This is a genomic window from Candidatus Peregrinibacteria bacterium (assembly GCA_016220175.1).
Lineage (GTDB): Bacteria > Patescibacteriota > Gracilibacteria > CAIRYL01 > CAIRYL01 > JACRHZ01.
In genome coordinates, this window is record JACRHZ010000011.1 from 1 (window position 1) to 57,671 (window position 57,671).

Consider the following 57,671-nt stretch of genomic DNA (forward strand, 5'->3'; position numbering starts at 1 on the left):
CCAAAGTATCAGAAGAAAAAATCTATGCAGTACAAGAAAAACTCAACGACAGACCAAGAAAATCACTTCGATATCGTACTCCAAATGAAGTCATTTCTGATCTCCTCTAGGGGTGGTGCTTATAATCCTTGAATTTTCCCAATCCACATGAAAAAATTGCAAATATGAAAAACATCATGTAATTTCTTCCTGCACTTTTTTGTAAAAAATATGAAAAAACTTCTTGTTCTCCTTGCGTGTCTTGTTTCCCTTTCCTCATGTGCTCTTTTCTCTCAGGAGAAACCTGCTCAGAAAGAAAAAGGTAATACTGAAATTTCTGGAGAAAATGCAAATTCTGAGGAAAATCTTGAAACAGATTCGGAAAAAAATGCTGAAGGCGATACTTCAAAAGTTGACCCATGGAAGGGGGATGGATCATTTGTAGAACCAAAGACGATTCCTGAGGTATATGCGGAACTGATGTGCATTTTTAATGAAACACTTGCAATCGCAAAATTACCAAAGGCAAATTCGGTGGAGGCGAAGGTGAGAGCCGCTGAACTTACAACTCGAACGAATAATGTCCTCGCGGGTAGCGGTTATAAAAACAATGATGAGTTTATGAAAGCAGTTGAACCGCTCCGGAATGATCCATCGTTCCTCCCTGAACTTATGGCGCTCATACGGGAAGAGTGCAATCCGGGAGAAGAATTTGAGAAAGTGGTGGAGGACATATTCAAAAATGCACCAAAAACCACTCCCCCTCCATTTGTTCTTCCTCCTGCTCTCCAGGAGTTAAAAGATCTCAGAGAAAAGAAGGAGGGGCAGCAATAAAGAATTTTCAACCAAAAATTTCGTTGTGGCTTCCGATTGATACCATGTATATATTCCTTTCCTGCTCATCACGAAAGTACACGAGTAAAAGATCTGGACAAATATGACATTCGAGAAGCTTTCGTCTTTCCCCTTGTAATGGGTGTTCCTTGTACTTTCGGGGAAGAGGCTCTCCACGCTGTATCAAGGTCAAAGCTTCTGTAATTTTAAGTTCGAGTTTCTGGTGATATTGATATTTCTTGAACTGTTTTTTAAATGGTTTTGTAAAAATAATCTGGTATATCATTTTTTCAAATCAGAAAGAAGTTCCTCTGTGTCAGAGTACCTCTTTCCATTTTTTCGTGCCTCTTGTATATCTTTTTCCCATTTCTTTTCGAGATGTGGCGGGATTTTTTTAATTCTTACATGTAATTCTTTTGTTCTGACAAATTCCTTGAGAAGCATTTTTATCACAGCACTAAGAGACAAACCAAGTTCTTGAGCCAATTTTTGTGCTTCTTCTTTTATGTTTTTGTCCATTTTGAGAGAAAAAATTGTAGTCATATGGTATATGTTAAGTATGTTATTAGTATATACTATTTTTCAGAAAAAAATCAAGGAAATTGTAGTGCATTTTGTGTCGACGAGGTCCGACGACAGAAGAGATTCTTTATTTTTTGTTGAAAATAAGCCATCTTTTTAGAATACCAAAAAAAAACTCCTCTTGAATCATGAACTTTTCCATCTATATTTGCTACGAGTCATATTTTTTTATTTACTTGAAATATCGTGAAAAAGTATATATACTAGTATATATTATTTTAATACCATGAAAACTGCAAAACTCTTTCAAAATGGCAATAGTCAGGCGATTCGTCTTCCCAAAGAATTTCAGTTTAAGGGAAAGGAAGTCTATATTAAAAGATTTGAAGATATGGTGATAATTTTGCCCAAGAAGAAAGATCCGTGGAAAATAATGCTCGAAGGTATTTATGGTTTTTCCGATGACTTCATGAAAGAGAGAAATCAGCCGCCAACTCAAGAAAGATCTATTTTCTTCGAATGAAATATCTCCTCGATACCAATATCTGCATTTATACGATCAATAAACATCCGCAAAATGTCTTTAAAAAATTCCATGACATTTGCTCTGGGGAGCAGAGTGATTTCTTAGCAATATCGACGTTGACTCTTTCGGAATTAGAATATGGAATTCACAAAAGCTTATTCATTTCTAAAAATCGTATTTCACTTTCTAAATTCTTAAATATCATTTCGATTCTCCCTTTTGACGAAAATGCGGCATATTCTTACGGGAAAATACGAGCATATTTAGAAGAAAAAGGAAAAATGATTGGAGGAATTGATTTGCTCATTGCCGCACACGCGCTCTCTCAAAACTTGATATTGGTGACAAATAATGAGAAGGAATTTTGCCGAATTCCCGGGTTAAAAGTGGAAAATTGGGCGAGAGAGTAGATGCTGTGTTCGCATCAATTAATCTCCTGAAGATAACAAGATTCACAATACACTCTTTCTGATCGTTCCATTCCATACGTCGTCAAAATTCTCTTTTCGCACTTTCCGCACGTTCTTTCATGAAGTCCTCGAGGATTTCGGAGGTGGAATCGGTCCATGTACCTGCAATACGGGCATTTATGAGGAATTGGAATTTGTAAATTTCTATAGAATTTGAGTTCCGGAGAAGTGATTTTATAATTTTTTTTGCATGTTTCACAGGAAAGAATTCCGCTCAGAATATCGTCTTTGGCTTCAAGAATATCATCTGGAATCAAAATTGATGCGGGCTGATATTCTTTCATGTTCTCATTCCTCCATAAAAATCCTTGCGCCAAAATTTCCTGCTCTGAAAGAGGAAAATATTCCTGCGCCACGGTTTCATTGTACGCGTATGAAGACAGCGATACGGGAAAAAACTTTCCCCATTCCGCTGTTTTTTTCATATGTTCGATAATTTTTGCCTTGAGCGCGACGTATTCTTCAGGAGAATATTGCTTATTGAGAATGCAATGTTTCTTTTTTCTGAGGCTCACACAGCCAAAAAGATCACTCGAATAAAAACAGAGATCGCTATACATTACGTCATTGCTGTCCGACACAAACGTACAAAAAGCACAGTTATTGAGGTTCTCGACTCCCACTGACGAATACACATAGTTACTCGTTCCCATTCCATAAATATCAGAGCAATCCCTACTCTCAAATATCCATGTTGAATACGCACAATCTTGTATTTCAAAAGCATCAAAACACTGGTAGCTATTTTTTGAATTAATGAGGTAATTCCCTATACACTCATCGGTATTCAGATTCCAATCAGGCCGATGAATTGCTTTCATCGCGATGTTTTTAAAGTGATTTTTATATTTCTGATAATTCGAATATTTGCGAAGCTCGAGTGAAGTAATTTTTTGAGTATATTCTTCCTTAGAATACGGCTTATTGAAAATATGATATTTCTTATTTCTGAGCCCTGAACATCCAAGAGAATCGCTGCATCCAATGCAATCGTAACAATAGGAAAGATTATGGGAATTTTGACATCCCTGACATTCAATACATTCGTAGAGTTTGTCACTATCCAAACATTCATACGAAAGCTGAATATTTTGAGTATGACTGCAATCATATGAATCCTTCGCTTTGTTCGTGTGCGTCAGATATTGAGAATCCTCCGAGTCTTTTACGACTGTGCAGAGATAGCAATTCCGATTATTGTACGCCTGCTGACAATAATCGCTATTTTCTGGATTCACGTTAAAAAGAGCAATTCGGGGAACTTTGAGCAGTAATTCTTGAAATTGCTCAAAGAATGAACGACGAAAATCAAAATCTTGTCCATAATCGAGAGCGTCCCATTTGTCTCCCCACCATTCATCAACTGCATACACCGGATACCGATGCTGATCGTGATAGATGGAAATAATCGGCTTCCCCGAAAGAGAACTTTTTCGTTTGTAGAGAATCCTTTCATTTCGAAAATTAAGGCGATGTTGAAGACGACACTCTGGGCACATTTCGGGACCCTGCATATCAAATTGCGCATAGAATTTTCGATCTTCATCACGAATTTCAAAAGGAATACCGCATTTATTGCATGTGTGGGTCATATCAAAAAATTAGGTGTTTACAGTGGAATAAAATGTGGGCAGACATTTGAAATGAAAATATCGTGACGCAGAAAGAATATATCAAACTGCCCGCCGTGGACAGTTGTATTTTATAATAATTCTCCCGTGCATAATTCTCACAATTTCTGAAGAAAACCACTTCTCCTAAAGATGAAATCGTGGTACAATAATGAGATGTGAGGAGGATACTCGAAAAACTTGACAAAAATTAGTAAATGAGTATCATTAGAACTCACTTTGTATGGAACATCAGTTTCATTATGGATCAAAATTTTCAGCAAAATAGCGCGCAAAGTTCTTCTTCGGGAATTCCGATTGATCTCCGCAGCAGAAAATCAAAAATTGATCTTTCGAATTCTTCTCTACACATGATTTCTCAAAAGGAAGATCAGAGGAGTACTCCAGTGCATACGCCACAAATTAATATTCTGCCAAAAATAGAGACCATTTCAGATAATGCGAAAATGCAGCCTCTACAGGCGGGAAAAATCCAAAATGTACAAACCCAAAATTTGAAGACTTTTCAGCAAACAACTCCCTATTCTATTCCTCAAAAAAGAAATGAAATTCGAAAGCAAATATATGTGGCACTTTCACAAAAAACAGGAATACAAAAATCACGATTTGGTCTTTCAAAAGCACGATTTACAAAATTCGTACCGCAAGCATTCAAATTACTTGCTACGACTGCTTTTATTTTTGTTATCACTCTTACTGCACTCAATTATCCAGCATATTCTCAAATCCTCAGCGATTATCTCCATCCAGAAGTACTTCAAAATGCGGCCGAAAATCTCTTTCGTGTTACGAAAAAACCATCTTTTTTAGCGTCGCATATCCCTCTTCTTCCTGTTGCGGGAATTGAAAGATTTACTTCTTCTGAACTTCGATCATTTGATATTCCCATTATTTCCCCAGACAATCGAATTATTATCCCTAAAATTGGGAAAAACATTCCTATTGTCGACAATGTGGGCATCAAATCACTTTTAAGCGATAACTGGAGCCAGCTCGAGAAAGATATTCAAAAAGGACTTGAGGATGGCGTAATACATTATCCATCTACAGCAGAACCGGGAAACATAGGAAATTTTGTGATTACCGGACATTCTTCATATTATCCGTGGTCAGCTGGCAAATATAAGGATGTTTTTGCACTTCTCGGAAAGCTGGATGTTGGAGACACCTATACCGTATACTTTAAACAACATCGATACGACTATGAGATTACTGAACGGAAAATTGTGGCTCCTCAGGAAACCAGCGTTCTCAGCCAACCAAAAGATAAAGAAATATCAACTTTGCTCACGTGTTATCCCGTGGGAACTACGGAAAGTAGATTAGTACTTGTTGCAAAGCCAGTGAAATAAAAGAATATGTCACGAGACCTTGTATCCCATTTCGTTTTCGAAAGAGCAGAGAAAGTTCAAAGTGCAAAACTCTATTATCTTTTCTTTGAGTTTTGCGATTTTTTAGAGTTCCGTCTGCTTTTCTTCATCACCAGTAAGAGTGTGAAATGCAATGGTCCAGATTGCCGTTGAGAAAATTTCAAGTGTTCCAGAAATCATCGCGGTAATGGTGATGAGAACAAGACCAACGATGAGCGTAATAGTAATTCCTACTCCAGAAAGTAAAGTACTTGAAAAAAGTCCGGTAATTCCAATAACCACAAACGGAAGAACAAGAATAATCACGATATTCAGAAGAATCCTGAGTTCAATGAGAAGGAAAAGAAGAAACAAACCGAGCGTTTCAGTGAAATAGGTGCAAGAAAGACGCGTAGATTTCCCGATACTCGGCATGAGTCCTCTTTTTTGAAGAACGATACTTTGCGGGACGTAAGCAAAAAGAAAAAGGGCGATAATCCCGAGAATCATGAAAAATCCGAGAAGTGGAGAGATGAGGACAAAAAAACCAGTTTTCAGATTTCGGAGCATAAATGAGCTTTCTGTGATAAATGTTTTTGGTGAAACTGCATTTTTAATGGCGCCGTATTCAAAAATATAAAGAAAACTAAAGAGTCCGGCGGGGACGCCCTTTTCCGGAGGTTCTCCCTTTTTTATTCTCTCGATGAGAAAAATAAGAGATCCGGTACAAAGTACGGGGGAAAAAATGTATCCAAGGAGGACGATGATCACACCGGCGATAATGAATCCCAGCGGCGCATTTCCCGATTTAAGATAATCCCAGACATTTTGAAAAATTTGGAAGTACTGAATTTGATCTTGATCTCCGAGAAAAAAATGACGAAAAGAAACGATTTGATATGAGATGTATACGGTTCCCACAATCACTCCAAAAAACGCAGGAATAAATCCATACCAAAAAAGTTCTTTTTTATATTCTCTGGTAATTTCCCAAGCTTCAGCGATGACGAGTTTTGGCGAGAGGTAGCGACTCATGGGGAAAATTTTAAATTTTAAATTTTGAATTGAGAAATTTCAATAAAATTGGATTTATATTTTCGAAAAGAGTGTAGTAAAATTTTCATAATCCGACTCGTAGTTTTCCTTTCCTGGCAGATAATGCGTCGATGAGAAAGCGAGAAGAACTGCATCTTCTGAAAATGAGTCAAACTCATGCCATACCTTTGTTCCCACATAAATTGCTTTTTCTGGAGAATCGAGCCAAATTTCTTGTTTTCCTTTTCCATCGGCATCAATCAGCGCACGGCATTTTCCCTGAATGCAGACAAATACTTCTTCTTCGATATGATGGCAATGTGCTCCGCGAGTTGTATTTTGTGGAACATTTTTCAGAAAATACACGCGTTTCACTTTGAATGGAAATTTTTCATCGAATTCTGTCGGGACAAGTGTTCCATTTTGTTCTGAAAATTTCGGAAGTGTGAGTTCGAAGAAAGAAGAAGGCATATTAAATTTTGAATGTAAAATTTAAAATGTAAAAATAAATCTCAAATTGTAATGTTTAAAATTTATAAATTAGAATTTATTTTAAAATTTTACATTCAAAATTTTCAATTAAATTGGGCAGTTTTCTTCAAAAAATTTCACTTCTACATCAGAAAAATGCTCTGCGATTCTCTTTCCCAGTCGCTGAACGCCAAGTTTTTCCGTCGCATAATGTCCAGCGGCAACGAAACTGAGTTCCATTTCCTTAAGATCGTGATAATGGTGCTCATTCATTTCACCAAAAAGAAAAGTGTCGGCTCCTTCAGCTTTGACTTCGATTGCAAAATCCGCAGCTCCGCCTGAAATTACTCCTACTTTTTTCACGGGAACGCCAGAAAAATGCTCCGCAAGAAGCACTTTTCCTATTTTTTCTTCCACCAGATCAACAAATGCGCCAAATGACATTGGTTTTTCCAGTTCTGCGATAAATCCGCAATTCACTGGTTTTTGGTTCTTGAGATGAAGCACTTCAATAAGTCCTGCATTATTTCCCACTTCCGCATGAGCATCGAGCGGAATATGAAAATTGAGAAGAGAAATATTTTTGGAAAGAAGAATCTGAAGTCGTTTTTTGAGAATTCCGACAATTTTCGTTTCACCTTTTCCCCAAAAAAGTCCATGATGAACGATGCACATTTCCGCTCCCCAATCTGACGCATCTTGCAGAAATTTTGCACTCGCGGAAACTCCCAGCGCTATTTTTTTTACATTTTCTGCCCCTTCTACTTGAAGTCCATTTTCACACCACGCATCATCAACTTCATGAACATTCAGAAGTTCCATGCAAAAGTGAAAGATATCATCACGCTCGGACATTTTTGTTCTGGAAAAATCAGGGGAATTGTCTCGAAAATTTAAGGGATTGGCAATAATTTGATACAATCTCCACACATTTTTTTGAATTTCGTGCCAAAAATTGATCTCAAAAAATTTGATGCGTTTCTCTTCGATCTCGATGGAACATTTGTTGACGGAAGTGATCGACACTTTGTTGAATGCGTAAAAAAAACCGGGGAAGAACTCGGATATGAGAATCTTTTTATTCCTCCCGGTGCGCCACTTAAAAACTTTTTGAGAACAACTTTGAAAGGTGTGAGCGAAGAACTTATCGAAAAATTTTTGGAAAAAATAGAATACTCATGACGAAAACTCCACGTCCTATTTCGTTTCATGAAGATGCAATTCAGTTTATTACTGCATACTTTTCTATTCCACGAGCTCTGGTAACGAACTGTGTCGGTTGGGAACTTGATCTTACTCTGCAAGCTCTTCCCCTACGACAATATTTTGATGTAATTGTGAACTATGAGCCTCCGCTCAGGGGAAAACCAGAAGGAGATTTATATCTCAAAGCAGCTGAAATACTCCAAGTTTCTGCCAAAAAATGTCTTATTTTTGAAGATTCTGCCACGGGAATTTTGTCGGGAAAAAATGCAGGAATGACTGTTGTTGCAATTGATCGTGGAATACACCGAGATTTTCATGAAGCCGATGTTGTCGTACCATCTTTTTGTGAACTGATGCAATGAAACTGATAACTGGTTCCTGACAACTAGACTACTGACTTCCCCTTGCTCTCGAGCGGAAAATCTGCAAGAATCCAGTGCGCTTTTTGCATTCATATGAAGCCATTCCTTTCTGCTTCTCTTCTCGGTGCTTTGCTCATATTTGCGGGATGTGGTGGTGGATCTCCAGAATATCAAATTCCTGGTGATACAGAACTCGAATCGATTTCACTTCAGGGTATTTCTCTAAAAAAACCACCCTCTTGGGAGCTCATTGACAGAACAGACCGTCCAGACGCTATCCCTTCAGATGTCATTTTGCTCATGAGGTCAGTAGAACCGTGGGGAGCTCAACTTAATTTTGCACTTGTGGGCGTGGGGAAAGAGAAATTGCCGGAAAATACTTCTTCAATTCAGTACGCAAAGGCTGCTGTACAAAAAACAGAACAGGAAATTGTAAACTATGAATCTGTGAGCGAAGAAGATATTGATATTCAGGGAAACAAAGCAATATTTTTGCAGTTTCGGGGAAAAGAATCTCTTTCAGGAGATGTACGAGAATGGTTCCATCTTTTTGTTGCAAAGAATGATATGGGATATGTTGTCAGCGCGGTAACTCCTCTTGATGCTGAGGCGAATCAAAAAGAATTCATAAAAAGTATCGTAAAGAGTTTTGCGTTTAGAGAAGCGAGTTGATCTTTTCATCATCATGGCGACGTGGCCAAGTGGTAAGGCAGGAGCCTGCAAAGCTCTTACGCGGCGGTTCGAATCCGCCCGTCGCCTCCATTGGTGAATTCGAGACGAATGACAAATCCGCGAAGCGGATGAGGAAATGAGTCCGAAGATCCAATGTCCCGCACACGAACGGAGTGAGTGGTGCGGGACCTCTGATGAATATTTTTGCACGCCGAGGTGGCGAAATGGTAGACGCGAAGGACTTAAAATCCTTTGAGAGAATATCTCATGCGGGTTCAATTCCCGCCCTCGGCACCACATATTTCCCCTTCCATATTTTCTGAATGAAAAATCCTCTTATTTCGCTCTTTCTTTGGCTTGGGAAAAAATTTCCGCAGCCTCCTCATCCTTTTAACACAGCGAAAAATGGGATTATGAGGCTTAATTACTCTGATTTTGAATATAAAGGAGCAGAGGAGATTTGGAAGTATTACAAAAATGCAATTGATTTTCATTCCCTCCGAGGAAAGACAGTTCTTGATCTCGCGTGTGGAGCGGGAGGAAAAGGAGTTTGGTTTGCGGAAAAATATGGCGCAAAAATTATCGGGATCGATATTTCTCCACATTTTATTGAACAAGCGAAAACTTGCGCAAAAGAACACTCCGTAGAAGAATTTTGTGATTTTCGAGTGGGAGATGCACTTGATACAAAACTCGATACCGAAAGTGTTGATTACATTGTTCTTCACGACGCGCTTGAACATATTCCAAATACAGAAAATCTGTTCCACGAATGTCACCGAGTTTTAAAGTGTGGCGGGCTCCTTCTCTTTAATTTTGAACCATATTATCATTTTTTTGGACATCATATATGGGATGTGATTCCGATTCCATGGCTTCATCTCATCACTACCGAATCATTTCGTGTTGAACTCTATAAAACAGCAGTAACAAAATATCCTGACGCAAAAGATCGTATCGGATTTCGGATTGGAAAAAATTCGAACGGAAAAGAGGCGTTTACCTATCTGAATGGAATCACGAGAAGGAAATTTATGAATATTCGAAAAAAATTCCTAGAAAATGATTTATTTCGAGTGGTGTATGAAGAATTTCGAACACTCAGGAGATTTCCATTGAATAAACTCGGAAAACTTCCTGTTCTGAATGAACTTTTTGTGAATACGCAAATTGGAGTGTGGGAAAAGATGGGAAAGAAGGATTGAATGATGAAGAGAATTTTTGATATGATGCTCTCAGAAGATTCTGTTTATTTTCATTATTATGTACACTTTTCATTTACTTTTTCGACCAGAACCTGAGGGCGGATATACTGTTCTCGTTCCAAGCCTTCCCGGATGTCTTACTTGGGCAGAATCTATTGAAGATGGGAAGGAACTCATAAAAGAAGCAATTCATGTGTACCTCGAAAGTGTTGAGAAACATTCGGAAAAGATTCATGACGATACTGAATCTTTTTATACATCCGTAAATTACGATCATGTCTAAATTCCCCGTGTATACACCGGAGGAAATTATCAGAATTTTAAAAATAAATGGATTTATGGAGGATCGACAGAAAGGAAGCCATAAAGTTTTTTATAATGCAAAAACTCTTCAACGCGTAGTTGTCCCCTGCCATAAAAAAGATCTTCCTATTGGAACTGCTCGATCAATTTTGAAAATGGCAGGATTACTTGGAAATGATGAATAAATTATCAGAACATCATAGCGGCCATTTTGGTGAGTACGGCGGACGATTCGCTCCAGAAGTTCTGCTTCCTGCTCTTACAGAAACGGAAAAAGTATGGAATGAAGTAAAAACCGATCCAAAATTTTGGAAGGAGTTTGATTATTATGCAAAAACATATGTGGGAAGACCTTCTCCACTGTATTTTGCGGAGAATATCACCAAAAAACTTGGTGGCGCAAAAATTTACGTAAAGCGTGAGGATTTGAATCACACAGGAGCACATAAAATTAATAATGCTCTTGGACAAGCTCTTCTCGTAAAACGAATGGGAAAGAAGCGGGTCATTACCGAAACCGGAGCCGGGCAAAATGGCCTTGCCGTTGCAACGGTTTCAGCACGATTTGGATTCGACTGCACCGTGTACATGGGAGAAATTGACGTCGCAAGGCAGAGACCAAACGTGTTTTGGATGGAACGGCTCGGGACAGAAGTTGTTCCAGTGCTTACCGGAACAAAAACGCTCAAAGATGCGACGAATGAGGCACTTCGAGATTGGATTACCAATGTTCAGAGTACGCACTATATTATTGGATCAGCGCTTGGTCCGTATCCATTTCCCGAAATGGTGCGTGAATTTCAGCGAATTATTGGACGGGAAGCAAAACAGCAAATTTTAGAAATGGAAGGAAAGTTGCCAGAAATGATCATTGCCTGCGTTGGAGGTGGATCAAATTCCATTGGAATTTTCACTGATTTTCTTGAAGAAAAATCCGTGAAGCTCATCGGAGTTGAAGCTGGAGGAAAAGGAATTCAGGGAAATGAACATGCCGCGAGATTTGCTGGAAAAAATGCTCGTGTTGCTGTCGTTCAAGGATACAAAAGCATTTTCCTTCAAGATGACGATGGACAAATCGCTCCAACGCATTCGATTTCTGCGGGGCTTGATTATGCAGGAATTGGTCCAGAACACGCATATCTCCACGATCTCAAACGTGTGGAATATACATTTGCGTGTGATGAAGAAGTTCTGGAAACGCTGAAACTCGTGATGAGGGAAGAAGGAATGATTCCGGCGCTTGAAAGTGCACATGCCTGGGTGGAAGCCATAAAACGTGCGCCAATGATGAAATCAGATGAAATTATTATCGTGAATCAGAGTGGACGCGGAGACAAGGACATTTTTTTGATTGCAGAAGCGCTCAAAGATGAAGGATGGAAGGAGTTTTTGAAAAGCAAAACATGAACCAGAAAAAATTCTTCATCTCTCTGTGTCTATTTCTCGTCATTTTTATTGTTCCGAGTTTTAGAAACGTGTACCACTGGTTTCCTTTTCCTGAGCTTTTTGCCTTTTTGTACCTTATCTCTGGAGGAGTTGTATTTTATGTGCTCTTTCGAAATGTCGTTATCACATTCATCGAAAAAGTCCCTTCCAAAATAATTTTTCTTTGCGGAATTGTATATCTCCTCATAATGTCCGCATTTACATTTCAAGTTCTCGATTGGAGCAATTCACTCAAATCTTTTAGGAGAGATTCCACGGCAGATGATGCAATGATTCTTTCTGCACAATCTTTTTTTGATGGTGCGGGAATGTATAACGCCACTTTGTATGATGGCGCGCCAATTTCTCCAGGTCCCGGATGGATTCTCTTAAACTCCCCTCTCTCTCTTTCCGGACTCTATTTTCTCATCACTCCCATTTGGCTGGGAATTTTTTTATGGATGATTTGGAAAAAGTCTCATCATCATTTTCCTGTTGTGTTTGTGCTAATAACTCTCTCGATGAGCACGATATTTTGGACGTTGACTGGCGTTGGTCATGATCTTGTTTCCATATCTTTCGCGATCGGGATTTTTTTTCTTATGACGAAAAATATTACGAAAGAAACGCGAATTCTTACGCTTCTATTCATTGCGATATTTGTCGGAATTATCTCAACATCTCGAATTCTCTTTCTTATTCTTCCATGTATTTTTGCTCTGATAATTCCGTTCACAAAGCGTGCATTTCTTTTCTTCGTTACTTCTCTCATTACCGCGCTTCTTTTCCATTTCATATTTTTTGAATTGTCATCAAATTATGATCCGCTCCATCTTTTCTCGAGAGGCGAAAGAAGTGTTGGATATGATCTTATGGCGCTTGGCGGAATTTTGGAAATTGGTATTGGAGCTCTTTCTCTGTATTTGTACACACATCCGAAAATCCAATTTGCTTACAAAAATATTCTCCCGCTTCTTCTCCTTTTTCTACCACTTTTCTTAATTTCTTTTGGCGAACTTCGAAATGTTGGTTTTGATTTTGCAAAATGGGAAGGAGCAAATTATCTTATTCCGGTGTGGGGAATGTATTTGGTGACGATTTTAGGAGAAATGAACGTTGCAAAAACTGGCTCTCCCGTATCCCGTAACAGAAGCCTCTTCATGTCGCTAATGAAGTAGCCTTTATTTCATATCAATACCATAGCTTTCTTTAACGTTCTTCAATTCTAACTCACGACTTAATCTCCGCTGCACTCGCGCTCTTACTCCTTCTGATAAACGATTTAGAGGATCAGATCCATTCTCAAAGAGAGCTTCCACGTCTCCCCTACATGTGTCAGAGAGTGTTCCTCCACCTCCGCTAAGAAGTTCTTTCCCCCATTCCCACCACCCGCCGCCTTGACTCTCTCCGACTCCTGCCGCATTTTGCTCCAATCTCCTCAGTCCTTCTAGTAAATGACTTTGATTTGGCATAAAAAAATATAAATTTTATTCATTTTCCTCGTTTTTTTGATTTTGTCAAGCAGCATCGATCACTTTTTTTGATCAACATTCTAAAAAATCCCTTTAATTCGGCAAAATATCATAATTTTCCACTTCCGAAATTTTTTGATTTCGCGAAAGTTCTGGATTATAAATCTGGTAGAAAAGCTCAACAAGTTGCTGCGTGCTCAGTTGTTCCACCTGAAGATTGCAATTTTCGAGTCCTACTTTCACCACATTTACTCTCTGTATCAGACCTTTTTTCTGATTTTCAAATTCCCGATGACGCTCCCTGATTTTTGGAAAAGAATCTTCTGGAGAAATATAGTCCAAAAATTTTCGAATAATCCCCTTATTCTGCGAACGGAATGGATCATACGGAACAATCACAAAAAACTTTTTTTCCATAATATCCGCGTATTCCACGAGCTTTTTAATGTAATCGTGATATTCGAGCGTCTGCTTTTGCAGGAGATGATTTTGCTGTTTCGTCGCGATATCCTTGAGCTTATCGAGATAGTGATCAATGTCGAGTTTTCGTGATCTCACGAGCACCTGAATCGGAAATTCCAATGTATTCAAAAATCCCTGATACGCATAAATAAGTGAATTCTGCTCTGCTTCAGACTTGAGATTAAAATTCACACTTGAGGTTTGGAGCACAGCTCTCACGCCACCATTTTTAAGCACCACGACTCCATCTTTTATTTCCGCAATGGGAAGATACAGTGCGGAACTATGCATTGTTCCCGTATTTTTTTTATTTCGTACACTCGTATCATTCATAAGAAAAGGAAAAATAATTATGCGTGTTTGAGTTGAGATGCTGCAATGGCATGAGAAAGACGTACTTCGTGTCTCTCTTTCTCCAGCGCTGAAAGATGAAGCCCTGTGTCATCATTATGATCACCGGGGAGATTTTTTTCTTCATCCGAAAAAGCCGATTGGTGATCCAAAATCATTGTGAGCTTTTCGAGCGAAGTTTTGTCCTGTATTTTTGCCTGTTTTTGTTCTTCCTCAGATTTCGCAGATTTTTCCTGATCTTTTGCTTTTTGATCATTTCCGACTTTCGCTGTTACAAATGTGTAATGGAGCTTTGTCGTAACGGATTTATCCCACCACCTTCTCCGAGCATTATGATTGTATTCGTAAAGAAGAAGTGCCCATTTCAAAAAACTCACATCATTTATCCTCAAAAAGGCAAAGGCGAGCGAAAGAAAAAATGGAATACAAATAAATACATAGTCGATAATTCCGAGAAAATATGAATCCGAAAGTATCAAAAAAATAGTATATGAAATTCCGCCGCCTGCCGCGAGAATGAGAAGTTGCTTCAGTGTGAGAGGACCAATAATTTTGTCCTCAATCTGAACATCCGCTGGAATTTTGTATTGGAGCATTGTTTTTGATCGTAACCATCACACAATTATACAGGAAATACCGATATTTATCAAATTTCACCACGTGGTTTTTTTGAGGATTTCATCTCTCTCTTCGTCATCCGCAAACCTTGGCTTCCAGAGTTTTTCTATCACAATCGGTTTGATTTCATATCCTGTAATTTTTGCGTCTTCAAATCTCACTTCCGCGAGAATTCCTTTTTTCGTTTCCGAGAGAAGTTGGTCAAATACGAGATTCCCGAGGGAATAAAAAACTATGCCACCGTTATATTCCTCCACTGGCTGAATAACATGCGGATGATGACCAATAACGAGCGATGCGCCAGCATCAATGGCATTATGGGCAAATTCTACAAAATCCTTATGTGGACGTGAAATATATTCTGATCCCGTATGAACAGAAACAATCACCACATCAGCAATCTCTTTTGTCCTTTGAATCCGTTCTCGCAAAAGATCTGCGTCAGGAATCATCGCATACCCCGGTTTTTCCTCTGTAGCGGCGTAGTATGGTGAAATATCAGAATATGCGAGGAAGCCAAAAACAACATCGTTCGCCACGAGAAACGTCGGCTCTAAAGAGGATTCCGAATTTTCTCCCGCTCCAACAAATCGAATATCATTTTCTTTGAGCATATCCATCGTATATAAAACTCCTTCTTTTCCCGCATCGCCTATGTGGTTATTGGCGAGAGAAACGATATCAATTCCGGCAAAAAGAAGACCTTCAATGGACTTTACATCAGCGCCAAAAACCATGCCTCCTGAAAAGTGTTGTGGAGCTCTATCAAATGGAGATTCGAGATTTACAAATGTGATATCTGCTGAGGAGAGATACTCGGCAATATCTTGGAATGGAGCGGTGTAATCATTATTTTTCTCCATGAGCACGTCCACATATCTCGAGAGCATGACGTCTCCTCCAAAAATAAGAGTGTTTTTGTGCACTTCTGGCGGATCAATATGGAATTTCTGAACAGGAATCTTCTTCGTGTCTTCCTCTGGAGATGAAGGCGCTCCATGAAGGGCTGATCTGAGTTCCGTCCGCATTTTTGTTTGGTCATGCTGCGAAATAATGGAAGTTTCAAAAATATGCCCTGGGAATTCTTGGAGAATGAGAAGGACTATCCCAAAAACAAGCAGGATAATGCCGAAAAAGAGGAGAAATACCCGAAATGTGTGTGTGTATTTGTGAATACGAGGAGGACAATATTATTTGTATTTTTGATATATTATACATTTTTTTACTTATTTTGGCAATTTTTGACTTTTTCCGATATTTTCTCGAAAATCTCGGAAGTGATACCACTTCTCAAAAAAATTAATTCTCTTTTGGCGTTTTTTGCAATCTGGGAATATCCTCTTCAGAAAGAGGAAATTGAACTGTTTCTTGGCGAAAATGTGGCTCAAGAAATTTTGAACCAACATTTTGTCGCTCTCGAAGGAAAATATTATTCCACCATTTCCGACACAGAACTCCTCAAAAAAAGACGTGCAGAAGCAGAAATTTTCTCCGAAGTAATTCAAAAAAAAGCACGGAAATTTGCGAAAATATTACGGCATTTTCCATTTTTGAGATGTGTTTCTCTGTGCAATACCGGAGCCATGGGACCGGTTTCAAAGGACAGCGATATTGATTTTTTTCTCATTACCAAAAAAGGACGAATTTGGACGGCGAGATTTTGGAGTACTTTCTTTTTTCACATCATCGGGCTCAGAGCAAAAAGAACTGACACTTCGGGGAAATTCTGTCTCTCGTTTTATATTGATGAAGAGTTTGGAAGTTTTGAAAAATTGAAAAAACCTCATGACATCTACCTTCCGTTTTGGATTTTCACCCTTCAGCCATTTTGGGGAAAACCGTATTTTGAAAAATTTTGGGAAGAAAATAAAAGTTGGATTTCCAAAGAATATGGCATCCCTCAGCCAGACATGAAGATAATTCACTGGGATGAAAATTCCGAAAAGGAAAGTATTCTCCAAAAAATTCTTGAATTTTTTCAGCCAAATTTTTTCGAACAAATTTTCCGAGCGATTCTCCTTCTAAAATCCAAAAAATTCCGAAATCCCAATTCTCCAGAATACGCTCCTGACATGATTTTTGAGAATGATATTCAAAAACTTCATAATCCTGATCTCAGAAATGAAATTCAAGAGAAATGGGAGGCACATTATCAAAATTTAAAATCTAAAATTTAACATTTAAAATTTCCCCCTTCTCTGCTACTCTTCACGAGCTCTCTCTCTCCATCACATTTCATGATGCAACGGTTTCTTCGAATGGCGCTCATCTTTTTTGTGGCATACTTTGCTCTCTCACTTTTGTTCCCAAACCCGAACAAAAAAACTCCCGAGACAGCAGGAGATGTGGTTCTGACCATGGAAAAAACTGAGGTTGCTCAGGGAAATTTAGTGAAGGGAACTGTTCAGAACAATACCGAGGTTCCACTCGTACTTGGTGAAAAATATTCCCCGCCGGAATATTTGATTTTTGAAAGATATGAAAATGGAAAATGGGAAAGTGTTACGCCGAAAAATCCAACTGCCGTGAATACGCCCACGAAAATTGATCCTCATTCGCAAGCTTCTTTCTCATTTTCAGAATTCAATGAAGAAATGTTTTTTCCCATTGGAAAATATCGAGTTCTCATCCGTCCTGACTCCGAACATGAATTTGTTACCGAATTTAATGTCTTTGAACCTGGAATTCTCCGAACGCTTTTCCGAGCGGTATATAAAGTGATCTACAATATCTTCATCGTATTCCTCATGGTGGGATGGCGCAGTCTAGGGCTCGCGATCATTCTCATTACTGTGCTCATAAAAATGCTCTTGTGGGGACTCAATCAAAAATCACTCGAATCGCAAAAGAAGATGCAAAAAATTCAGCCGGAACTCGAACATTTGAAGATAAAATACAAAGACGATCAGCAAAAATTGGCGCAGGAAACGATGGCTCTCTGGAAAAAATCAGGAGTGAATCCACTCGCCGCAATGACGCCTATTTTTATTCAATTTCCCGTTTTGATCGCGCTTTTTTATGTTATTCGTGATGGGCTTCTCCCACATGATCGATATCTCCTCTATCCTATTTTCAAAAATTTTGATTTTTCTGGTATTAGCAATGTCTTTCTTTGGATTTTTGATCTCTCGAAAAAGCCCAATGAAGATATGCGCCTCATTTGGCTCCCATTTGTTGTTGCCATTCTTCAATTTCTTACGATGAGGCTTACGTTCAAGAAAAATGAAAAAAAGCAAAAAGAAACCCCGAAAAAGGAAGACTCTGGCGGGATGGCAGATCAAATGCAAATGATGAATAAAATGATGATATATTTTCTTCCGGTCATGATCTTCTACTTTACCCTGACGTTTCCCTCTGGTATTGGCATGTACTGGGGAATTTCCACGCTCATTACCCTCGGGCAGCAGTGGATACTGAACAAAAAACATGATGCGGAATGACTCTGTATTTGGTGTTGGTCTTTCATGAAAATTTTTTCTGTTGACGGACCTCGACAACACTTTCGAGTATGCGAATTCCATTGGAAAGGACTGGGGAAAGATGGTATCTCGGATTTTTCTCAAGGGTTTTATTTTGCGTTTTCCTCGGGGACGTGAAAAAATCCATCACGATTTTTAAATTTTATTTTTTTCAAATGTCTGACGTAAACCGCGTGCAACTTATCGGCTATCTCACTGAAGATGTTGACGTTCGTGAACTTTCGAGCGGCATGGCTGTTACCGATCTCAATATTCAAGTAAAATCGAGATTCACAAAAGATGATGGTTCTGAAGGAATATCGACCTCATTCCATACGGTGACCGTGTGGGGACAGCCGGCAAAATTTGTTGGAGAATATTCCAGAAGAGGATCCCAAATTTACATTTCTGGAAGACTCAAAACTGATTCATGGGAAGATGATCAGGGAAAACAGAGGTGGAAAACTAAAGTCATTGCTGACTCATTTGGTGGAATAGTTCTCCTTGACCCACGCGTCCCGCTTTCTCCCATTGGAGAAGCTTCTCTTGTTTCTGGAGGACTTAATCGAGCAGAAATTATTGGAAATGTCACAAAAGACTTAGAACTTCGAAAAACTCCGGGAGATCGAAGTGTCGTAAATTTTGGTGTTGCGACGAATCGAAATTGGAAAGATCGCGATTCTGGAGAAAAGAAAGAGGAAGTTGAATTTCACAATGTAGTTCTTTGGGGCAGGCTCGCCGAAGATGCGGAAAAAATTATGAAAAAGGGAAGTCGTGTGTACATTTCGGGACCAGTTTCTACAAGATCGTGGGAAACCCCTGAGGGAGAGAAGAGATATACTACCGAAATTGTGGCACATGAAGCGCTTTCTCTCGGTCATCCAGCAGAAGATCTCGCATCTCCTCGAGGTGAAAAAACAGAAGCGAGCAAGGATCTTCCGGCAAAGACGGCGAAAGGAAAACTGACGAACAAAAAAGAAGCCACTGAGGCAGCAGAGGTTCCGGAAATTAACTACGAGAGTGAAATCAAGCCTGAAGATTTGCCATTTTAATACTCCGAAAATATTGCAATACTGACAGAGTGATTTCCTCTCTCCTCTGTCATGCCTGAATTTTCTGTGGGAAAACTCTCCGAAGGCACAATCGAAAAACTTGCTTATGGAGGCAAGGGAGTGCTTCATCTTGAGAATTTTGTGGTGTTTGTGCAAAACGCCCTTCCTGGTCAACTCGTTCGATTTCAGATTACTCACAAGAAAAAAAATTATGCGGAGGCAAAGGTGATTGAAGTGCTGAAGAGATCTCCGATTGAAATAGAGCCTGAATTTGAAAAAATGCCGGGATGTCCTTTTCAGACGGTGAAATATGAAGATCAGCTCAAAATAAAAGAGTCTCAGGTATTTGAAACTCTTCAGCATCTTGGGGGAATTGCTCCTGAGGAGTATGAACAGCTTAAAATTCTCCCCTCTCCTGAAATTATTCGCTACCGAAACAAGGTCGAGTTTTCTTTTGGATATGAAGTGATGCGTGTAGAAGTGAATGAATATGGAGAACGCGTATATTTTGACGAGAATCCGACACTTGGATTTCATCCCGAAGGGAAATGGGCACTCGTGAAGTCGATGAATGACTGCTTTCTTGTTTCAGAAAATGTAAATTCCGTCCGAAAACTTGCGGAAGAAATTATGCAAACCTCTGGACTTCCGATATGGAATCCAAAAATAAGCCGCGGTTTTTGGCGGAGTCTTATCCTCAGGGAATCAAAAGCGACCGGAAATATTCTTATGAACTTTATCGTTTCGGAGAAAAAATCGAATTCGTTTTGGAAGGAAATAGCAGAAGTATGCATAAAAAAAATGCCAAAAATTTCAGGGGTTCTCGTGACTCAAAATGGAGAAAAAGGAGATGCACTTCGGGGAAATCCAGAATATGAAATTATTTGGGGAACCGATATTCTCTTCGAAAAACTGGAACAAACAGAGTTTATGATTTCGCCATTTGCATTTTTTCAAACAAATACGCGCGGCGCAGAAAAGCTCTTCGGAAAAGCTAGAGATTTCGCTTGCCTCAGCGGAAAAGAAACGATTTTAGATCTTTTTTGCGGGACAGGAGCTATCGGGCTTTTTCTTGCAAAAAATGTCAAAAAAATTGTAGGAATTGAGTTCGATCAAAATGCTATTTCTGATGCAGAAAAAAATGCAAAAAAAAATGGGCTGAAAAGTGCAGAATATTTCTGCGGAAAAGCAGAACAAATTCTTCCCGATGTCCTCGAGAAATACCCAAAATTTGATGTGGTTTTTGTCGATCCACCAAGGGCTGGAATGCATCCAAAAGCAATGGAAATCCTCAAAAAAATCCCTTCAAAAAAAATGATTTTTATTTCGTGTAATCCCGCAACTCTTGCAAGAGATTTGAGGGAACTCAGAACTGCCGGCTGGAAACTCAAAAAAGTGCAGCCCGTTGATATGTTTCCACACACTCCGCACATCGAAACGGTAGCGCTTCTCGACGCACCGAAAAGTTTTTGATACACTCCGACCACACATGATTTTACTCCAATTCCTATGAAACGATTCCTCTTTCTTCTTCTTTCCGGAACACTTTTTCTCGGCGCATGTTCTTCTCCTTCCCCGAGTTCGAATATTCCGGAAAAAAAGTCAGTAACAAAAGATGAAGTTTCAGGAAAAGATGTTTACACAAATTCATTCCAAAAGTATTCGCTGGAAATACCATTGGCATATCGAAAAGCAATTATTGACAAAGATCTTGAGACAAATGTGAAGTTTAAAAAAAGTGCGAAGGAATATTTTTTCGTAAAAGTGAGCGAAGAACCGGAAAGTGAACAATATGAAGGAGTAGAGTCCAGTGGAGACACAATACTTGGAGGATTTCCAGCAAAGGTATATGTCATTGTTGACGAAAATTGCAAAGGAGATGATTGTGCTGTTCCTCCAAAAACAGTTGTGAGAACATACAAAAATGGAAAAATGTACGCAATGGAATTTTGGTACGTGAAAGAAATAAATGGAGTCAATGATGAGGTCATGAAAAGTTTCACTTTCCTAGAATAAAGATGGCATCAATCATTTCGGAATACTCCCAAATCTATCTCTCCTATTTGAAAGAATTGGTGAATCGCCGATCTGTTTTTGAAAATCCGGAGGACGCGAAAAAAACAATCGAATACGCAAAAAAAATATTCGAAGAGAACTTAGCAGAATATGAAATATATTTTGACGAAAAGCAGAATTGTATTGCTCGACCAAAAGAAATAGATCTTGCTCAGGATATTTTGTATCTGAATGCTCATATCGATACTGTAGGTGCAGAGGAAGCTGAATGGGATGCTCCATTTCATCCGTTTCAAGCATATGAAAATGAACATGAAATAGTGGGACGAGGCGTTTCAGATTGTAAGGCGGGCGTTGCGTGTGAACTTTTTCTCAGTTTTTTGGTGAAAGAAAAACTCATTCATCTGAAAAACACAGTTTTTACAATTACGTTCAAAGAAGAAGGTCCAGGAGAAAAAACAGCAACTTGTCTTGCGAAAAACATGGGAAGCGGTCTTCCCGTAAGCGAAAAGATGACCTACCTTCTGGTGCTAGAAAATAACGTGCGAGTGGAGAATCCTCCAGTTCTCTGCGCATACGCGGCAGAACGGGGAAATTTTGTGATTCGAATTACGGGGACAATTTTTGAGCTCCAAAAACATCTTCGAAAACTCACAAAATGGAATCCAATTGCCATTTTTCCAGAAAAGGAGCATGAGAAAGAAAATGCGGAAATTATTGAGCAAAAAGGTGGACATGTGTGCAGTGTGGAAAGAGCAGAAAATAAACTCACAAAGGTTCTTCTTGATGCCGAAGAAACGAGTATTCTCCACGCAGGAAAAAAAGAAAATATGGCAATTGTCCCTTCAAAAATTTTTGTGCAAAAAGGAAATGCTCCAGAGAAACATGTTCTCATGATTGGAAAGAGAAATTTCGATACGCTCGAAGAAACGCTTCATGAACTTCAAGGAATTCGGTATGAGGAAGTGAAAAACCTTTCTCGATCGGAAGGATTTGATGGAACAGGAAAATTTAGAGATGACAGAATTTCCAAAGTTTTCCATGAATGTGAAAAAACATCCGAAATAAAAATAGAATATACGCACAACATTGGCGGCTCTGATGCTTCGACAATTTTGAATAGTCTTCCAAAAAATCTTCTTCCAAATTTCTTGCCAATTGTGATGGGACCGGGGTCTCGGTCACAGCGTAATGCCATTCCACCAAGACTTACTCATGGAAAAAATGAAACGTTTGATAAAGAGAGTGGGGGAAAAGCGATATGTTTTATTACAGAAGTGCTTGAGAAGTCAGGATTTTTGGTAATGTAAAATGGAGTGTAAACAATGGTAAACAATCCTCTTGCATTCCCCTTCCTCTTTTTGCGATAATCTTACTCGGCTCTTTCAAAAAATTACAAAAGCGTCCCACGTGAGCAATCAACTCATGATTCTGTAGAATCAGACACGCTGAGAAAAGAACTCTCGACTGCAAATCGAGAAAGTAGAATCCTCCGGAGAAGTCCCGACTTGTCGGGAAGTCCGTTAAAAAAAGCACAATTAAGTTCCTCGATGAAAATTGGGGAGCGAGGTGGTACCGTTCAATATCCCGCAATGCGGGATGATGAGCCCTCGCGAGATGTATTTCTCGTGAGTATTTTTTTCGTGAAATGTAAAATTTTAAAGGTAAAATATAAAAATAATTTTTAATGTTTAATTTCTAATTTCTAAAAAAATCTTAATTTTTAAACATTTTGCCTTAGAATTTCTTTTTACATTTTACCTTTTGCATTTTACATTTCCTCATGAATCCCGCCTTCTACACGATCACCTGCGTTTCCTGCGGAAAAAATTGGAAAGAAGAAGAGACTTCCACAAAGTGTCTTGATTGCAACAGCGCGCTTGAGGTGATTTTTGACTACGATCATATTCAAACAAATTTGAATGAATACGTGCTCAAAAATGCGCCGCCTTCGGCGATGAAATATCTCGATTTCTACCCAATTAAAGATCGAAAAAAAATTGTGTCACTCCAGGAAGGAAATACTCCGCTCTATCACGCGAAAAAAATGGGAGAAAAACGCGGTCTTCCAAAACTCTACATCAAAAATGAAGGCGGAAATCCCACCGGAGTTTTTAAAGATCGCGGATCACTTGTGGAAATTACAAAAGCCCTGGAACTCAATGCAAAAGCAATTGTGGTCGCTTCTACTGGAAATATGGCGGCGAGCGTTTCAGCATACGCAGGAAAAGCAGGAATTCCATGTTATGTTCTTATTCCCGAAGGAACTCCCATTGGAAAACTTTCTCAAAGTCTCGCATATGGCGGAACGATCATTCAAATTCGCGGAACATATGCGGATTGCGTCCATCTTTCCGAGAAAATGGCGAAGAAATATGGCTATTATCTTGCAGGAGATTATGCTTTTCGCGGAACTGGTCACAAATCCATTGGATATGAAATCATTGAACAGCTTTCGTGGAAAGTTCCCGACATTGTCATTGTTCCCATGGGATGTGGAACAAATATTTCTGCAATTTGGAAAGGGTTTAAAGAATTTTTTGATCTCGGAATTGTGCAAAAAACTCCGCGAATGATTGGAGTGCAGCCAGAAAATTGTTCGACAATTGCTGCAGCATTTCTTCAAGGAAAAGATCGATATGTATATGTTGATAAGCCGAAAACTGTCTGTTCTGCAGTGGGAATTGGAGAACCTCAAGATGATATTAAAGCGCTCAGATGTCTTCGAGAAAGCGGTGGAACCGCCGTAACGATTGATGACGACACCGTGCTCGAAGCTCAGCAGGAAATGGCGGAATGCGCTTCCATTTTCACAGAACCTTCAGGAGCTCTTCCAATTGCAGTACTTGAAAAACTGAAAGAAAAGGGAGTGATCACCGAGAAAGATATCGTGGTGTGCGTGGCAACGGGAACAGGACTTAAAGATCCAAAATCCGCTGTTCTTATGCATGCAGAACCAATCACTGTGGAACCCAATATAGAAAGTGTTGATGCATTCTTAAAATCTGGAATGCAAAATGTTACCTCGGGAGGAACTCGTGGCAGAGCGGATGTTATTTTCCCAAAATATCCGGAGAAAGAAGAATTGAAAAAAGTTTTGAAAGAACTCTTTCATTTAGATCCAAAAAATGAACTTTTTGAAAAATTTCAAAAGGAATTTAAGGGATTTTTTGAAAAACGTGATGAAATGAAAAAATCCGAACTCCAACTCTTTGTGAATGAATTTATTGCGAATTTTGGAACAGAAGAAAAAGTTTTGATACTCGAGAATTTTAAGATCGAAACTTCTCTTCATGAAAAGGCAAAAGCGACTATTGAATGTACGTTTCAGGGAGAAAGATTTACGAATTCTCATCAAGGAGGTGGTCCAGTTGATGCCGCACTCAGCGCACTCAAAAAGGCAATTGAGCCAAAAACTGGTTTTAAAGTACACTTAAAAGATTACAACGTGACGATTCGAAATGGCGGAATTGATACAACGGTACAAGTAAATATTGTGGTACAAGATGCAGATGGGAATGAAGCGACAGGAACAGCGGCTTCACCTGACGTTATTGTCGGTTCTCTTGAAGCGTACGTGAATGGATTTAATCTTTTGTGGAACAAACAAAAAGGTTAAAATCATATCGTCAGGACAATGTTCTGTTTCTCATAAATTTTTAATTTTTCATTTTCTTTCTATGTCCCTCAAACAAATTATCGAGACCAAAATGGCTCCTGCCGCTATTGGTCCATATTCTCAGGGAATTGCTGCTGAGAATACGTTTTACATTTCCGGTCAGCTCGGAATTGATATGAATACCGGTGCACTCGGAACGACATTTAAAGAGCAAGCGACAAATGCGCTCTACAATATTAAAACTCTTGTAGAATCTGCGGGTTCTCGTCTCGATCGTGTGACGAAAGCAACGGTATACCTCACGGATATCAATACGTATCCGGAATTCAACACAGTTTACGAAGGCTTTTTTCAAGCGCAGCCTCCAGCGCGTGAAGTTGTTGGTGTTGCGGCCCTTCCAAAAGGCGCAATGGTAGAAATTTCTTGTACCGGATTTATTCAAGATTCCATGTAATCAGCAGTAAGCAGTCAGCGGTAAGCTGTCAGCTCATTTTGATTCTGACCGCTGATTGCTGACGGCTGACTGCTCTCCAATTTCTTTCTTTCTCAGCACTTTTTCATGCCGTATTTTAACTCTGTGGATCCCAAGCAAAATTTCCCAAAATTAGAACAAGAGATTGTTGAATATTGGGAAAAAAATGATATTTTCAGAAAAAGTATCGAATCCCGTTCTGAGAAAAATTCGTATGTATTTTACGATGGTCCGCCGTTTGCAACCGGACTTCCGCATTATGGACACATTCTCGCGGGAACGATAAAAGATGTCATTCCGAGGTTTTTTACCATGCGCGGAAAACGTATTCCAAGGCGATTTGGATGGGATTGTCATGGAATTCCTGTGGAATACCAAATTGAAAAAGAAAATAATATTGGCGGAAAGCCGGAAATTGAAAAAATGGGAGTGGGAAAATACAATGAACTCTGCAGAGGAATTGTTTTGAGATGCACAGAAGATTGGGAAAGAACCGTGACGAGAATGGGACGATGGGTGGATTTTCGAAATGACTACAAAACAATGGACGCGAATTTTATGGAATCCGTGTGGTGGGTATTTAAGTCTCTTTGGGACAAGGGCTTGATTTATGAAGGTGAAAAAGTCGTCGCGTATTCTCCAAAACTTGGTTCTCCACTTTCCAATTTTGAAGCGGGACTGAATTACAAAGATATTGATGATCCGGCGGTCACGATAAAATTTGAACTCAAAGATGAGCCTGGAACTTACATGCTTGCTTGGACAACGACGCCGTGGACGCTCCCACTAAACTTAAGTCTTGCGGTGAATCCGAATCTTACGTATGTGAAAGTGAAATTAGAAGTATTTAAGGGTGAGGATGAAAATAGTATTTATAAATCTTCAAGCAATGATATTGGAGAAGATGCCATTAAGAAACGTCCTGGAGGAAATGAAAATTTTATTCTTTCAGAAACTGTTTTTAATCAAAATATAGAAGATAAAGGATGGCTCAGACTGGCAGAAGTTGTCGAAAAATTTCCTGGGAAAAAACTCGTAGGAAAGGACTATTTGCCAATTTTCCCATTTTTCAAAGGTCATAAAAATGCCTTTCGTATCGCTCCTGCTGATTTTATCTCAGATGCAGAAGGAACAGGCGTGGTTCATATGGCCGCAACAGGAATGGATGATGTTCCTATTTTAGAAGAAGCTGGAATTGCACTTGTATATCCATTTGATGAAAATTGTTATTTCGATTTTTCAAAGGTGGAAACACATCCCGATGCGAAAAAAGAAATTGCTGAACTCACCGGAAAATATTTTCGATATGATCCAGAAGTTGCTGGCTCAGAAAAAGAAAATGCGAACGATTGGGTTCTTCAAAAACTCAAAGAATCCGGAGCTCTCGTGAAACGCGAACAAATTCGTCACAGCTATCCGCACTGCTGGAGAACAGATTCTGCACTTATGTATCGCGGAATAAATACTTGGTTCGTTCATGTAGAAAAAATCAAAGACCGCATGGTCGAACTGAATCGACAAATTCATTGGGTTCCTGAAGCCGTTGGACAGAAACGATTTTCGAATTGGCTTGAGAATGCGAAAGATTGGGCGATTTCACGAAATCGATATTGGGGAACTTCCATTCCTGTGTGGAAATGCACTTCTTGCGGACACACAGAATGCATTGGAAGCGCTAAAGAACTTCAAGACAAGGGTTTCAAAAATACGAAAGTTTTTGTCATGAGGCATGGAGAAGCGGAACAGAACGTGAAGGGATTTATTGATTCCGACAGATCGCATGAAATCCATCTTACGGAAAAAGGAAAAGCAGAAGTTCGGAAAAATGCGGAAAAAATGAAAAATGAAAATATCACTGCTATTTTTTCGTCTCCATTTTTACGAACAAAGGAAACTGCTGAAGTTGTTGCGGAAAATATTGGATATCCAAAAAATAAAATTATTGTGGATGAACGGTTAAGAGAAATTAATTTGGGCAAAATGAGCGGAAAAAATCATAAAGATTTTAAAGCGCTTTTTCATTCGCCTCATGAAAGATTTTTTGGAAATCCCCATAAAGGCGAAGCCGAGAAGGAAGTATTTGAACGTGTCTCGGATTTTCTCAAAGAAATTAGTAGAAAATATTCGGGGAAAAATATTCTTATTGTCACTCATGGAGATCCCGCGAGAAATATCAGAAAATTTTTCACGAATGAAACTCCTGATGCTCTTTTTGATACTGAAGCGAAACTTCCACCACTTGGAAACTTTGCAGCATATTCATTTGAAAATCGCCCGACGAATCTTCAGGGAGAAATTGATCTTCATCGTCCATATATTGATGCCGTTGAACTTTCTTGCGAGAAATGCACATCGGTGATGAAACGAATTCCAGAAGTGCTCGATTGCTGGTTTGAAAGCGGTTCCATGCCGTATGGACAGGCGCATTATCCATTTGAAAATAAAGAACTTTTTGATCGCACCTATCCGGCGGATTTTATCGCAGAAGGGCTCGATCAAACTCGCGGATGGTTTTATACACTTCATGTTCTTGCAACGGCGCTTTTTGACAAGCCCGCATTCAAAAATATTATCGTGAATGGAATTGTTCTCGCGGAAGATGGACAAAAAATGTCGAAATCAAAAAAGAATTATCCAGATCCGCACGAAGTGTTTGAGAAATATGGCGTTGATGCCGTGCGATTTACTCTTATGAATTCGCCCGTTGTTCGCGCTGATGATCTTAAATTTTCTGAAAAAGCAGTTCTCGAAAATTTGAAAAGTATTTTCCTTCCGCTCTGGAACTCGTATTCGTTTTTCGTGACGTATGCAAATATTGATGGATGGAAGCCTGAGAAGAAATCAGGTGGCGTACGTAGAGACAAGGCAATGCCTTGTCTCTACAAATTAGATAGGTGGATCCTAACAGAACTCAGAGAGCTAATTCGAAACGTCACAGAACAAATGGAAAAATATGAAATTTCCTACGCTACACGAGCTGTTTCCGAATTCTTGGAAAAACTTACCAATGGTTACATCAGGCGCTCTCGAAGAAGATTTTGGAAATCCGGAATGGAAAAAGATAAAGAAGAAGCATTTCAAACGCTGTACATTGTGCTCACAAAGTTTTGCCAAGCGCTCGCGCCATTTTCTCCATTCATGACAGAGCATATTTATCAAAATCTGACGAAAGAAGAGAGTGTGCATCTTTCGGATTTTCCAGATTTTGAAAATCTTCCGGATGATCCGGAACTGAGGCAAGAATTTGACACAGTGGAAACCATTATTTCTCTCGGACTTTCTCTTCGCGCGGAGAAAAAAATCAAAGTTCGCCAACCGCTAGAGCTCGTGGAAGTTTCTCTGCCGCATGGAATTCCTCATAAAATTCTCAAACTCAATGAGGATGTGCTTCTCAGCGAACTCAACGTGAAAGAAATTAAAATGATTAAAAATGTTGAAGAAATTGCGAAGAAAATTGTAAAACCGAACGCGGCGATTCTCGGAAAAAAGCTTGGGAAAGATATGCAACACGTGATTCAAGAAGCGAAATCAGGGAATTTCAAAGAACTTCCCGATGGTGGAATTGAAGTAAATGGACATATTCTGACCGATGGCGAATATGTGATGGAATATGTTTCGAATGAAGGACTCGATGTCACGTCTTCACACGGAATTGTGGTCGCGCTCGATACGAAAATAACGGAAGAACTGAAAAATGAAGGACTCGTCCGCGAACTCATTCGGCAAATTCAGGAACTCAGGAAAGAAGCGGGATTTGATGTGGCGGATAGAATTGAAGTGGGAATTTCGGCAAGTGCTGAACTTTTGAAAGTATTTGAGAAGTTTGAGAAAGAGATTGCGGTGGAAGTATTGGCGGAGAAGATGAGTTTTGGAAATGCAAAGATGGAAAAGGTGGATTTAGAGCATGAAATCGAGGTGGATGAGGAGAAAGTTAAAATTGTGTTGACAAAGACTTAGGATGGTGATATAAATTCATCTTAATTTTTTATCTTTTATTATGACTTCAGAAAATCCGCATACCACTACACACAGCCAATCCTATCCTCTTCAAGTTCAAGAAGTAGGAGGAGTATCTTCATCAGCTCCTCCTTCAGCACAAAAAACAGTGAAATTAGAAGATTCTCAAACTCCTACAGGTCCGCTTCAATCCCTTCGAGTTAAGTATCGTGGGTTTATAAATAGAATAGAAGAAGCAATCAAAGGGTATGTGGGCATAAAGAATCCGCCAGGTTCTGAGACACCAGATGAATTTCGAAGAGCTATGATAGTAACGGTTTTGTACAGTGCTATTCTGGCTATCTCCCTAGGCACAAGCATGGAGGCCTTACTTCTATTGTCTGAAGACGAAGATGCAGAAACAAGAGAGAAAGAAAGAGCAATATTAAGAGCTCGCGAACAGAAGAAAGAAAGGGAAATAGTTTTAGAAAACATTGAAAATAACTGCAATAGACTTCTTACTGCAATTTTAGAACTCAGGCAAGAAGTAGGCGAAAAAGAATGGACTAAGAAAGATATAGTTGTTGCTCCTGCTTTTCTTGGGCCTGCACGTACTCTTGCTCAGGTTGCGCAAAGATTCGGAGAGAGACAAGCTGAATATGCGGGAATAGTAGGAGGCAATCAGATTGACTTTGGAAACTGGACTTCGATGGATCCAACGTATCAAGAGATTTCTAAACCTGTATCGTTGTATACTTCTGTAGAACTAGGAGGCCGCCCCGAAGAGATACCCCTTAAAATTAGATTATTGCCTCATTACGAGGCTCCTCTAAGAGAACCCTCCTTTGCTCAAAAATACCCTAATGCTACGGGTGTTATAGAAGGAACAGTTGCGATTGGTTTAGTTGGTCTGGGGACGTATCTAGAGCGTTTAAACAATTCTGAAACATCTTCTTCGGAGTAACTTTCGCGGTAGCACCTTTCGCGGGAGCCGGTGTTGGCAGGCTTTGGAGCTGGCCACCCGCTCCTTTTCTCTCAGCGGGAGCCGCCTTGTAGGCGGGTCCCAAATGTTTGCTTACTCACGCCAGGAGGCGTGACCCACACAAAAAGTATTAAAATCTGCTTGCATAAAATATTCAAAATAGCTATTATATACATATAGCCTATTTTATCCACAACATGAAAACTATTATTTCCGCAAAAGATGCGAAAAATAAATTTGGAGAACTCCTAGACACTGCACTTGGACAACCCGTAACAATTTCAAAACACGGTCGTGCCGTCGTTGTTCTTATCTCTCAAGCTGAATATGAGCGGCTTAAGATGTTTGAAGATGAATACTGGTTAGAACACGCTTTAAAAGTAAAGAAAACAGAGTATTTGGGAACAGAGGCGAGTGAGAAATTCCTTTCTGAGCTCATGAATGCTAAAAATTAATATATCAAAACGCGTGCAAGAATTCCTGATGAAATTGCCTTCAAAACATGGCAAACAAATTGCTGTAAGAATGCATGCGCTTTGTAGAGATGGACATCTTCCAGACACTCAAAAACTTCGAACATCACATAAACCTTCATATTATCGAACAGATATTGGCGAGTATCGGATTGTTCACTATATTGAAAATAATGTACTTCATATCCCTCTTGTCGGGAAAAGAAATGACGATGACGTCTATCGAAAACTTTTCAGAAAATTATAGAACAAACTTTGCCTCAATCACACCGGGAGGTCTCCGGTCATTTCTGTCAAACGACTCCACTGAGTTCTGGATGGTGGGATGCAACTGCCAAGAATTGAACTTTTGTCCACAGGGTCACTTGTTGAACCATTTGGTAGTTGGTTCAAGATCACGAAGGCCTTGGCAGACGAAAATTTTCTATGCTTCTATTATTATCTTAGTGATAACTCCTCCAACTGGAAAGGAATAGTGCATGAAGTTTTACCTGAAATCATTTTGGAGAGACATATATCCCGTCATACAAAAGAGTTGATTGATCTTTTTCATTAGGAGGACTGCGATCAGGAGGCATTTCATCGGAAAAATATTTCACAACAGCACTTACTTTGTGTAATTGCGATGAATAAGCTTGGTACAGAGGGCAGGTATCACGTTCCTTGCCGAAAACCATTGCCCTCGCCAAGTGCTTAGGTTGCTTTGAAAAAAACGCATCTTTATCAGCTACAAAAGCACTCTGATCTGCCACTTGAAGCCTAAATTGGTCAACAAGTTTTGCTACCTGTTGCGCATCGCCTCCATCAAAAAATTTTCTATCCCACACAGTATATCTCGCACCAATAAGAACAGTTGCATAATGATTAACTTGTTCGAGTGCTCTAAGAAATTTTTCATACTGCTCTAATCCCAAATAATCACTATTTATAAAAGGAAGTTGAGTAACGCCGACTCTCGATACAGAAGACACTCTTCTAAAAAAAGCTTCATATTTATCAATTTCGCGCTCCCAAGACCCCAGCCAACCCTTTACCCATTGGGGGTGAACCCAAAAATACATATATCGAATTTGCCCTACTGCCAATGACAAATTCGATTCTAGTTTATTAGCATGAGGTTCTAGATGAGTGCTTGCCCCTTCATTATCACCAATACTTTCCATAAATGATTTCTTAAGTGGAAAATATTATAATAATATTTAGTCAATATGTCAATTTTGGTGGACCCGACTGGACTTGAACCAGTGACCAACCGGTTATGAGCCGACTGCTCTAACCACTGAGCTACGGGTCCTAAAAAAGTATAATGTGTTGTTAAGAATCTCATCACCGTGACCAATCCGCCTCAGGTGGACTGCTCTAACCAAATTATCCGCTTTAGCGGATCTGAGCTACGGGTCCATATGATCGGCGATAGTATAAATTGTTCAGAGAAGTTATGGAAGTTTTATTTTTTGAATTTGAGACAAGCTCGAATCATCACGCCCTCTCTTTTCGTCCACCCTTCAAGTACAAAACTAAAAATGTGAGATAGACAACATATGAAGCTGATGCAAGAAATGATGGAGCTGAATTATATCCAAAAATTGCCTTCAGGAATGCGCCAATCCCCTTTTCTTCACTCAAAATTCCACTGAGATCGTACAAGGGACTCAGAAACGTCGGCAGAACTCCTGCTTCTTGAAATTCAGAGACGCTGTGAGAAAGAAGACCAGCGGCAATGAACAGCAGAAAATATCCAGTAATCTGGAAGAATTTTTTCGGAGACACATTTTTCGTTCCCACAAAAAGGAGGACCGCACACAAAACTGCAGCAAAAAGACCTAAAAGTCCACCCATAAGAGAAATTGTTGCTCCTCCCTGAAAACTGAGGGCTTTTAGGAAAATAACAATTTCAATTCCTTCACGAACTACCGCAGTAAAAGCCAAAATTCCAATGGTCCACACCACTTTGTGTTCAAAAATAGACTTCACTTTTTTCTCCAAATTTGCCCGAATATTTCGACCATATCGGTGCATCCAGAGAACCATGTGCGTAATCATTCCAAATGCAATGAGCAAAAGAACTCCCTCGTAAATCTGTTCAAAAGTTCCTTCAAATCCTCCGAGAAATCTTTCAAAAATCCACGCGAAAAAGAAGCTCATGAGAATTCCGAGAACAGTTCCGCTCCAAATAAAAATATTCTGTTTCTGCTCATGAAGGGCTCGAAGCACAGAGAGAAGAATTCCAATAATCACCGCCGCTTCAAGACCTTCACGAAAAGTAATGAGGAATGATGCGGACATGTGAAGGAGAAAATTACAAAATAAAAAATTAAGCCCGTCTACTATAGAGGAAGATACACTTTATTCAAAAGGATTTTGGAATTAGAAGAATTATGTGCAACTCAAATTACTCGCAAAACTATAAGACTGAAAATTTCTCCTCCAAAAATTTCTTCACTTCATGCATCGCTTTTCCTCGATGAGAGATTTTATTTTTCTCGTGTGGAGAAAGCACCGCATAGACTTCTTTTTCTCCATCCGGCAGAAAAACGGACGAAATAGGAATTCCATGAGGAATTTCACATTGTGGGGAATCAAGAAGAGTTCCCCAGGTTTCACCGCGAAATTGAATCATTTTATGGGTCGCCCGAGGACGGGCGACTCCTGAAATAAGATCGTGACCTTCGTAAGCCCACATGATAGTCGAAACACAGATAAATTTTGCACGTTTATTTTTCTCATGCCTCATTCTTTCAAGAAAATATACGAGCCATTCTTTGTCTGATGCATTCTCCCCCGCTCCCCAACGACGTGTTTTGACTCCAAGCTCATCCTTCAGGGCTTCAATTTCTATTCCTGAATCTTCCGAAAGGGTTATAAGTCCAATTTTTTTAAAAAAATGTTTCGCTTTTTTCAGCGAATTTTCTTCATACGTTTTGCCATCTTCTTCCGCATCATTTATAAGATGAAGATCAGCAAGCGAAACAAATTCAAAGCCTTCGAGATCATGAAGCACTTCCATGATTTCTTTGTATTTTCCTTTATTGCCAGTGGCGATGAGGAGTTTTTTCTTTCCCGTTTTGTCATCCCGGGCTTGACCCGGGATCTCAGTTTGCATCATAAAAATGAGAAAAAGTTATTGGCACCATTTACATTTTTTCAAAATAATCATGAGTTCCCCGCCGCGACAATCGGGATTGTCGCCTTCTGTTTCGGAATGCGCGACGGCGCCGTCGCGCCTACTGGTACTGCTCTGCCCGAAACTCCTCCGACTTCTTTGCACACCCCTTCACCCAATCTTGATGGTTTTTGTACCATTCAATCGTTTCGGAAATGTATTCTTCAAACGAATGTTCTGGCTTCCAACCGAGCTCTTTTTCGATTTTTGATGGATCCATCGCATATCTTCGGTCGTGCGCGAGACGATCTTCTACAAATGTAATGAGACTTTCTGGTTTTCCAAGTTTCCTCAGAAGAATTTTCGTAATTTCCAGATTCGTTTTTTCATTATGTCCGCCGATGTTATAAACCTCACCTTCTCTTCCTTTGTGGAGCACAATGTCGATCGCGCGGCAATGATCCTTCACATAAAGCCAATCGCGAACATTTTTCCCGTCGCCATAGAGTGGAAGCGTTTCGTTTTTGAGTGCTCGAAATATGAAAAATGGAATAAGTTTTTCTGGATATTGATACGGACCGTAGTTATTTGTACAACGAGTAATCATCACCGGGAGTTTGTATGTTTCAAAATATGAACGGACAAAAAGATCCGCACTCGCTTTTGAAGCGGCATATGGACAGTTTGGTGCGAGCGGAGTTTCTTCGGTAAAATACGTTCCCGTTGTGTCTCCGAGATCTCCATAGACTTCATCCGTGGAAATCTGAACATATCGTTTCACGCCAAACTTTTTTACACATTCGAGAAGATTCTGAGTTCCGAGAACATTTGTTTCGAGGAAAATTTTTGGTCCGATTATGGAACGATCCACATGTGTTTCTGCCGCAAAATTCACCACCATTTCCGGATGGAATGTTCCAAATGCACTTTCCAGTGCTTCTTCATGAGCAATATCGCCTTGGAGAAATATGATTTTGTCGTGAACAGATGTGAGATTTTCTCGATTTCCTGCATATGTGAGCGCATCAAACACGAGAATTTCATACGTTGGATAATTTTCAACAAGATGCTGAACGAAATTCGATCCAATAAATCCAGCGCCGCCAGCAATGAAAATTCGCTTTCCCATGAATACGAGGTTATTTCGAAGGATATTGTAAAGAAATTTGGGAAATTGAGCACGTCAATTTGATTTTAGATTTTAGATTTTAAGTTTTAGATTACGGATACAAGTTGAAATTTTCCTATCATTTAAAATCTAAAATTTTTCGTCAATCTCTCATTTAGGTTTACAATGCCTCCGCTATGTATACTGACATCATTCCCCATCGGTCTCTCCCTTTTGGAAGCGGAAAAATTACATTCTCTGTTCCTGAAAAATTAAAACCCAATATTCACGTGGGACAAATTGTCGAAATTCTTTTGCGCGGAAGGCGAGAGCAGGGCTGTATCATCGATATTTTTCAAAAACACCCAGATTTTGATACGGTAGATATTTTGAGGATACTCACTCCACAGATACTTTCAAAAAAAAGTATTGATTTTCTGGAACAAATCACCGAATATTACTTTTCGTCATATTCGAAAGCGCTTTTTCTCATGATTCCTGAAAAGATGTGGAAAAGTGATGGAATTCCGCCAACGGAATCATATTTGGTAAAGACGCGATTCATCGCGTCTCCACGTGGGACAAAACAAAAACTCATTTTTGAAATTCTCGAAAAAAATTCTGGAAAAATGCCAGAAAAAAATCTTCGAGAAATGGCTCAAGCATCTTCTGCAGTTATTACGAATCTTCTCGAAAAGGGTCTCATGAGGAGAACTCTTGAAGAATTTATTACTCCAAAAATTCCAGAAAATTTCAATGCCTTTCCAGAATTTACAAAAGATCAAAAAAAGATTTTCACCGAGATGAAATCATCAAAAAAATCACTTTTGATGGGACCCGCGGGATCTGGAAAAACACTTCTCGCACTCAAACACGTTGCGGATGAAATCCTGAAGGGAAAACAGGCTCTTTTTCTCGTTCCAGAAAAATTTATTTCCGCATCTTTAATTGAACTTTTTTCTCGGTTTTTTCCGAGAGAAATTTTTGAACTCTATCATTCTGGACTTTCCGAAGGCGAAAAATGGAATATTTGGTGGAAAGTGAAAACAGGTCGGCTCAAAATCATCTTTGGAACTCGCGCGGCACTTTTCCTTCCATTTGAAAATCTCGGAATTGTGGTGGTAGATGAAGAACACGATACTTCGTATAAAAATGATCAAGCGCCGAGATATCATGTGCGAAAAGCCGCAGAAATGCTTGCGGAAATTCATGATGCGCAGCTGATTTTGCAAAGCGCGACACCGAGTCTTGAGGCCTATTATTTAACAAATACCATTTTTCATAGTGGTAGAGACAAGGCAATGCCTTGTCTCTACAAATTGTTTACATTAGAAAAACGATTCGGAAGTGACTTCCCTCCTAAAATCAATATTGTTGATCTTCGTGAAGAACTCCAACGAAAAAATTTTTCTCCATTTTCACTTCTTCTTCAGAAAAAGATTCATGAATGTCTCCAGAAGAAAAAACAGGTGCTTCTTTTTTTGAATCGTCGGGGAAAAAATTCTGCATTGGTGTGTCGTGAGTGCGGAATTTCTGTGACGTGTTCGAATTGTAAAAACCGAATCACGATTCATGAAGATCGCAATAAAAATGAATTTCTCCTCTGTCACCATTGTGGACAAATGGACAAGATTCCTTTCTCTTGCTCCAGATGCAATTCCACGAAACTCAAAGGCTTTGGTGTAGGAACTCAAGAACTCGAAAAAGAGGCGAAAAAACTTTTTCCTCATGCAAAAATTCTTCGGGCGGATAGTGATTCAACAGCGCGAAAAAACGCATCCGAATTTCTTCTGGAAGAATTCTCTTCGGGAAAAGCGGATATTCTCATCGGAACCCAAATTATTGGAAAAGGAATTGATATTCCAAATATTGGACTCGTGGGAATTTTGCTCGCGGATATTGCGTTTCATCTTCCTGATTTTCGCGCTTCGGAATACGCATTTCAAATGCTCAGCCAAGTGGCGGGACGCACTGGACGAAAAGGAGAAGAAGGCGAAACTGTACTCCAAACCTATCTTCCTGAGCATCCCGCTGTCCAATTTTGCGGAAAACATAATTTTCAAGAGTTTTATGACCAGGAAATGATGGAAAGAAAATCGCTTTCTTTTCCGCCATTTACAAAGAGTATTCGACTGATTTTTGTGGATTATTCTGAAAAAAAAGCGAAGGAAAAATCGGAAAAATGGAAGGTCCGACTTGTAAAAAAATGGCACTCACTTTTTCCAAAAGAACACTTTTTTATTTCCTTGGCTCCGGCGATGACAAAGAAGCAACATGACAAATTTCACTACCATATTTTCATTATGGGAAATCATCCAGAATGGCTTCTTAATGCCGAAAATTTGAGCGGAATTCGCATCGACAGAGACCCTGTCGACAGCTTTTGATTGTCAGAAGTGAATTGACGAAAACTTAGAACGCATTTATAAATGTGCGCGATTTTTATAATTTTTTATTTTACTTTATGCGAGACATATTTGAAGGTTTTGAGAACCAAAATCTTACAGGGTGTGTTAATCTCGGTAACAGTCCTCGTGGACCTCTAACAGCCCCGGCGACTCCTGTTCCTCGTGAACAATCCAAAGGAACTAAGGAGGCGACTCGAAGAGTTCTTGGTACTATCCTTGAAGACGATTCAGAGTAAAAAAACTAATCGCACTTGAGCATCATTGAGAAAAAAATTTCTCAAATCGTCAATATTTCCACTCCTTTCCCCGTCACGAGCACCGTGTGCTCAAACTGCGCGGAAAGTGCGCCGTCGACCGTGCGAACTGTCCATTTGTCTTTTGGATCCACAATTATTTTCCAGTTTTTAGAAATATTGATCATCGGTTCTACAGTGAATGTCATTCCTGCTTCCAGTCGTGGACCTTTTTGTCCGGAATCGTAATGCAGCACATGCGGATCTTCATGAAACGCTCTTCCGATACCGTGTCCCGTGAAATCACGAACAATTCCGTATCCAAATTTTGAGACATATTTTTCAATTGCTTTTCCGATTTCGTTCAGAAAAATATTCGGCTTGATGACTTCGATTCCCTTCATCATCGCCTTTTTAGTGCGTTCGACGAGAAGTTTCGCCTCTTCTGAAACCTCACCAATGAGAAACATGCACGATGTATCGCCATGAAATCCGTCACGAATTATGGTGACATCAACATTTACAATATCGCCATTTTTGAGAATATCCGTTTCAGACGGAATTCCGTGACACACGACCTCGTTTATGGACGTGCAAATGGATTTTGGAAACCCGCGGTAATTGAGCGGAGCAGAAATCCATCCATTTTTAGTGATGTATTCATGGCAACGATCATTAATTTCCAAAGTGGAAGCGCCTTCTTTCACAAACGGAGTGATGAAATCAAGGACAGAAGCAGCAGCGCGACCTGCAACACGCATTTTTTTGATTTCGTCGGGTGATTTAATGGTGATTCCCATGTTTAATAACGAGCGAAATGCATCCGAGGATCTTCTTCGAATTTTCTAAAAAATTCATTCATAAGCTTTTTATCCTCACGATCAGGTTCCCAGTTTTTCGGATTATTTTCAATGTATTCGGCAATTACCGCATATTCACGATCATTGCGGATGATGCGATCGTAGTAAGAGCGTTGCCAGGCAAAGGAGGTATTTGGGAATTGTTTGTTTATGATCCTCGTAACAGATGACTTAAAACCATGAATAACTCTTGGCAAAATCATATTTGCTCGACGAATTCGTAGGGGCGGCAGATCTGCCGCCCCTACGTTTGGGTTTCTTACCACTATATCTTTATCTTTATTTAATTTTTTTGCCATTAATTTTTCATTTATAAAAAACTCATCCTCAATCATCACAATGCCATGCACATGATCTGGCATCACCACAAATACATCGATACTCACATTTGGAAAATGCTTCGGAATCTCATTCCAACATTCATACACAACATTCCCAACTGCGGAAATACACATTTTTTCATTTCGAATCTCACCAAAAAACTCTTCTCTATTTTCTGTACAAATCGTGACAAAATAATACCCTGGATCACTGTAATTATATTCCTCAAGCCGGACTAATTTTCGCCGGTTTTCAGGCATGTTATTTTCCAATTTTCGAAACTAAATCGAGCAAAACTCGCTTCTGATCTTCTGCTTTCGTCACTCCGCTTGCAAGGAGAACGCCAACTGCGCCAAGTTCCAATGCGATTTTTACATCTTCTCCATTTTTCACTCCTGCTCCGACAAGCACTTTCCCGGCACCGATTTTCCGAACGCTCTCGCTGATAAGTTCCGGACGAGCAGAAGAGACGGAAATGTCTCCACCAATGAGCTCTGGTGGCTCTACTGCAATAAGATCGGGGTGAAATTTTTCCATAATTTTCGCTCCTTCTTCGTCAGTTTCTGCGCAGACAATCACGAAAAGTCCTGCTTCTTTTGCCCTTTGAATACGTTTTCCAAGCAGTTCAAAGCCATTAACACGATCTTCTGAATGATTGAGGAGTGTTCCAAAAGCACCTGCTTTTTTCACTTCTTCTGGAACAATCTTCCCCGTAGACGATCCATATCCGCCTTCGTCAATATGCTCAGCAAAAACAGGGATTTCTGACCCAAATTTCCCTGAAATCTGACGGAGATCGAGTGCAGAAACTGCAACCCCAAAGGTAACGCCTGTCTCTTTTTGCGCCTCCGCATGGAGTTCAGACAATCGAATAGCCGCATCACCAAGCGCTGAAGGATAGTTTTTATAATTAGTGAGAATGATCGGGAGTTTCATGTTTTGAGAGAGAAAAAAAGCGGGAAGCAAAACCAAGAGCATTGTCTCAAAGAACCATCTAAAATTCAAAACCTAAAATTCATAATTCCTTGCATTATCTCTTCCTTTCCTGCCGTTTTTCTGGTACATTTCCTCTGAAATTTCGACCAGTATCTTTATGAATGCTGCTGCTTCTGACACACCTCAAAAAAAAGGAGAAAATCTCCAAATGTCTGCCCTTCTTCGAGAATCTCCAGAACGAGAGATTGTCCAGGAAATGGAGGAGAGTTACCTCGATTATGCCATGAGCGTAATTGTTTCCAGGGCTCTTCCCGATATTCGTGATGGACTTAAACCCGTTCATCGGAGAATTTTATATGCCATGCATAAACTCGGCATTACTTCGCGTGCAAAATTTGTCAAATCGGCTCGAGTCGTGGGAGAAGTGATTGGTAAATATCATCCTCATGGAGATAGCGCTGTATATGACTCCATGGTGCGAATGGCACAAGATTTTTCGCTTCGGGCGCCACTTGTCCGAGGACAGGGAAACTTTGGATCAATTGATGGTGATCCTCCAGCGGCGATGAGGTATACAGAAGCAAAAATGGAGCAAATTTCTGACGAACTTCTTGCGGATTTGGAGAAGGAAACAGTAGATTTTCGTGATAACTATGATGGATCTTTGGAAGAGCCGACGGTACTTCCTGCAAAAATTCCGAATCTCCTTTTAAATGGTGCGATGGGAATTGCTGTCGGAATGGCCACCAACATTCCTCCTCATAACTTGGGAGAACTCATCGATGGTCTGCTCCATCTTTCTGAACATCCAGATGCAGAAGTAGGCGATCTCATGGAATATATTAAGGGACCAGATTTTCCTACATCGGGAACTATTTATGATGTGGATGTCATTCGCCAAGCATACGCCTCAGGAAGAGGAAGTATTATTATGAGGGGAAAAGCTGAGGTTGAAGAGGTTCATGGAAAATATCAGATTGTTATCACTGAAATTCCTTATCAGGTGAACAAATCTGTTCTCGTGGAAAGAATTGCTGATCTCGTGCGAGAAAAAATAATTCAGGGAGTTTCGAATCTCACAGATGAGTCAAATCGTGATGGGATTCGTATTGTTTTGGAACTTAAGAAAGATGCTTTTCCGAACAAGGTTTTGAATGTTATTTACAAGCATACGCCGCTTCAGAGTTCATTTGGATGCAATTTTATCGCTCTCGGAGAGCGCGGTTTTCAACCGAGACTTTTTGATCTCAAAAGTCTTTTGGAAGAGTTTATTCTTCATCGCAAAGAAATTATTACAAAGCGAACAAAGTATGATTTGAAAATTGCAGAAGCTCGGGCGCACATTCTCGAGGGACTCAAGAAGGCACTTGATCATATCGATGCCATTATTACCCTCATTAAGGCAAGCGCCACAAAAGAGATTGCGAAGGAGAACCTTATGAAAAAATTTAAATTTTCAGATCTTCAGAGTGATGCCATTCTCGCAATGAGACTTCAAACTCTTGCCGGACTTGAGCGGAAAAAAATCGATAATGAACTCAAGGAAAAACACGATTTTATTGCTGATTGTAAAGATATTCTTGCAAAACCGAGTCGAATACTAAAAATTATGAAAACTGAACTTTTAGAGATCAAAGAAAAATATGCAACTCCCCGAAAAACGGAAATTATTCCGCATGCTCTTGGGAAATTTAATGCTAAAGACACCATCCCTAATTCCCGCATGCTCGTTACCGTAACTCAAAATGGATCCATTAAACGAATGCCGGCAAGTTCATATAAAACACAGAGCAGAGGAGGAAAAGGACTCATGGGATCACTCGGAAATTCTGAAGATGAGATGCAGATTGTGCTCTTCACACAAAATCATAATGACCTCATGTTTTTTACAAGTAAAGGACGTGTTCTTATGCTCCCAGCGTACGAAATTCCTGAAGCATCTCGAACAGCAAAGGGACAGAACGTGATAAATTTTTTACAACTTCAAGAGAATGAATCTATTACCGCTATTTTGAATTTTACAGAATCAAAAAATTCATACCTTTTCATGTGCACAAAACATGGAACGGTAAAAAAGACGAAGGTAGAATTTTTTCAAAATGTACGAAAAAGTGGAATTATTGCCATTCATCTGAAGGACAATGACGCTCTGAATTGGGTGAACATTTGTTCTGAGGGAGACGAGGTCATGATTGTGACAAAAGAAGGGAAAGGAATTCGATTTAAAGAAGACGACGTAAGACCAATGGGAAGAACTGCATCCGGCGTAAGAGGTATTCGTCTCAAGGCAAACGATGAAGTGGTAGAAATGACACTCGTCCAATCAGGAAATGAAAAATTAGAGCTTCTTGTGGTTATGGAAAATGGACTTGGAAAAATGACTGAGGTGAGTGAATATCGCTCACAAACTCGAGGAGGAACAGGAGTGAAAACAGCAAACGTTACGGCAAAAACCGGAAAAGTTGTTGGGGCAAAAGTTCTCGATCCGGAAATTCCGAGTGATTTAATTCTCACGAGCACGTCCGGACAAGCGATGCGTATGTCGACAAGAAATATTCCTTCTCAGGGACGCGCAACTCAAGGAGTTATTCTTATGCGCCTTCCTCAAGCTGAAGTTATCTCCAGCATCGCTCTTCTCCCGGAAAAAGACGAAGAAGGAGAAAAGGGCTCCGATACACAAGAATCAGAGGACTCAGCAGAAACCTCTGACACCTAAACTTCCTTGTTTTTTCTCACCTCAGACAGATAAAAGTGTTAGAAATCTATTTCGTACACCTTTGATTCATCGACCACAACCAGAGTCTTTGGGGCTTTTGCCCACATACGCTGAATTTTCCCGACGTTTTCGGTAAATACAATCTGTCTGCTATACGTTGCCTGATTTTCTCCCTTAAAGAATACGTATACGGTTGAATTTTCTGAACTGAGCATCAGAATATTTTCCATATCTGCATCGGTGTAGATTTGCGTAACCCCAAGAAGCGCGCCTTCTGGAGCATCTTTCACTTCATATTTTTGTTCAGTACCCTTGAGGTATTTGTGAAGACTGCCATCACTCGTGAAAATATAGAGAAATCCATCAATCGAGAAAGAGACCGCACCAGAGATATTGTATTCTTCCGAAAAATAGGGGCTCGCTTTTCCATATCCTTCTGTTTTTCTCTCATATTTCCACACTTGATTATCTGCAGGAGAAAGGAGATATAAATACTTGGCGTATGTCTGAATTTCGACTGATTTTTTCCAAGTTTCATCTTCTGTTTTCACCGCTGAAACTGCATTGGAATCGGTATCGTATTCATGAAATTTTCCTTTCGTGTCGGTAAAAATAAATTTCTTTTTCGCTTCAAATGGAACTCCGTACACCATCGTGTCTGCTAATGAGAGCGGAATGACGTTTTCCACGCCCTGAAGAACAATACGAAAAAGAGAGTTCTGATCGTAGGCGTACCACTCATCGTCAAATTCAAATATTCCTTTTGCTTCCACATCACTTTTTCTTGTTTTTAAATTCGCGAGTTCTTTTGGGGTCGAAATTCTCGTAATGTTGTTGATTCTGTCTCGAATTTGTGAAGTAGTATCGAGATGCGCGAGAGCTTCTGTTCGAAAGAATTGTGAATTCAAAATCTCCTTCAGGTTTCTCTCTACCATGTTGAGATTCGCATTCGCCCGATCGGTCTGACCAAGAGCTTCCTGATCTTCGACATTTTTGAGCGTTACGCGCGTTTCAGCAAGAAGGTTTTTATATTTCTCATATTCTGCTTTGTCCGAATTTCCTGTGTTTGAAGTGAGAAAAAATATGATAATAATTACTCCAAGTATTCCGAACATAAATGACAAAAAGATCTTCTGATCGCCTTCTCTGAGACGTTGCCAAAGAGGCTGCAAAAATGAAGATGCTCTTTCAAAAATATGCATCCCTCGTTCCCCCACCCCAAACTTCTTCCCTTTTTTCTTCTCTTCCTGTTCTCCACCGTCAAGCGGGAGTGATTCTTCATGCGATCCTTCTATATGAAATACCACAAAAGCAGTATCGTCTCCAGACATGTGAAGCATTTCTTCTAGAGAAACTTCTGCCTCCGCTACGCCTTGAGAAAGGATGTCTGAAAGCTGAGATGAGGTCGCATACCTGAGGAGTCTTTGCAATGTAAACACAATTCTGTCGTCATCTTCGAGCTCCCCACTTGCGATATTAATGAAAACATCTCCTCCTGACTTTTTCGCGGCGAGCCCATCAGTAATGGTGCTGAGCTGACCTTTTCTCACGAGATATCCCTCTGCATTGCCGGCAACCGTTATGTGAAGAGCATTCTCAACAAAAAGTCCGATAAGAATTGAATGCGAACGGAGAAAGTCAGGACTTTCAAGTTCTTTTTCGGCATTTATTTGCGCATTTACAATCTTGAGTGCTTCTTCAAATCGATCGTATGGATCATCTCCTGAAAGAGTTTCGAAGTAAGCGGTTTCTAAAGTTTTCCAAATAAGCTCAGCAAACGACTTCTCTCTCGGGGGACCAGAAAAAAGCATCCACATTTCTGTTTTTAAAGCCGCTTCCCTCTTTTTTTTGACTATTTCGGTAGCGTCCGTATCTTGGACAAGGTGTTCCGCATTGAGAAACTTCTTGATCATGCTTTTAGGGAGCAAGATTTACAGGAAGAAGCGTACCAAAAAAATAACGTCTCATACAAGCAAAAAGCCTTTCTTTAGAAAAATGAAGCTCTCCAACCTTAAGTTCCGGGTATCTATTGAATACAAAATTATATAACGACGCGAAATCCGCCGAAGTCCGTCTGAGGCGGACGAAGGCGGATGAAGTATAATAAAAAAAAAATCTGAGTTTCATTCTGGAGAATCTTCTGAATCTGACAATTTGAGGAGCTTTTCTATTCGATGAATATGTTTTTGAGAAGTATCGAGCACAAAATGAAAATGGGGCATTTTTTTAAATTGAAGACGTGGCGCAATTCTTCGTTGAATAAATGGCGTTCTTTTTTTGAGAATCGTCATAAATTCCTCTGCATTTTCCAGAACCGAGACAAAGATATTTGCGTTCAAAAGATCAGGAGAAATTTCAACTTTTATAATGGTCACCAGCCCATATTCACTTTCATCAATTACTTCTGCAAAAAATTGGGAAACTTCCCTGTGAATAACGTTCTCAAATTTTTTAGTACGAGTCGACATTTTTTGGAGAAAAAGCGAGAATAAGAATGTCTTTTCTCTTAAAAAATTGCAATGACAGTTCAAAAAAAAATACTATTCTGGGGAACTCCCGAAATCGCGAAAGAAATTCTTATCAAAATTCATCGGGGAACTCTCTATCACATAGCAGCCGTCATTACAAATCGAGACGCGCCGCGAGGAAGATCACAAAAACCCACTATGAGCCCGGTAAAAGAGCAGGCGCTTTCCTTCGGAATTCCGTGTTTTACTCCCGAAAAATTGGACAGAGAATTCACGGAGAAACTGAGGCAGATCGGAGCTGATCTTTCTCTCATTGTCAGTTATGGAAAATTGCTCTCTCAAAAAATTATCGATCTCCCAGCGCTCGGAACATACAATCTCCATTTCTCTCTTCTTCCAAAATATCGCGGAGCTTCTCCTGTTCAAACAGCACTTCTTCATGGAGAAAAGGCATCTGGGATCTCTATTTTTAAACTTGAAGAAAAACTTGATACGGGAAAAATCTATATCCAGAAAAAAATGGATATCCGCAATAAAAATTCAGCTGAGGTCTTTGAAGAAATGATCGCAAGTGGCGGAGAGGCTCTTCAGAAATTCTGTGAAGATATTTGTGGCGGAATTCCATTTGTTCCCAAAGCTCAAAATGAACGCGAGGCTACGTATTGCCAAAAATTTACAAAATCCGATGGAGAGATTTTCCCAGACAAAGAACTTTCTGAAAAAATTCTGAGAAAATGGCGGGCATTTTTCCTCTGGCCGCGTATTTTTTTCCTGGCATCAAAATCCGGAAAGCGAGTTATTCTCGAGAAACTTCAAGAAATGAACTCCTCCCAAAACATCCCATCGGAATCAGGCAGCTTTTTTTGGAATGATGGGAAATTATTCCTGAAAACTATGAACAGTGCTGTTCAGGTTATAAGCGCTCATCCAGAGGGGAAAAAATCTATGACGGGAGCAGAGTTCTGGAATTATTGGAAACAGAGCGAATCGCTGTGATGAAGATTCGCTATAGGTGAATATTCACTTTTCATTTTGGAAAAAAATGAGAGATGGTCTATCATTCCGCTTACCACTGTGAAATTGAGGTGTTTTTTTCTCTTCGTAATGCAAAGAATTTTTCATAAAGCACAGGAAAAAGCGATTTCGCTCAAGAAAGATCGTATCGAGGCTGCTTTTCGCTTCTGTGAATCGCTTTTGCCTCCAGAAAAAATTGAAGAAGGTGTCGAGGTTGCCGAGATTCTCCTTGATTTTTTTCCAGATGAATCCACTTGTATTGCTGGAATTCTTTCTGGGACACTGTCGATTGATCCTGCCCCTTTTCCGGAGATCGAAAAATTATTTGGTGGCGATATTTCTCGCATTCTTTGTGATCTCCATAAACTCAAAATCCTTTCAAGTCTGGCAACAAAAAACCCAGAAAATCAAATCGAACTCCTTCGAAAAATGTTCCTTGCTCTCGCAAAAGATGTTCGAGTTGTGGTTATTAAGCTCGCGATGCGCCTCTCCTCGCTTCGTCATATGGAATCTCTTTCCTTGGAGCAGAAAAAACAATATGCAGGAGAAGTTCTTGATCTGTATGCTCCCATTGCCGGGAGACTTGGCATATTTCGTATCAAAACTGAACTCGAAGATTTGGCTTTCGCATACTTGTATCCAAAAGAATTCACCGAAATTTCAGCACAAATTACAGCGCTCAGAAATGAACGAGGAGCTGTGCTAGAGCGTGGTGAAAAAGAAATCCTCACCCTTTTGAAGGAAGCGGGAATACAAGGAGAAGTCCAGGGAAGAATGAAAGAAACGTACAGCATCTTCCAAAAATTGAGAAAAAAGCAAAAGTCCAGCATCGAATATATCTACGATATTTTTGCTTTTCGCGTTCTTCTTTCGAGTATTGCCGAGTGTTACACGCTGCTGGGGCATATTCATCAGAAATGGCCGGTAATAGGAGATCGATTTAAGGACTATATTACAAACCCAAAACCAAATGGATATCGCGCGCTCCACACAACTATTCGAGCATCTTTTGAAAACGTGAGTGAAGAACATCCTCTTGAGATCCAAATTAAAACTCATGAAATGCACCGGAATTCAGAATTTGGGAGCGCAACACATTGGTGGTACAAAGAAAAAGGAAGTAATGTTCCGCTCAAAGACAACTGGCTTTTGCAATTGACCCGAATTGAAAAACAGATTCACAACATGGAAAACTTTGAACTTTTCACGGAAGGTCTTTTGGAAGATTTTATTTTTACGCTTACAGAAAACGGAGATGTAAAAATTCTTCCCTCAGGAGCAACTCCTCTTGATTTTGCATTTTCGGTTCATACAGATATTGGGTACCACTACCAATCAGCGCTGGTGAATGGGAAAATTGTCCCGATCGATTATCGACTCGAACAGGGGGACGTAGTAAAAATTATTCCCAATAAAAATTCATTCCCAAGAGAGTCGTGGGTTTCGCTCGTTTCTTCAAATCAGGCAAAGCAGAGGATCCGTGCTTTTCTCAGGAAAGAAAATTTTGAAGAATTCCTCAAGAAAGGAAAAAAGCTGCTCAATGAATCGCTAGCAAGATATGGAGTCCAAAAACTTGATGCGCAACTTTCCTCACTCAAAAATCTCTTTAAAGGGCAACTTCTCGCTCAAAAAGAACGAGAGGATATTGTTCTCAGGGTCGGAAATGGTTCTCTCAGGGCACATATTATTGCGCGAAAATTGGTTCAAAATATCGAGGGCGAAAAAATAAGACCACTTCCTGATGAGAATTTTCAGAAATCATTTGACAATGAAGGAGTGGGAATTATCGTCACTGGGGAAAAAGGATTCCGTTTTCGAAAAGCAAATTGTTGTATGCCAGACCCCTCTGCCCCTATCGTCGCTTTTACAACAAGAGGAGGGACTCTTACGCTCCACAGGAGAGAGTGTAAAATGCTCCAAAAACTTGATTCAAATCGATTTCTCCCTGCTCGTTGGGAAACTGATCCGTTTCCTTTTGAGACCTATATTGCTCTTGTAGAGAGACATAAATTTGATCGCCCTCTCCCAAAAATCTCAAAAATATTTGCCCTTATGGGAGTGCATATTCTTTCTATCCATTATTCTGAGAGTGTTCAGAAAAAAACACTCTTTTTTCATGTAGAAATTCCGAAAAAAGACGATCTTCCTCACATATTTTCTGCCCTCACCGAGCTCCCTGAAATCATTGACGTACGCGAAATTTCTGAGGAGGAAACTCCCTTCGCTCTAAAATAAGCAAATGAGCAGACTAATATTTTGCGAGATGCGCAAATGCTTTGTTTGCTTGCGCCATTCGGTGGACATCCTCCTTTTTCTTTACGGCATTTCCCATCATTTCTGAAGCTTGCTGAATTTCATCCGCCAAGCGAAGATGCATTGGCTTTCCTGAAGATTTTGCACAGGATTGTACAATCCAACGAATCGCAAGCGTTAATCTTCTCTTCTCTGGTACTTCATGCGGAACTTGATACACACTTCCTCCCATTCTCTTTGCACGAATTTCGACATTTGGCATGGCGTTTTGAATGGCAAGATCAAAAATTTCAAGAGGATTTTTTCCTCCTTTATTTCTCTCTTCGAGAGTTTTAATCATATTCTTAAAAATTGTCCTTGCAGTGGATTTTTTCCCATCTTTCATGACATAATTAATAAACTTCTCTTGAATTTCAGAAGAATTGTGTGGAATAAAAAGTGATCTTTTCTGTGCCATAAAAATAAGAAAATGAAAAATAAAATATTATTTAGGCTTCTTTGCACCATACTTAGAACGTCCTCTTCTCCTCTTCTCAACCCCAAGCGTATCAAGAGAGCCTCTCACCACGTGATACCTGACTCCGGGAAGATCCTTGACTCTCCCTCCGCGAATAGTAACAACAGAGTGCTCCTGAAGATTATGACCTTCTCCACCAATGTAGGCATTCACTTCCATTCCATTCGTAAGTCGCACACGAGCATATTTTCGAAGCGCTGAATTTGGCTTTTTTGGAGTCATTGTTGTTACTTTTGTACATACGCCTCTCCTCTGTGGCGCTCCCCTGTTTAAAGCTACTTCTTTCGTTTTGAGCGTGTTCATCGTGAAGAGAAGCGCTGGACATTTGGATTTTCGAACAAGGTTCTTTCGAGGTTTCCGAATAAGTTGATTGATTGTAGGCATAGAAAAAAATATTGAGAGGGCAAATGGGCGGAAAAATCGTATTTACGATTCGTGTTTTTCAAAATATCGTCTTCGGTAAATGCTTCCCGCTGGGATAAGCTTGCCAATAATAACATTTTCCTTTAGACCGTCAAGATGATCTATCTTCCCCGTTGTGGCCGCACTTACGAGTACTCGAATTGTTTCTTGGAATGATGCCGCTGAAAGCCAAGAATCTGTAGCAAGAGAAATTCTTGTGAGTCCCAAAATGAGTTGTTCGTAGCGTGGAGGTTTTTTCTTGGGATGTTCTTTCTTGAAAATTTTAATTCTTCGATACTCAATAATTTCTCCAGGAAGAACATCGAGCATATCGGCTTGATCAATAATTCTCACACGAGAAAACATTTCTCGAACAATGATTTCGATATGCTTATCGTTAATAGTTTGCCCCTGAGAAGCGTAAATATTTTGAACTTCACTCGTAATATATTTCTGGACAATATTTGTATCTGTTTTTTCCAAAAGTTCACGAAGATTGTAATGACCATACGTAAGCGGAGTTCCTACTTGTACAAATGTTCCCGTCTCTACCTTGAGCATATCCCCAGAAGGGAATGAGTACTTCCTTTCTGCTTTTTTCGTGTGCTTTACAACAATTTTCCTTTCAGTGACTTCAATTACTTTCCCTCCATAGATTGCTCTCAAAACTTTTTGATCTTTCGCAAGAATTTGATTTTCTTTTACAAGATCGCCCTCTTTTACTGACACTTTTGCTCCATCAGAGATGTGATACTCATCCTGACCAAGTTTCTGTGCCTTAATGTGAGCAAAAACTTCATGTTCTCCTCTTTCTATGATGACTTCTCCCTCTACATCAGCGAGTGTGGCCGGAGTTTTTGGGGGTCTTGCTTCAAAAAGTTCTTCTACGCGTGTAAGACCTTGGGTAATATCCGCTCCTTCCGCCACTCCTCCCATATGAAATGTTCTCATGGTAAGCTGAGTTCCCGGTTCTCCGATGCTCTGCGCTGCAATGATTCCTACAGGAGTTCCGATCTCAACAGTTCTGTTGGAACCGAGATCTCTTCCATAACATTTTTGGCAAATTCCTCCCGGAGTTTCGCAGTTCATGATGCATCGTACCCTAAGCGTTTCAACTTTTCTTTTTGAAATTTCCCCCACAAGACGATTTCCGATTTCTTCATTTCTCTTCGCAATAATCTCCTTTGTTTTCGGATCCAGGAGATCTTCCGCCAAAGTCCTGCCATAAATTCTTCTCTCAAATTTTTCTCCGATTTTTTCAGAATCTTTTCTCGAAATTTCCAAATATGCAACGCTCTTGCAATCTTCTTCTCGAATGATAATATCCTGAACCGCATCGACAAGACGTCTCGTAAGATATCCTGCTTCTGCAGTCTTTAAAGCTGTGTCCGACTTTCCTTTTCGTCCTCCATGCGTCGCAATAAAATACTCCAGAATAGAAAATCCCTCTTTCAAATTCGCCTTAATGGGAAGTTCGATTGTTCTTCCTGAAGGACTTGCTACAAGTCCCTTGATTCCGCAGAGTTGCGTTACTTGTCCCCAATTTCCTCGTGCTCCTGAATCGATCATATAGAAAATATCATTTTCTGGAAAGTGTTTATAATTCTCAATCATCACCACAGAAATATCTGATTTCGCCTGCGCCCAAATTTTAATTGCATTGTTATAGCGTTCTTCATCAGTAATGAGTCCATTCCAATATTGTGTCCCGATTCTTAATACCTTTTGAGTCGCCTCCTCAAGAATTTTTTCTTTTTCCTTCGGAATTTTCATATCGTTCATTCCAATAGTAATTCCTGATTTTGTTGCATATTCAAATCCCAACTTCTTAATTTTATCCGTGATGGACGCCGTAACTTCAGTATCAGAAAGATCATAAATTTCAGAAATAATACGCTCAATTCGGTTTTTGTTGACGACTGAATTTTCAAAGGGAATATTGTCCGGGAGAATTTTATTGAAAATCACTCTTCCTACAGATGTCTCGATGATTTGTCCATCGACACGAATCCGTACTTTTGCCTGAAGATCAACGTGTCCACTCTCATAAACAAAAATAGCTTCCTCTTCCGAAGCGAATGCCATTCCCTCGCCTTTTTTCCCATCATGAATTTGTGTCAAGAAATAGACACCGAGCACCATATCCTGAGTTGGCGTAATAATAGGTTCTCCGGAAGAAGGCTTGAGAAGATTGTGACTCGAGAGCATAATTTCTCTCGCTTCTCTCTGTGCTTCTGTTGAGAGCGGAAGATGTACCGCCATTTGATCTCCATCAAAGTCCGCGTTAAATGCGGCGCAAACGAGTGGATGAATTTGAATTGCTTTTCCTTCAATAAGAATCGGAGAAAATGCCTGGATTCCAAGTCTGTGAAGAGTCGGAGCACGATTAAGGAGCACGTACTTTCCCTTAATCACGTCGTCCAAAATATCCCAAACGATTTTCTTTCCCGATTGGATAATTTTTTCTGCTCCTTTCACGTTGTGGGCAAATTCTCCTCGAATAAGTTCTCCGATAATAAACGGTTTAAAGAGCTTCATTGCGAGCTCTTTCGGAAGTCCGCATTGGTGGAGTCCCAACTCTGGACCGATGACGATCACAGAACGTCCCGAGTAATCAACACGTTTTCCCAAAAGATTTTGCCGAAAACGTCCTTGTTTTCCTTTGAGCATATCAGAAAGCGAACGAAGTTTTCGGCGATCACCAGAAGTGAATACCGCACGTCCTCCTCGAGAAGAATTATTGAGCAGTGTATCAACAGCTTCCTGAAGCATACGTTTTTCATTCCGACAGATAACTTCCGGAGCCCCAATAGCAATAAGCCTTTTGAGACGATTATTTCTATTGATAATTCTTCGATAGAGATCATTGAGGTCTGAAGCAGCAAACCTTCCCCCATCAAGCTGTACCATTGGACGAAGATCCGGAGGAATCACTGGAAGCTCTTTGAGAACCATCCATTCCGGAAGAATTCCGGCACGTTTCAGAGATTTGAGAAAACGTATTCTTTTCAATGTTTTTTTCTGCTTTTGTCCTGTAGCATCCACCACTTCTTCTTCGAGTTCTTCAATGAGCTCGTCCATTTCAACTTGCTCGAGAATGACACGAAGGCTCTCCGCTCCCGTTCCTGCTTTAAACACATGTCCGAACTTCATATTGAGTTCGCGGTATTCAAGCTCCGTCATGAGTGTCCATTTTTGGATAGATTCGAGTTCTTTACGGGCTTTGTCATGAGTTTCTTTCAGCTCTTCTATCTTTTTTGCTTTTTCCGCTTCAAACGCATCAACGTCTTCCTCAGATAGTTTTTTCTTTTGCTTCATCTGAGAAAGCTCATCTTTATATTCATCCATGATTTTCTTTCGATACGTTTTGTATTGATTTTCCAAATCTTCGAGTGCTTCCGTTTTGGCGTGCTCATCAACAGAAATCACAATGTAGGAAGCAAAGTAAATAATTTGTTCGAGTCCTTTCACCGGAATATCGAGAACAAGTCCGATGCGTGAAGGAGTAGAACGGAAAAACCAGGTGTGTGCAACGGGAACTGCGAGAGAAATATGTCCCATTCTCTCTCGCCTCACAATTGCACGAGTTACTTCCACACCACATTTCTCACAAATCACTCCTTTGTATCGAATTTTTTTATATTTTCCGCAGTAACATTCCCAGTTTTTTGTGGGTCCAAAAATTCGTTCACAAAAAAGTCCGTCAAGTTCCGGTTTTTGTGTACGGTAATTAATCGTTTCTGGCTTCGTTATTTCTCCGTGCGACCACGAGAGAATCATCTCCGGAGAAGCAACCTTGAGCGCTACGGCATTGAAACGATCGCTTCTTTTACTGTTTTGAGGATGAGAAGAGTACATATGAGAAAAATGCAAAATGAAGAATGAAAAGTGTGTTTATAAGAAAACTGTATTCTGTTCCGCGGATACGACGATTTTATAATATCTAAGATTCATCTATTTACTTCTCCGTCGTAGTTTCGGAAGAAGGAGCATCTGCAAAAAAGTCATCATCGTAGTCAGTTGGGGTGGGAGTCAAAGTGCTCACACTTGGTGATGCTTCTTCATGAACTACTTCTGGAGGAGTATCATTCTGTACTCTTTTTTCGAGCATAATCATGTCAGAAATGACAATTTCTGTTCGGAAAACTTTCACGCCTGACTCGTGATCCCAAGAACGAGTCTTCAGATATCCTTCGAGATATACGAGTTTTCCTTTTTTTAAATACTGAATACAAAGTTCCGCAAGGCGTCCCCATGCCACCACATTATGATATTCTGCAAGTGATTTTTTTTGTCCATCACTGCCAGCCCATTCACGATTTGTGGCAACTCCAAAAGTTGCTATTGTTTGTCCCGAAGAAGTTTGCCGCATTTCTGGGTCCCTCGTAACATTTCCGACAATTATAACCTTATTCACGCTTCTCATAAAAAAATGTTAAAAGAATAAAAAGTGAGAATACAGAGCCGAAAAATTATTTTTCCTCCTCTTTTTCTGCCTCTTCATCAACGGAATCTTCCTCCTCGCTTTGAGATTTTTTCTTAGCGATTTCATCGCCGTGAATTTCTTTCTCAATCATTTTTTCTGACTCAGCGATATTTTCCGTAAGTTCTTCCATCTTGTCTGTTTCTGGGATAATATCTTCCACCGCTTCTTCTGGAGGAAGTTCTATGTGCTCAATTTCTCCTTCTTTTTCTTCCATGAGATCAACATCAATACAGAGGGATTTAAGTTCATGCACAAGAACATTAAAAGACTCTGGTGTATTTGGCTTTCGAATGGACTCCGCCTTGACAATACTTTCATATGCCTTTGCCCTTCCGACCACATCATCTGATTTAATCGTGAGCATTTCCTGGAGCGTATGTGCTGCTCCGTATGCCTCGAGTGCCCATACTTCCATCTCTCCAAACCTCTGTCCTCCATGTTGAGCCTTTCCTCCGAGCGGTTGCTGGGTTACGATAGAATATGGTCCCACTGATCTCGCGTGGAGTTTATCTTCCACCAAATGAGAAAGTTTCATGATATAGGCAAATCCTACTGTTGTTTTATGTCCGAATGCTTCTCCTGTACGACCATCATAGAGCTGTACTTTGCCATCTTCTGGAAGTTCAGCACATTTCAGAAATTGAGTAATCATATCCGGTGAAATTCCATTGAGCACTGGAGTCGCAAAACGAACGTTTAATTTTGATGCAACCCATCCCAAATGTGTTTCGAGAATCTGCCCAATGTTCATTCGAGAAGAAACTCCAAGAGGATTCAAGATAATGTCAACTGGGGTACCATCCGGCAAGAATGGCATATCCTCAACTGGCACAATTTTAGAAACTACTCCTTTATTTCCATGTCTTCCCGCCATTTTATCTCCTACCTGAATTTTTCTTGTCTTTGCAACAAACACTCGAACCTGTTTTATCACCCCTTGGGGAAGGTCATCTCCTGCATCACGTGAAAAAATTTGGATATCAACCACTTTCCCTCCTTCTCCTCCGGGAAGACGAAGCGAAGTATCTTTTACATCTTTCGCCTTTTCTCCAAAAATTGCTTGGAGAAGTCTTTCTTCAGGAGTGAGTTCTGTTTCGCCTTTTGGCGTAATTTTTCCGACCAAAATATCGCCTTCCATTACCATGGAACCAATACGAACAACTCCATCTGAATCGAGATCTTTTAACTTTGTACTTCCTACATTTGGAATATCGCGAGTTATCATCTCCGGACCGAGCTTTGTGTCACGAACATCAATAGTAAAATTTTCGATGTGGATAGAATCATACACCGCATCTTTCACCATGCGATCCGAAAGAATGATCGCGTCTTCAAAGTTGTATCCATTCCACGGCAGATAAGCTACCAGAAGATTTCTTCCGAGCGCCACTTCCCCTTTCTCAACGGAGGATCCGTCAATCAGAGGATCTCCCTTTTTTACTTCTTGTTTCCGAGAAACTGTTGGTCGCATATTGAAACACGTTGCTTGATTTGATCTCACAAAATTATTGAGCTCATAGGTTTTTTTGTTTCCACTTTCATACAGTACAGTAACTTGCGTTGCATCCACACTCGTCACTTCTCCATCTTCTTCTGCCACAACCGCCTGTCCTGATGCTCTCGCAACCTCTCCTTCAAATCCTGTTCCTACAAGAGGCGTCTCAGGACGAAGAAGCGGAACTGCCTGACGTTGCATGTTTGATCCCATCGAAGCACGAGTATTATCGTCATGCTCAAGAAACGGAATGAGCGCTGTTGTTTCAGAAATAATTTGTTTGGGAGAAATATCGATGTGGGTAACGTCCAAATTATGAACGAGCGTCGCTTCTCCATTTTTTCGAGCTGATACTTGCGAATCGAGGAACTGCCCGAGTTCGTCGATTTCTGTGTTTGCCTGAGCAACAACAAAATCTTTTTCCTCATCAGCGTCATAATATTTTACTTCATCGGTGAGATAAGCGCGAACTCGAACTTCTTTTCTGCTTTTTTCGGCAAGAAGTTTGCTCGCCATTTCATTCGTAATTCGACTTCCAGCTCTTCCCACTTTTGCGATATTTTCTTCAAGAAAACGACCGACTAGGTGCTTCTTTTGGCTCGGAACAAGATTTGAAATTGTTCGAAATGGAGTTTCGATGAATCCGTAGGAATTTACTTTTGCGTAGGTCGCAAGGTGAACGACAAGTCCGATGTTTGGACCTTCTGGAGTTGAAATCGGACAAATTCTTCCATAGTGAGAAGCGTGTACGTCACGAACATCAAAGCTCGCACGCTCTCTCGAAAGTCCTCCTGGTCCCATTGCTGAAAGTCTTCTTTTATGCGACAACTCGGCGAGAGGATTTGTCTGATCCATAAACTGCGAGAGTTGTGAACTCGCATAAAACTCTCTCATCGCTGCGGTAATTGGACGGGAATTAATGAGTTGTGTAGGAGTAACCGTTTCGAGATCCACCACCGTCATGCGATCTTTGGCAATTCGGTCAGTTCGCATGAGTCCAACACGAAATTTGTTCTGTACAAGTTCTCCAACACTTCGAACACGTCTGTTTGAAAGGTGGTCAATGTCGTCTGTTAAAGGCTTTTTGTTGTTCAGATCAATAAGTTCACGAAGAATATGAATAAAATCTGACACCTGGAATGTTCTGTGAGCGAAGTCGTTTGGATAACTTGTTCCGAAACGTTTGTTGAGTTTATATCGAGCAATTGGTCCCATGTCATACCTTTTGAAATCATGGAACATGGCATCAATCAAAGATTTCGCGTTCTCTGCTGTTGCGAGATCTCCTGGACGAATTTTTCGATAAATCGATTGGTACGCCTCCGGAACTGTTTTTACCGCATCTCTTTCGAGTGTTTGCAAAACACCATTCGATTCCACATTCATATCCTCAAATATTTTTCTAATTTTCTCATCAGTGTCATATCCAAAAACTCTGAGGAGATGGGTTACTGGAATTTTCCTTTTGCGATCAATTTTTACAGTGATAACTCCCTTTTTATCGGTTTCTACTTCAAGCCATACACCTCGCTTAGGAATAACTTTGGCATTGTACGCTCCTGGTACCAGTGGATTTTTTGAGAAAAAAGCTCCGGGAGAACGTACAAGCTGATTTACGACAACTCGCTCAATTCCATTGACCACAAAAGTTCCCTTCGTGGTCATGAGCGGAATTGCGCCCAAAAATACTTCTTGTTCTTTAATTTCTCCTGTTTCTTTATTCACGAGTTTTACACGCACTTTGAGATTTGCCTCATAGGAAACGTTTTTTCTCTTCGCTTCTGATGCGGTAAATTTTGGTTTATCGTACGAGTGCTTCAAAAAATAAAGCTCCATCTTTTTCCCAGAAAAATCCGTGATGGGGGACACCTCTTCGAGGAGTTCTTTAATTCCATCTTGCAAAAACCAGTCATAGGAATTCACCTGGACTTCAATGAGCCCGGGGAGAGGATACGAATCATCGTCGCCTTCTGTAAAAAAAAGCCTCCCGTGGTCATTCTTGAGAAGAGGGAAGGGAAGATTTTTGAGAGAACGAGAAGATGAAATTGACAAAGACGAAGAAGAAGTGTGCTTCCGAGCCATAACTTGAAAAAATAAAGAAGGAGGAATATCACGGGAAAACCCGAACCAAAGAGCTCATGAGGCGGACCATTGCTTTCTCATCTGAGCGCTCTTTGTGTCCTTCTTTTCAGAACTCAGTCAGTACGAAAGGATACATAAGCGGAAGCATTGTACGGATTTACGAGGGGAATGCAAGTAAAATTTTAAATTTTGAAAAAAATCATTTTGGTTGACGGTAGAGAAAAAAGCCAGAGAAATCTGGTTTTCTGAAATTGGTGGTGCAAATGTAGAGACAAGGCATTGCCTTGTCTCTACTGATGAATTGGATTCAAAATTTGCGTGACCTATGGGCATGTTTTGTGGTATCATTATAAGGTGAAGATAAACAC

54 protein-coding genes and 3 tRNA genes are annotated in these 57,671 nt (G+C 40.0%); 32 read left to right on the top strand and 25 right to left on the bottom strand.

The genetic code is table 11. The annotated features are described in order from the left end of the window. On the top strand, nt 1–110 hold a 110-nt coding region (locus HZA38_01020; GenBank protein ID MBI5414078.1), incomplete at its 5' end, for an IS30 family transposase. A gap of 100 nt (nt 111–210) precedes the next feature. Then, nucleotides 211–813: a hypothetical protein gene (locus HZA38_01025; protein ID MBI5414079.1), complete on the top strand. Its 603-nt coding sequence runs from the start codon at nt 211–213 to the stop codon at nt 811–813. A 7-nt stretch (nt 814–820) separates the two neighbouring features. On the opposite strand, the gene HZA38_01030 is transcribed toward HZA38_01025, so the two are convergent. Both HZA38_01030 and HZA38_01035 read right to left on the bottom strand, forming a co-directional pair. Next, entirely contained in the window at nt 821–1,099 is a 279-nt protein-coding gene (locus tag HZA38_01030) for a type II toxin-antitoxin system YafQ family toxin (GenBank protein MBI5414080.1), read from the bottom strand. Continuing rightward, entirely contained in the window at nt 1,096–1,332 is a 237-nt protein-coding gene (locus HZA38_01035) for a type II toxin-antitoxin system RelB/DinJ family antitoxin (protein MBI5414081.1), read from the bottom strand. The genes HZA38_01030 and HZA38_01035 overlap by 4 nt, the downstream gene beginning before the upstream one ends. A 289-nt stretch (nt 1,333–1,621) precedes the next feature. Between HZA38_01035 and HZA38_01040 the strand changes: the two genes are divergently transcribed. Together HZA38_01040 and HZA38_01045 are read left to right on the top strand one after the other, a co-directional pair. Continuing rightward, complete coding sequence (locus HZA38_01040; GenBank protein MBI5414082.1) at nt 1,622–1,858, top strand: antitoxin; 237 nt, start codon at nt 1,622–1,624, stop codon at nt 1,856–1,858. Then, on the top strand, nt 1,855–2,271 hold the full coding sequence (locus tag HZA38_01045; GenBank protein MBI5414083.1) for a type II toxin-antitoxin system VapC family toxin: 417 nt from the start codon (nt 1,855–1,857) through the stop codon (nt 2,269–2,271). Before HZA38_01040 ends, HZA38_01045 begins: the two co-directional genes overlap by 4 nt. A 14-nt stretch (nt 2,272–2,285) precedes the next feature. On the opposite strand, the gene HZA38_01050 is transcribed toward HZA38_01045, so the two are convergent. Further along, a complete protein-coding gene (locus HZA38_01050; GenBank protein MBI5414084.1) occupies nt 2,286–3,923 on the bottom strand; it encodes a hypothetical protein in 1,638 nt (545 codons plus the stop codon). A 281-nt stretch (nt 3,924–4,204) separates the two neighbouring features. Between HZA38_01050 and HZA38_01055 the strand changes: the two genes are divergently transcribed. Then, nucleotides 4,205–5,314 (top strand): sortase, encoded by a 1,110-nt coding sequence (locus HZA38_01055; protein ID MBI5414085.1) that lies wholly within the window; start codon nt 4,205–4,207, stop codon nt 5,312–5,314. A 102-nt stretch (nt 5,315–5,416) separates the two neighbouring features. Here HZA38_01055 and HZA38_01060 read toward each other — a convergent pair whose 3' ends face one another. The 3 genes from HZA38_01060 to HZA38_01070 all read right to left on the bottom strand — a co-directional run bounded on the left by HZA38_01060 (nt 5,417) and on the right by HZA38_01070 (nt 7,639). After that, the gene (locus HZA38_01060) at nt 5,417–6,346 is read right to left on the bottom strand and encodes a hypothetical protein (GenBank protein MBI5414086.1); all 930 of its coding nucleotides are present in this window, start codon (nt 6,344–6,346) and stop codon (nt 5,417–5,419) included. Nucleotides 6,347–6,400: 54 nt separating this feature from the next. Then, complete coding sequence (locus tag HZA38_01065) at nt 6,401–6,817, bottom strand: FdtA/QdtA family cupin domain-containing protein (GenBank protein ID MBI5414087.1); 417 nt, start codon at nt 6,815–6,817, stop codon at nt 6,401–6,403. A 108-nt stretch (nt 6,818–6,925) separates the two neighbouring features. After that, nucleotides 6,926–7,639, bottom strand: a complete 714-nt coding sequence (locus tag HZA38_01070; GenBank protein ID MBI5414088.1) for a Nif3-like dinuclear metal center hexameric protein — start codon at nt 7,637–7,639, stop codon at nt 6,926–6,928. A 123-nt stretch (nt 7,640–7,762) separates the two neighbouring features. On the opposite strand from HZA38_01070, the gene HZA38_01075 reads away from it, so the two are divergent. The 10 genes from HZA38_01075 to HZA38_01120 all read left to right on the top strand — a co-directional run bounded on the left by HZA38_01075 (nt 7,763) and on the right by HZA38_01120 (nt 13,168). Next, complete coding sequence (locus HZA38_01075; GenBank protein MBI5414089.1) at nt 7,763–7,999, top strand: hypothetical protein; 237 nt, start codon at nt 7,763–7,765, stop codon at nt 7,997–7,999. Next, nucleotides 7,996–8,385 carry an HAD family hydrolase gene (locus tag HZA38_01080; protein MBI5414090.1) on the top strand — a complete coding sequence of 130 codons (390 nt, stop codon included), beginning with the start codon at nt 7,996–7,998 and terminating at the stop codon, nt 8,383–8,385. Before HZA38_01075 ends, HZA38_01080 begins: the two co-directional genes overlap by 4 nt. 93 nt (nt 8,386–8,478) lie before the next feature. After that, nucleotides 8,479–9,057, top strand: a complete 579-nt coding sequence (locus HZA38_01085) for a hypothetical protein (protein MBI5414091.1) — start codon at nt 8,479–8,481, stop codon at nt 9,055–9,057. 15 nt (nt 9,058–9,072) lie between these two features. Beyond that, a tRNA-Cys gene (locus tag HZA38_01090) sits at nt 9,073–9,147 on the top strand. Nucleotides 9,148–9,267: 120 nt separating this feature from the next. Continuing rightward, nucleotides 9,268–9,354, top strand: a tRNA-Leu gene (locus tag HZA38_01095). Between the two features lie 26 nt (nt 9,355–9,380). Then, on the top strand, nt 9,381–10,262 hold the full coding sequence (locus HZA38_01100) for a class I SAM-dependent methyltransferase (protein MBI5414092.1): 882 nt from the start codon (nt 9,381–9,383) through the stop codon (nt 10,260–10,262). 58 nt (nt 10,263–10,320) lie between these two features. Beyond that, entirely contained in the window at nt 10,321–10,545 is a 225-nt protein-coding gene (locus HZA38_01105) for a type II toxin-antitoxin system HicB family antitoxin (GenBank protein MBI5414093.1), read from the top strand. After that, nucleotides 10,538–10,750, top strand: a complete 213-nt coding sequence (locus HZA38_01110; GenBank protein MBI5414094.1) for a type II toxin-antitoxin system HicA family toxin — start codon at nt 10,538–10,540, stop codon at nt 10,748–10,750. Before HZA38_01105 ends, HZA38_01110 begins: the two co-directional genes overlap by 8 nt. Further along, nucleotides 10,743–11,972: a tryptophan synthase subunit beta gene (gene trpB, locus HZA38_01115; protein MBI5414095.1), complete on the top strand. Its 1,230-nt coding sequence runs from the start codon at nt 10,743–10,745 to the stop codon at nt 11,970–11,972. Before HZA38_01110 ends, trpB begins: the two co-directional genes overlap by 8 nt. After that, on the top strand, nt 11,969–13,168 hold the full coding sequence (locus HZA38_01120) for a hypothetical protein (GenBank protein MBI5414096.1): 1,200 nt from the start codon (nt 11,969–11,971) through the stop codon (nt 13,166–13,168). Before trpB ends, HZA38_01120 begins: the two co-directional genes overlap by 4 nt. Before the next feature lie 3 nt (nt 13,169–13,171). Here the strand turns inward: HZA38_01120 and HZA38_01125 are convergent, their stop codons facing one another. The 4 genes from HZA38_01125 to HZA38_01140 form a co-directional block, all read right to left on the bottom strand. Continuing rightward, nucleotides 13,172–13,462 (bottom strand): hypothetical protein, encoded by a 291-nt coding sequence (locus tag HZA38_01125; protein MBI5414097.1) that lies wholly within the window; start codon nt 13,460–13,462, stop codon nt 13,172–13,174. A 93-nt stretch (nt 13,463–13,555) separates the two neighbouring features. After that, nucleotides 13,556–14,257 carry a hypothetical protein gene (locus tag HZA38_01130; protein ID MBI5414098.1) on the bottom strand — a complete coding sequence of 234 codons (702 nt, stop codon included), beginning with the start codon at nt 14,255–14,257 and terminating at the stop codon, nt 13,556–13,558. 17 nt (nt 14,258–14,274) lie between these two features. Then, the gene (locus tag HZA38_01135; GenBank protein MBI5414099.1) at nt 14,275–14,871 is read right to left on the bottom strand and encodes a PrgI family protein; all 597 of its coding nucleotides are present in this window, start codon (nt 14,869–14,871) and stop codon (nt 14,275–14,277) included. Nucleotides 14,872–14,928: 57 nt separating this feature from the next. After that, nucleotides 14,929–15,921 (bottom strand): CapA family protein, encoded by a 993-nt coding sequence (locus tag HZA38_01140; GenBank protein ID MBI5414100.1) that lies wholly within the window; start codon nt 15,919–15,921, stop codon nt 14,929–14,931. Between the two features lie 249 nt (nt 15,922–16,170). On the opposite strand from HZA38_01140, the gene HZA38_01145 reads away from it, so the two are divergent. The 12 genes from HZA38_01145 (at nt 16,171) to HZA38_01200 (ending at nt 31,148) form a co-directional block, all read left to right on the top strand. Continuing rightward, nucleotides 16,171–17,070 (top strand): hypothetical protein, encoded by a 900-nt coding sequence (locus HZA38_01145; GenBank protein MBI5414101.1) that lies wholly within the window; start codon nt 16,171–16,173, stop codon nt 17,068–17,070. A gap of 60 nt (nt 17,071–17,130) precedes the next feature. Continuing rightward, nucleotides 17,131–18,333: a YidC/Oxa1 family membrane protein insertase gene (locus HZA38_01150; GenBank protein ID MBI5414102.1), complete on the top strand. Its 1,203-nt coding sequence runs from the start codon at nt 17,131–17,133 to the stop codon at nt 18,331–18,333. A 194-nt stretch (nt 18,334–18,527) separates the two neighbouring features. Further along, entirely contained in the window at nt 18,528–19,403 is an 876-nt protein-coding gene (gene ssb, locus HZA38_01155) for a single-stranded DNA-binding protein (GenBank protein MBI5414103.1), read from the top strand. A gap of 51 nt (nt 19,404–19,454) precedes the next feature. Then, nucleotides 19,455–20,876: a 23S rRNA (uracil(1939)-C(5))-methyltransferase RlmD gene (gene rlmD, locus HZA38_01160; GenBank protein ID MBI5414104.1), complete on the top strand. Its 1,422-nt coding sequence runs from the start codon at nt 19,455–19,457 to the stop codon at nt 20,874–20,876. 36 nt (nt 20,877–20,912) lie between these two features. Next, a complete protein-coding gene (locus HZA38_01165) occupies nt 20,913–21,419 on the top strand; it encodes a hypothetical protein (GenBank protein ID MBI5414105.1) in 507 nt (168 codons plus the stop codon). Nucleotides 21,420–21,421: 2 nt separating this feature from the next. Beyond that, nucleotides 21,422–22,729, top strand: a complete 1,308-nt coding sequence (locus HZA38_01170; GenBank protein MBI5414106.1) for a M20/M25/M40 family metallo-hydrolase — start codon at nt 21,422–21,424, stop codon at nt 22,727–22,729. 473 nt (nt 22,730–23,202) lie between these two features. Then, nucleotides 23,203–25,038: a threonine synthase gene (locus HZA38_01175; protein MBI5414107.1), complete on the top strand. Its 1,836-nt coding sequence runs from the start codon at nt 23,203–23,205 to the stop codon at nt 25,036–25,038. A 61-nt stretch (nt 25,039–25,099) separates the two neighbouring features. Further along, nucleotides 25,100–25,492, top strand: a complete 393-nt coding sequence (locus HZA38_01180) for a hypothetical protein (GenBank protein ID MBI5414108.1) — start codon at nt 25,100–25,102, stop codon at nt 25,490–25,492. A gap of 105 nt (nt 25,493–25,597) precedes the next feature. Next, nucleotides 25,598–29,467 carry a class I tRNA ligase family protein gene (locus tag HZA38_01185; protein MBI5414109.1) on the top strand — a complete coding sequence of 1,290 codons (3,870 nt, stop codon included), beginning with the start codon at nt 25,598–25,600 and terminating at the stop codon, nt 29,465–29,467. Nucleotides 29,468–29,507: 40 nt separating this feature from the next. Further along, entirely contained in the window at nt 29,508–30,410 is a 903-nt protein-coding gene (locus HZA38_01190; GenBank protein MBI5414110.1) for a hypothetical protein, read from the top strand. 215 nt (nt 30,411–30,625) lie between these two features. Then, entirely contained in the window at nt 30,626–30,883 is a 258-nt protein-coding gene (locus HZA38_01195; protein MBI5414111.1) for a type II toxin-antitoxin system Phd/YefM family antitoxin, read from the top strand. Between the two features lie 34 nt (nt 30,884–30,917). After that, nucleotides 30,918–31,148 carry a type II toxin-antitoxin system RelE/ParE family toxin gene (locus HZA38_01200; GenBank protein MBI5414112.1) on the top strand — a complete coding sequence of 77 codons (231 nt, stop codon included), beginning with the start codon at nt 30,918–30,920 and terminating at the stop codon, nt 31,146–31,148. A 250-nt stretch (nt 31,149–31,398) separates the two neighbouring features. Here the strand turns inward: HZA38_01200 and HZA38_01205 are convergent, their stop codons facing one another. From HZA38_01205 to rfbB, 5 genes are all read right to left on the bottom strand, one after another. Further along, complete coding sequence (locus tag HZA38_01205; GenBank protein ID MBI5414113.1) at nt 31,399–32,064, bottom strand: hypothetical protein; 666 nt, start codon at nt 32,062–32,064, stop codon at nt 31,399–31,401. A gap of 55 nt (nt 32,065–32,119) precedes the next feature. Beyond that, nucleotides 32,120–32,195, bottom strand: a tRNA-Ile gene (locus tag HZA38_01210). Between the two features lie 185 nt (nt 32,196–32,380). Beyond that, nucleotides 32,381–33,187: an FTR1 family protein gene (locus HZA38_01215; GenBank protein ID MBI5414114.1), complete on the bottom strand. Its 807-nt coding sequence runs from the start codon at nt 33,185–33,187 to the stop codon at nt 32,381–32,383. A 118-nt stretch (nt 33,188–33,305) separates the two neighbouring features. After that, nucleotides 33,306–34,004, bottom strand: a complete 699-nt coding sequence (locus tag HZA38_01220) for a non-canonical purine NTP pyrophosphatase (GenBank protein MBI5414115.1) — start codon at nt 34,002–34,004, stop codon at nt 33,306–33,308. Nucleotides 34,005–34,125: 121 nt separating this feature from the next. Continuing rightward, nucleotides 34,126–35,133, bottom strand: coding sequence for a dTDP-glucose 4,6-dehydratase (gene rfbB, locus HZA38_01225; protein ID MBI5414116.1), 1,008 nt, complete (start codon nt 35,131–35,133; stop codon nt 34,126–34,128). Nucleotides 35,134–35,309: 176 nt separating this feature from the next. On the opposite strand from rfbB, the gene priA reads away from it, so the two are divergent. Both priA and HZA38_01235 read left to right on the top strand, forming a co-directional pair. Then, on the top strand, nt 35,310–37,499 hold the full coding sequence (priA, locus tag HZA38_01230) for a primosomal protein N' (GenBank protein ID MBI5414117.1): 2,190 nt from the start codon (nt 35,310–35,312) through the stop codon (nt 37,497–37,499). A gap of 77 nt (nt 37,500–37,576) precedes the next feature. Then, a complete protein-coding gene (locus HZA38_01235; protein ID MBI5414118.1) occupies nt 37,577–37,756 on the top strand; it encodes a hypothetical protein in 180 nt (59 codons plus the stop codon). A gap of 41 nt (nt 37,757–37,797) precedes the next feature. Here HZA38_01235 and map read toward each other — a convergent pair whose 3' ends face one another. From map to tpiA, 3 genes are read right to left on the bottom strand one after another with little or no spacing between them, the layout of a single operon-like run. Further along, a complete protein-coding gene (gene map, locus HZA38_01240) occupies nt 37,798–38,553 on the bottom strand; it encodes a type I methionyl aminopeptidase (protein ID MBI5414119.1) in 756 nt (251 codons plus the stop codon). A gap of 2 nt (nt 38,554–38,555) precedes the next feature. Next, nucleotides 38,556–39,194: a transposase gene (locus HZA38_01245; protein ID MBI5414120.1), complete on the bottom strand. Its 639-nt coding sequence runs from the start codon at nt 39,192–39,194 to the stop codon at nt 38,556–38,558. A gap of 1 nt (nt 39,195) precedes the next feature. After that, on the bottom strand, nt 39,196–39,870 hold the full coding sequence (gene tpiA / locus HZA38_01250) for a triose-phosphate isomerase (GenBank protein ID MBI5414121.1): 675 nt from the start codon (nt 39,868–39,870) through the stop codon (nt 39,196–39,198). A gap of 208 nt (nt 39,871–40,078) precedes the next feature. Here tpiA and gyrA point away from each other — a divergent pair, with 208 nt between their 5' ends. After that, entirely contained in the window at nt 40,079–42,586 is a 2,508-nt protein-coding gene (gene gyrA / locus HZA38_01255; protein MBI5414122.1) for a DNA gyrase subunit A, read from the top strand. Nucleotides 42,587–42,624: 38 nt separating this feature from the next. Here gyrA and HZA38_01260 read toward each other — a convergent pair whose 3' ends face one another. Continuing rightward, a complete protein-coding gene (locus HZA38_01260) occupies nt 42,625–44,499 on the bottom strand; it encodes a hypothetical protein (protein ID MBI5414123.1) in 1,875 nt (624 codons plus the stop codon). Between the two features lie 210 nt (nt 44,500–44,709). Then, complete coding sequence (gene rbfA / locus HZA38_01265; protein ID MBI5414124.1) at nt 44,710–45,054, bottom strand: 30S ribosome-binding factor RbfA; 345 nt, start codon at nt 45,052–45,054, stop codon at nt 44,710–44,712. Between the two features lie 51 nt (nt 45,055–45,105). Between rbfA and HZA38_01270 the strand changes: the two genes are divergently transcribed. Continuing rightward, a complete protein-coding gene (locus tag HZA38_01270) occupies nt 45,106–46,050 on the top strand; it encodes a methionyl-tRNA formyltransferase (protein MBI5414125.1) in 945 nt (314 codons plus the stop codon). Nucleotides 46,051–46,158: 108 nt separating this feature from the next. Next, the gene (locus tag HZA38_01275) at nt 46,159–48,303 is read left to right on the top strand and encodes a bifunctional (p)ppGpp synthetase/guanosine-3',5'-bis(diphosphate) 3'-pyrophosphohydrolase (GenBank protein MBI5414126.1); all 2,145 of its coding nucleotides are present in this window, start codon (nt 46,159–46,161) and stop codon (nt 48,301–48,303) included. 13 nt (nt 48,304–48,316) lie between these two features. On the opposite strand, the gene rpsG is transcribed toward HZA38_01275, so the two are convergent. The 5 genes from rpsG to HZA38_01300 all read right to left on the bottom strand — a co-directional run bounded on the left by rpsG (nt 48,317) and on the right by HZA38_01300 (nt 57,303). After that, nucleotides 48,317–48,778, bottom strand: a complete 462-nt coding sequence (rpsG, locus tag HZA38_01280) for a 30S ribosomal protein S7 (protein ID MBI5414127.1) — start codon at nt 48,776–48,778, stop codon at nt 48,317–48,319. 27 nt (nt 48,779–48,805) lie between these two features. After that, the gene (gene rpsL / locus HZA38_01285) at nt 48,806–49,222 is read right to left on the bottom strand and encodes a 30S ribosomal protein S12 (GenBank protein MBI5414128.1); all 417 of its coding nucleotides are present in this window, start codon (nt 49,220–49,222) and stop codon (nt 48,806–48,808) included. A 42-nt stretch (nt 49,223–49,264) separates the two neighbouring features. Further along, on the bottom strand, nt 49,265–53,098 hold the full coding sequence (gene rpoC, locus HZA38_01290; protein ID MBI5414129.1) for a DNA-directed RNA polymerase subunit beta': 3,834 nt from the start codon (nt 53,096–53,098) through the stop codon (nt 49,265–49,267). Between the two features lie 100 nt (nt 53,099–53,198). Beyond that, entirely contained in the window at nt 53,199–53,657 is a 459-nt protein-coding gene (gene ssb, locus HZA38_01295) for a single-stranded DNA-binding protein (protein MBI5414130.1), read from the bottom strand. A 55-nt stretch (nt 53,658–53,712) separates the two neighbouring features. Beyond that, the gene (locus tag HZA38_01300; protein MBI5414131.1) at nt 53,713–57,303 is read right to left on the bottom strand and encodes a DNA-directed RNA polymerase subunit beta; all 3,591 of its coding nucleotides are present in this window, start codon (nt 57,301–57,303) and stop codon (nt 53,713–53,715) included. Nucleotides 57,304–57,671 lie beyond the last annotated feature (368 nt).

Coding starts and splice junctions, on each gene's coding strand:
- HZA38_01025 (MBI5414079.1), top strand. CDS start 211: ATGAAAAAACTTCTTGTTCTCCTTGCGTGTCTTGTTTCCCTTTCCTCA.
- HZA38_01030 (MBI5414080.1), bottom strand. CDS start 1,099: ATGATATACCAGATTATTTTTACAAAACCATTTAAAAAACAGTTCAAG.
- HZA38_01035 (MBI5414081.1), bottom strand. CDS start 1,332: ATGGACAAAAACATAAAAGAAGAAGCACAAAAATTGGCTCAAGAACTT.
- HZA38_01040 (MBI5414082.1), top strand. CDS start 1,622: ATGAAAACTGCAAAACTCTTTCAAAATGGCAATAGTCAGGCGATTCGT.
- HZA38_01045 (MBI5414083.1), top strand. CDS start 1,855: ATGAAATATCTCCTCGATACCAATATCTGCATTTATACGATCAATAAA.
- HZA38_01050 (MBI5414084.1), bottom strand. CDS start 3,923: ATGACCCACACATGCAATAAATGCGGTATTCCTTTTGAAATTCGTGAT.
- HZA38_01055 (MBI5414085.1), top strand. CDS start 4,205: ATGGATCAAAATTTTCAGCAAAATAGCGCGCAAAGTTCTTCTTCGGGA.
- HZA38_01060 (MBI5414086.1), bottom strand. CDS start 6,346: ATGAGTCGCTACCTCTCGCCAAAACTCGTCATCGCTGAAGCTTGGGAA.
- HZA38_01065 (MBI5414087.1), bottom strand. CDS start 6,817: ATGCCTTCTTCTTTCTTCGAACTCACACTTCCGAAATTTTCAGAACAA.
- HZA38_01070 (MBI5414088.1), bottom strand. CDS start 7,639: ATGGAACTTCTGAATGTTCATGAAGTTGATGATGCGTGGTGTGAAAAT.
- HZA38_01080 (MBI5414090.1), top strand. CDS start 7,996: ATGACGAAAACTCCACGTCCTATTTCGTTTCATGAAGATGCAATTCAG.
- HZA38_01085 (MBI5414091.1), top strand. CDS start 8,479: ATGAAGCCATTCCTTTCTGCTTCTCTTCTCGGTGCTTTGCTCATATTT.
- HZA38_01100 (MBI5414092.1), top strand. CDS start 9,381: ATGAAAAATCCTCTTATTTCGCTCTTTCTTTGGCTTGGGAAAAAATTT.
- HZA38_01105 (MBI5414093.1), top strand. CDS start 10,321: ATGTACACTTTTCATTTACTTTTTCGACCAGAACCTGAGGGCGGATAT.
- HZA38_01110 (MBI5414094.1), top strand. CDS start 10,538: ATGTCTAAATTCCCCGTGTATACACCGGAGGAAATTATCAGAATTTTA.
- trpB (MBI5414095.1), top strand. CDS start 10,743: ATGAATAAATTATCAGAACATCATAGCGGCCATTTTGGTGAGTACGGC.
- HZA38_01120 (MBI5414096.1), top strand. CDS start 11,969: ATGAACCAGAAAAAATTCTTCATCTCTCTGTGTCTATTTCTCGTCATT.
- HZA38_01125 (MBI5414097.1), bottom strand. CDS start 13,462: ATGCCAAATCAAAGTCATTTACTAGAAGGACTGAGGAGATTGGAGCAA.
- HZA38_01130 (MBI5414098.1), bottom strand. CDS start 14,257: ATGAATGATACGAGTGTACGAAATAAAAAAAATACGGGAACAATGCAT.
- HZA38_01135 (MBI5414099.1), bottom strand. CDS start 14,871: ATGCTCCAATACAAAATTCCAGCGGATGTTCAGATTGAGGACAAAATT.
- HZA38_01140 (MBI5414100.1), bottom strand. CDS start 15,921: ATGCGGACGGAACTCAGATCAGCCCTTCATGGAGCGCCTTCATCTCCA.
- HZA38_01150 (MBI5414102.1), top strand. CDS start 17,131: ATGATGCAACGGTTTCTTCGAATGGCGCTCATCTTTTTTGTGGCATAC.
- ssb (MBI5414103.1), top strand. CDS start 18,528: ATGTCTGACGTAAACCGCGTGCAACTTATCGGCTATCTCACTGAAGAT.
- rlmD (MBI5414104.1), top strand. CDS start 19,455: ATGCCTGAATTTTCTGTGGGAAAACTCTCCGAAGGCACAATCGAAAAA.
- HZA38_01165 (MBI5414105.1), top strand. CDS start 20,913: ATGAAACGATTCCTCTTTCTTCTTCTTTCCGGAACACTTTTTCTCGGC.
- HZA38_01170 (MBI5414106.1), top strand. CDS start 21,422: ATGGCATCAATCATTTCGGAATACTCCCAAATCTATCTCTCCTATTTG.
- HZA38_01175 (MBI5414107.1), top strand. CDS start 23,203: ATGAATCCCGCCTTCTACACGATCACCTGCGTTTCCTGCGGAAAAAAT.
- HZA38_01180 (MBI5414108.1), top strand. CDS start 25,100: ATGTCCCTCAAACAAATTATCGAGACCAAAATGGCTCCTGCCGCTATT.
- HZA38_01185 (MBI5414109.1), top strand. CDS start 25,598: ATGCCGTATTTTAACTCTGTGGATCCCAAGCAAAATTTCCCAAAATTA.
- HZA38_01190 (MBI5414110.1), top strand. CDS start 29,508: ATGACTTCAGAAAATCCGCATACCACTACACACAGCCAATCCTATCCT.
- HZA38_01195 (MBI5414111.1), top strand. CDS start 30,626: ATGAAAACTATTATTTCCGCAAAAGATGCGAAAAATAAATTTGGAGAA.
- HZA38_01205 (MBI5414113.1), bottom strand. CDS start 32,064: ATGGAAAGTATTGGTGATAATGAAGGGGCAAGCACTCATCTAGAACCT.
- HZA38_01215 (MBI5414114.1), bottom strand. CDS start 33,187: ATGTCCGCATCATTCCTCATTACTTTTCGTGAAGGTCTTGAAGCGGCG.
- HZA38_01220 (MBI5414115.1), bottom strand. CDS start 34,004: ATGCAAACTGAGATCCCGGGTCAAGCCCGGGATGACAAAACGGGAAAG.
- rfbB (MBI5414116.1), bottom strand. CDS start 35,133: ATGGGAAAGCGAATTTTCATTGCTGGCGGCGCTGGATTTATTGGATCG.
- priA (MBI5414117.1), top strand. CDS start 35,310: ATGTATACTGACATCATTCCCCATCGGTCTCTCCCTTTTGGAAGCGGA.
- HZA38_01235 (MBI5414118.1), top strand. CDS start 37,577: ATGCGAGACATATTTGAAGGTTTTGAGAACCAAAATCTTACAGGGTGT.
- map (MBI5414119.1), bottom strand. CDS start 38,553: ATGGGAATCACCATTAAATCACCCGACGAAATCAAAAAAATGCGTGTT.
- HZA38_01245 (MBI5414120.1), bottom strand. CDS start 39,194: ATGCCTGAAAACCGGCGAAAATTAGTCCGGCTTGAGGAATATAATTAC.
- tpiA (MBI5414121.1), bottom strand. CDS start 39,870: ATGAAACTCCCGATCATTCTCACTAATTATAAAAACTATCCTTCAGCG.
- gyrA (MBI5414122.1), top strand. CDS start 40,079: ATGTCTGCCCTTCTTCGAGAATCTCCAGAACGAGAGATTGTCCAGGAA.
- HZA38_01260 (MBI5414123.1), bottom strand. CDS start 44,499: ATGATCAAGAAGTTTCTCAATGCGGAACACCTTGTCCAAGATACGGAC.
- rbfA (MBI5414124.1), bottom strand. CDS start 45,054: ATGTCGACTCGTACTAAAAAATTTGAGAACGTTATTCACAGGGAAGTT.
- HZA38_01270 (MBI5414125.1), top strand. CDS start 45,106: ATGACAGTTCAAAAAAAAATACTATTCTGGGGAACTCCCGAAATCGCG.
- HZA38_01275 (MBI5414126.1), top strand. CDS start 46,159: ATGCAAAGAATTTTTCATAAAGCACAGGAAAAAGCGATTTCGCTCAAG.
- rpsG (MBI5414127.1), bottom strand. CDS start 48,778: ATGGCACAGAAAAGATCACTTTTTATTCCACACAATTCTTCTGAAATT.
- rpsL (MBI5414128.1), bottom strand. CDS start 49,222: ATGCCTACAATCAATCAACTTATTCGGAAACCTCGAAAGAACCTTGTT.
- rpoC (MBI5414129.1), bottom strand. CDS start 53,098: ATGTACTCTTCTCATCCTCAAAACAGTAAAAGAAGCGATCGTTTCAAT.
- HZA38_01300 (MBI5414131.1), bottom strand. CDS start 57,303: ATGGCTCGGAAGCACACTTCTTCTTCGTCTTTGTCAATTTCATCTTCT.